The organism is Candidatus Poriferisodalis sp. (assembly GCF_965215815.1).
Taxonomy (GTDB): Bacteria; Actinomycetota; Acidimicrobiia; order Acidimicrobiales; family Poriferisodalaceae; genus Poriferisodalis.
Genome location: NZ_CBDCEO010000012.1, coordinates 1034404 through 1089642, shown reverse-complemented (window position 1 = coordinate 1089642; position 55239 = coordinate 1034404). Strand labels below are relative to the sequence as shown.

At 66.6% G+C, this 55239-nt stretch carries 62 protein-coding genes and 1 pseudogene (2 of these 63 cut by a window edge); 33 read left to right on the top strand and 30 right to left on the bottom strand.

The window, feature by feature from the left end:
- The 8 genes from ACOOHB_RS06865 to ACOOHB_RS06830 form a co-directional block, all read left to right on the top strand.
- On the top strand, window positions 1–93 hold the 3' portion of the coding sequence (locus ACOOHB_RS06865; RefSeq protein WP_420444055.1) for a CoA transferase. The gene continues 2151 nt to the left of window position 1, outside the view; the window shows 93 of its 2244 coding nt (coding positions 2152–2244); its start codon lies beyond the left edge, outside the window; its stop codon occupies window positions 91–93.
- A 51-nt stretch (window positions 94–144) separates the two neighbouring features.
- Window positions 145–2505 (top strand): xanthine dehydrogenase family protein molybdopterin-binding subunit, encoded by a 2361-nt coding sequence (locus ACOOHB_RS06860; RefSeq protein ID WP_420444054.1) that lies wholly within the window; start codon window positions 145–147, stop codon window positions 2503–2505.
- 89 nt (window positions 2506–2594) lie between these two features.
- Entirely contained in the window at window positions 2595–3890 is a 1296-nt protein-coding gene (locus tag ACOOHB_RS06855; RefSeq protein WP_420444053.1) for an O-acetylhomoserine aminocarboxypropyltransferase, read from the top strand.
- A gap of 4 nt (window positions 3891–3894) precedes the next feature.
- Complete coding sequence (locus ACOOHB_RS06850) at window positions 3895–4725, top strand: alpha/beta fold hydrolase (protein WP_420444052.1); 831 nt, start codon at window positions 3895–3897, stop codon at window positions 4723–4725.
- 114 nt (window positions 4726–4839) lie between these two features.
- A complete protein-coding gene (locus ACOOHB_RS06845) occupies window positions 4840–5379 on the top strand; it encodes an FAS1-like dehydratase domain-containing protein (protein WP_420444051.1) in 540 nt (179 codons plus the stop codon).
- An 82-nt stretch (window positions 5380–5461) separates the two neighbouring features.
- Entirely contained in the window at window positions 5462–5884 is a 423-nt protein-coding gene (locus ACOOHB_RS06840) for a MaoC/PaaZ C-terminal domain-containing protein (RefSeq protein WP_420444050.1), read from the top strand.
- Between the two features lie 56 nt (window positions 5885–5940).
- Window positions 5941–6204, top strand: coding sequence for a type II toxin-antitoxin system Phd/YefM family antitoxin (locus ACOOHB_RS06835; RefSeq protein WP_420444049.1), 264 nt, complete (start codon window positions 5941–5943; stop codon window positions 6202–6204).
- Window positions 6205–6219: 15 nt separating this feature from the next.
- Window positions 6220–6612 carry a type II toxin-antitoxin system VapC family toxin gene (locus ACOOHB_RS06830; RefSeq protein WP_420444048.1) on the top strand — a complete coding sequence of 131 codons (393 nt, stop codon included), beginning with the start codon at window positions 6220–6222 and terminating at the stop codon, window positions 6610–6612.
- Between the two features lie 99 nt (window positions 6613–6711).
- Here ACOOHB_RS06830 and ACOOHB_RS06825 read toward each other — a convergent pair whose 3' ends face one another.
- The gene (locus tag ACOOHB_RS06825; RefSeq protein WP_420444047.1) at window positions 6712–7968 is read right to left on the bottom strand and encodes an acyl-CoA dehydrogenase family protein; all 1257 of its coding nucleotides are present in this window, start codon (window positions 7966–7968) and stop codon (window positions 6712–6714) included.
- Window positions 7969–8218: 250 nt separating this feature from the next.
- Between ACOOHB_RS06825 and ACOOHB_RS06820 the strand changes: the two genes are divergently transcribed.
- Both ACOOHB_RS06820 and ACOOHB_RS06815 read left to right on the top strand, forming a co-directional pair.
- On the top strand, window positions 8219–8530 hold the full coding sequence (locus ACOOHB_RS06820) for a helix-turn-helix domain-containing protein (protein ID WP_420444046.1): 312 nt from the start codon (window positions 8219–8221) through the stop codon (window positions 8528–8530).
- A 476-nt stretch (window positions 8531–9006) separates the two neighbouring features.
- Window positions 9007–9555 (top strand): DsbA family oxidoreductase, encoded by a 549-nt coding sequence (locus ACOOHB_RS06815; RefSeq protein ID WP_420444676.1) that lies wholly within the window; start codon window positions 9007–9009, stop codon window positions 9553–9555.
- A gap of 42 nt (window positions 9556–9597) precedes the next feature.
- On the opposite strand, the gene ACOOHB_RS06810 is transcribed toward ACOOHB_RS06815, so the two are convergent.
- The 5 genes from ACOOHB_RS06810 to ACOOHB_RS06790 form a co-directional block, all read right to left on the bottom strand.
- Window positions 9598–10041, bottom strand: coding sequence for a rhodanese-like domain-containing protein (locus ACOOHB_RS06810; RefSeq protein WP_420444045.1), 444 nt, complete (start codon window positions 10039–10041; stop codon window positions 9598–9600).
- 51 nt (window positions 10042–10092) lie between these two features.
- Complete coding sequence (locus ACOOHB_RS06805; protein ID WP_420444044.1) at window positions 10093–10500, bottom strand: VOC family protein; 408 nt, start codon at window positions 10498–10500, stop codon at window positions 10093–10095.
- Between the two features lie 74 nt (window positions 10501–10574).
- On the bottom strand, window positions 10575–11342 hold the full coding sequence (locus tag ACOOHB_RS06800) for a DUF169 domain-containing protein (protein ID WP_420444675.1): 768 nt from the start codon (window positions 11340–11342) through the stop codon (window positions 10575–10577).
- A gap of 191 nt (window positions 11343–11533) precedes the next feature.
- On the bottom strand, window positions 11534–11965 hold the full coding sequence (locus ACOOHB_RS06795; RefSeq protein ID WP_420444043.1) for a TA system VapC family ribonuclease toxin: 432 nt from the start codon (window positions 11963–11965) through the stop codon (window positions 11534–11536).
- Between the two features lie 6 nt (window positions 11966–11971).
- Entirely contained in the window at window positions 11972–12202 is a 231-nt protein-coding gene (locus ACOOHB_RS06790) for a ribbon-helix-helix protein, CopG family (RefSeq protein ID WP_420444042.1), read from the bottom strand.
- Window positions 12203–12383: 181 nt separating this feature from the next.
- Between ACOOHB_RS06790 and ACOOHB_RS06785 the strand changes: the two genes are divergently transcribed.
- From ACOOHB_RS06785 to ACOOHB_RS06765, 5 genes and pseudogenes are all read left to right on the top strand, one after another.
- Window positions 12384–13166, top strand: a complete 783-nt coding sequence (locus tag ACOOHB_RS06785; protein ID WP_420444041.1) for an enoyl-CoA hydratase/isomerase family protein — start codon at window positions 12384–12386, stop codon at window positions 13164–13166.
- A gap of 68 nt (window positions 13167–13234) precedes the next feature.
- Window positions 13235–14149, top strand: a complete 915-nt coding sequence (locus ACOOHB_RS06780; RefSeq protein ID WP_420444040.1) for a TIGR01777 family oxidoreductase — start codon at window positions 13235–13237, stop codon at window positions 14147–14149.
- A 38-nt stretch (window positions 14150–14187) separates the two neighbouring features.
- On the top strand, window positions 14188–16488 hold the full coding sequence (locus ACOOHB_RS06775; protein WP_420444039.1) for a penicillin acylase family protein: 2301 nt from the start codon (window positions 14188–14190) through the stop codon (window positions 16486–16488).
- On the top strand, window positions 16478–16777 hold the full coding sequence (locus ACOOHB_RS06770; protein ID WP_420444038.1) for a hypothetical protein: 300 nt from the start codon (window positions 16478–16480) through the stop codon (window positions 16775–16777). The genes ACOOHB_RS06775 and ACOOHB_RS06770 overlap by 11 nt, the downstream gene beginning before the upstream one ends.
- A pseudogene (locus ACOOHB_RS06765) lies at window positions 16677–17018 on the top strand (alpha/beta hydrolase fold domain-containing protein); the annotation flags it as partial. The gene ACOOHB_RS06770 and the pseudogene ACOOHB_RS06765, both read left to right, overlap by 101 nt.
- On the opposite strand, the gene ACOOHB_RS06760 reads toward ACOOHB_RS06765, so the two are convergent.
- From ACOOHB_RS06760 to ACOOHB_RS06725, 8 genes are all read right to left on the bottom strand, one after another.
- Window positions 17019–17840, bottom strand: coding sequence for an alpha/beta hydrolase (locus tag ACOOHB_RS06760; protein ID WP_420444037.1), 822 nt, complete (start codon window positions 17838–17840; stop codon window positions 17019–17021). It abuts the pseudogene before it with no gap.
- Window positions 17837–18427, bottom strand: coding sequence for a hypothetical protein (locus ACOOHB_RS06755; protein WP_420444036.1), 591 nt, complete (start codon window positions 18425–18427; stop codon window positions 17837–17839). Before ACOOHB_RS06755 ends, ACOOHB_RS06760 begins: the two co-directional genes overlap by 4 nt.
- Window positions 18428–18900: 473 nt before the next feature.
- Window positions 18901–20028: a hypothetical protein gene (locus ACOOHB_RS06750; protein ID WP_420444035.1), complete on the bottom strand. Its 1128-nt coding sequence runs from the start codon at window positions 20026–20028 to the stop codon at window positions 18901–18903.
- 118 nt (window positions 20029–20146) lie between these two features.
- Entirely contained in the window at window positions 20147–20551 is a 405-nt protein-coding gene (locus tag ACOOHB_RS06745) for a helix-turn-helix domain-containing protein (protein ID WP_420444034.1), read from the bottom strand.
- A gap of 20 nt (window positions 20552–20571) precedes the next feature.
- Window positions 20572–20940, bottom strand: a complete 369-nt coding sequence (locus ACOOHB_RS06740; protein ID WP_420444033.1) for a type II toxin-antitoxin system RelE/ParE family toxin — start codon at window positions 20938–20940, stop codon at window positions 20572–20574.
- Between the two features lie 24 nt (window positions 20941–20964).
- Complete coding sequence (locus ACOOHB_RS06735) at window positions 20965–21840, bottom strand: alpha/beta fold hydrolase (protein WP_420444032.1); 876 nt, start codon at window positions 21838–21840, stop codon at window positions 20965–20967.
- Window positions 21837–23120: an LLM class flavin-dependent oxidoreductase gene (locus tag ACOOHB_RS06730; protein WP_420444031.1), complete on the bottom strand. Its 1284-nt coding sequence runs from the start codon at window positions 23118–23120 to the stop codon at window positions 21837–21839. The genes ACOOHB_RS06735 and ACOOHB_RS06730 overlap by 4 nt, the downstream gene beginning before the upstream one ends.
- Window positions 23121–23176: 56 nt before the next feature.
- On the bottom strand, window positions 23177–24316 hold the full coding sequence (locus ACOOHB_RS06725; protein ID WP_420444030.1) for an acyl-CoA dehydrogenase family protein: 1140 nt from the start codon (window positions 24314–24316) through the stop codon (window positions 23177–23179).
- Window positions 24317–24365: 49 nt separating this feature from the next.
- Here ACOOHB_RS06725 and ACOOHB_RS06720 point away from each other — a divergent pair, with 49 nt between their 5' ends.
- Entirely contained in the window at window positions 24366–25730 is a 1365-nt protein-coding gene (locus ACOOHB_RS06720) for a M20/M25/M40 family metallo-hydrolase (protein ID WP_420444029.1), read from the top strand.
- A gap of 39 nt (window positions 25731–25769) precedes the next feature.
- Here ACOOHB_RS06720 and ACOOHB_RS06715 read toward each other — a convergent pair whose 3' ends face one another.
- Window positions 25770–26501: a hypothetical protein gene (locus ACOOHB_RS06715; protein ID WP_420444028.1), complete on the bottom strand. Its 732-nt coding sequence runs from the start codon at window positions 26499–26501 to the stop codon at window positions 25770–25772.
- Window positions 26502–26609: 108 nt separating this feature from the next.
- Between ACOOHB_RS06715 and ACOOHB_RS06710 the strand changes: the two genes are divergently transcribed.
- The 6 genes from ACOOHB_RS06710 to ACOOHB_RS06685 are packed head-to-tail and all read left to right on the top strand — an operon-like array spanning window position 26610 to window position 33420.
- The gene (locus ACOOHB_RS06710; RefSeq protein WP_420444027.1) at window positions 26610–28328 is read left to right on the top strand and encodes an N-acyl-D-amino-acid deacylase family protein; all 1719 of its coding nucleotides are present in this window, start codon (window positions 26610–26612) and stop codon (window positions 28326–28328) included.
- A 57-nt stretch (window positions 28329–28385) separates the two neighbouring features.
- A complete protein-coding gene (locus tag ACOOHB_RS06705; protein WP_420444026.1) occupies window positions 28386–28862 on the top strand; it encodes a peptidylprolyl isomerase in 477 nt (158 codons plus the stop codon).
- A 38-nt stretch (window positions 28863–28900) separates the two neighbouring features.
- Window positions 28901–29722, top strand: coding sequence for an enoyl-CoA hydratase (locus ACOOHB_RS06700; RefSeq protein WP_420444025.1), 822 nt, complete (start codon window positions 28901–28903; stop codon window positions 29720–29722).
- A gap of 20 nt (window positions 29723–29742) precedes the next feature.
- Entirely contained in the window at window positions 29743–31374 is a 1632-nt protein-coding gene (locus ACOOHB_RS06695; protein ID WP_420444024.1) for a cation:proton antiporter, read from the top strand.
- Window positions 31371–32192, top strand: coding sequence for an inositol monophosphatase family protein (locus tag ACOOHB_RS06690; RefSeq protein WP_420444023.1), 822 nt, complete (start codon window positions 31371–31373; stop codon window positions 32190–32192). Before ACOOHB_RS06695 ends, ACOOHB_RS06690 begins: the two co-directional genes overlap by 4 nt.
- Window positions 32182–33420 (top strand): AI-2E family transporter, encoded by a 1239-nt coding sequence (locus ACOOHB_RS06685; RefSeq protein ID WP_420444022.1) that lies wholly within the window; start codon window positions 32182–32184, stop codon window positions 33418–33420. The genes ACOOHB_RS06690 and ACOOHB_RS06685 overlap by 11 nt, the downstream gene beginning before the upstream one ends.
- A gap of 25 nt (window positions 33421–33445) precedes the next feature.
- Here ACOOHB_RS06685 and ACOOHB_RS06680 read toward each other — a convergent pair whose 3' ends face one another.
- On the bottom strand, window positions 33446–34135 hold the full coding sequence (locus ACOOHB_RS06680; protein ID WP_420444021.1) for a M23 family metallopeptidase: 690 nt from the start codon (window positions 34133–34135) through the stop codon (window positions 33446–33448).
- Between the two features lie 140 nt (window positions 34136–34275).
- On the opposite strand from ACOOHB_RS06680, the gene ACOOHB_RS06675 reads away from it, so the two are divergent.
- On the top strand, window positions 34276–34554 hold the full coding sequence (locus ACOOHB_RS06675) for a DUF4031 domain-containing protein (protein ID WP_420444020.1): 279 nt from the start codon (window positions 34276–34278) through the stop codon (window positions 34552–34554).
- A gap of 5 nt (window positions 34555–34559) precedes the next feature.
- Here ACOOHB_RS06675 and ACOOHB_RS06670 read toward each other — a convergent pair whose 3' ends face one another.
- Window positions 34560–35249 carry an alpha/beta fold hydrolase gene (locus ACOOHB_RS06670; RefSeq protein ID WP_420444019.1) on the bottom strand — a complete coding sequence of 230 codons (690 nt, stop codon included), beginning with the start codon at window positions 35247–35249 and terminating at the stop codon, window positions 34560–34562.
- 42 nt (window positions 35250–35291) lie between these two features.
- On the opposite strand from ACOOHB_RS06670, the gene ACOOHB_RS06665 reads away from it, so the two are divergent.
- Entirely contained in the window at window positions 35292–37067 is a 1776-nt protein-coding gene (locus tag ACOOHB_RS06665; RefSeq protein WP_420444018.1) for an acyclic terpene utilization AtuA family protein, read from the top strand.
- A gap of 4 nt (window positions 37068–37071) precedes the next feature.
- Here ACOOHB_RS06665 and ACOOHB_RS06660 read toward each other — a convergent pair whose 3' ends face one another.
- Both ACOOHB_RS06660 and ACOOHB_RS06655 read right to left on the bottom strand, forming a co-directional pair.
- On the bottom strand, window positions 37072–37968 hold the full coding sequence (locus tag ACOOHB_RS06660; protein WP_420444017.1) for a DNA-3-methyladenine glycosylase family protein: 897 nt from the start codon (window positions 37966–37968) through the stop codon (window positions 37072–37074).
- Window positions 37969–38031: 63 nt separating this feature from the next.
- Complete coding sequence (locus ACOOHB_RS06655) at window positions 38032–38880, bottom strand: fumarylacetoacetate hydrolase family protein (protein ID WP_420444016.1); 849 nt, start codon at window positions 38878–38880, stop codon at window positions 38032–38034.
- 123 nt (window positions 38881–39003) lie between these two features.
- On the opposite strand from ACOOHB_RS06655, the gene ACOOHB_RS06650 reads away from it, so the two are divergent.
- The gene (locus ACOOHB_RS06650) at window positions 39004–39525 is read left to right on the top strand and encodes a GGDEF domain-containing protein (RefSeq protein WP_420444015.1); all 522 of its coding nucleotides are present in this window, start codon (window positions 39004–39006) and stop codon (window positions 39523–39525) included.
- A 367-nt stretch (window positions 39526–39892) separates the two neighbouring features.
- On the opposite strand, the gene ACOOHB_RS06645 is transcribed toward ACOOHB_RS06650, so the two are convergent.
- Complete coding sequence (locus ACOOHB_RS06645; RefSeq protein WP_420444014.1) at window positions 39893–40753, bottom strand: transposase; 861 nt, start codon at window positions 40751–40753, stop codon at window positions 39893–39895.
- Here ACOOHB_RS06645 and ACOOHB_RS06640 point away from each other — a divergent pair.
- Window positions 40752–40907: a hypothetical protein gene (locus ACOOHB_RS06640; RefSeq protein WP_420444013.1), complete on the top strand. Its 156-nt coding sequence runs from the start codon at window positions 40752–40754 to the stop codon at window positions 40905–40907. The genes ACOOHB_RS06645 and ACOOHB_RS06640 overlap by 2 nt on opposite strands.
- A complete protein-coding gene (locus ACOOHB_RS06635) occupies window positions 40888–41187 on the top strand; it encodes a transposase (RefSeq protein WP_420444012.1) in 300 nt (99 codons plus the stop codon). Before ACOOHB_RS06640 ends, ACOOHB_RS06635 begins: the two co-directional genes overlap by 20 nt.
- 95 nt (window positions 41188–41282) lie before the next feature.
- Here the strand turns inward: ACOOHB_RS06635 and ACOOHB_RS06630 are convergent, their stop codons facing one another.
- Together ACOOHB_RS06630 and ACOOHB_RS06625 are read right to left on the bottom strand one after the other, a co-directional pair.
- On the bottom strand, window positions 41283–41408 hold the full coding sequence (locus tag ACOOHB_RS06630; RefSeq protein WP_420444011.1) for a hypothetical protein: 126 nt from the start codon (window positions 41406–41408) through the stop codon (window positions 41283–41285).
- Between the two features lie 27 nt (window positions 41409–41435).
- A complete protein-coding gene (locus ACOOHB_RS06625) occupies window positions 41436–42788 on the bottom strand; it encodes an alpha/beta hydrolase family protein (RefSeq protein ID WP_420444010.1) in 1353 nt (450 codons plus the stop codon).
- A gap of 221 nt (window positions 42789–43009) precedes the next feature.
- Here ACOOHB_RS06625 and ACOOHB_RS06620 point away from each other — a divergent pair, with 221 nt between their 5' ends.
- Window positions 43010–43954 (top strand): acyltransferase family protein, encoded by a 945-nt coding sequence (locus ACOOHB_RS06620; protein WP_420444009.1) that lies wholly within the window; start codon window positions 43010–43012, stop codon window positions 43952–43954.
- Between the two features lie 17 nt (window positions 43955–43971).
- On the top strand, window positions 43972–45051 hold the full coding sequence (locus tag ACOOHB_RS06615; protein ID WP_420444008.1) for a hypothetical protein: 1080 nt from the start codon (window positions 43972–43974) through the stop codon (window positions 45049–45051).
- Window positions 45052–45212: 161 nt separating this feature from the next.
- Here ACOOHB_RS06615 and ACOOHB_RS06610 read toward each other — a convergent pair whose 3' ends face one another.
- The 7 genes from ACOOHB_RS06610 to ACOOHB_RS06580 form a co-directional block, all read right to left on the bottom strand.
- A complete protein-coding gene (locus ACOOHB_RS06610; protein WP_420444007.1) occupies window positions 45213–45659 on the bottom strand; it encodes an IS3 family transposase in 447 nt (148 codons plus the stop codon).
- A gap of 278 nt (window positions 45660–45937) precedes the next feature.
- Complete coding sequence (locus ACOOHB_RS06605) at window positions 45938–46120, bottom strand: hypothetical protein (RefSeq protein ID WP_420444006.1); 183 nt, start codon at window positions 46118–46120, stop codon at window positions 45938–45940.
- Complete coding sequence (locus ACOOHB_RS06600; RefSeq protein WP_420444005.1) at window positions 46075–47028, bottom strand: hypothetical protein; 954 nt, start codon at window positions 47026–47028, stop codon at window positions 46075–46077. Before ACOOHB_RS06600 ends, ACOOHB_RS06605 begins: the two co-directional genes overlap by 46 nt.
- A gap of 435 nt (window positions 47029–47463) precedes the next feature.
- Entirely contained in the window at window positions 47464–48357 is an 894-nt protein-coding gene (locus ACOOHB_RS06595) for a gamma-glutamyltransferase (protein WP_420444004.1), read from the bottom strand.
- Entirely contained in the window at window positions 48354–49064 is a 711-nt protein-coding gene (locus tag ACOOHB_RS06590) for a gamma-glutamyltransferase (RefSeq protein ID WP_420444003.1), read from the bottom strand. Before ACOOHB_RS06590 ends, ACOOHB_RS06595 begins: the two co-directional genes overlap by 4 nt.
- A gap of 67 nt (window positions 49065–49131) precedes the next feature.
- Entirely contained in the window at window positions 49132–50529 is a 1398-nt protein-coding gene (locus ACOOHB_RS06585) for an FAD-binding oxidoreductase (RefSeq protein WP_420444002.1), read from the bottom strand.
- 38 nt (window positions 50530–50567) lie between these two features.
- Entirely contained in the window at window positions 50568–51401 is an 834-nt protein-coding gene (locus ACOOHB_RS06580) for a glycerophosphodiester phosphodiesterase (RefSeq protein WP_420444001.1), read from the bottom strand.
- A 51-nt stretch (window positions 51402–51452) separates the two neighbouring features.
- On the opposite strand from ACOOHB_RS06580, the gene ACOOHB_RS06575 reads away from it, so the two are divergent.
- The 3 genes from ACOOHB_RS06575 to ACOOHB_RS06565 all read left to right on the top strand — a co-directional run bounded on the left by ACOOHB_RS06575 (window position 51453) and on the right by ACOOHB_RS06565 (window position 53101).
- A complete protein-coding gene (locus ACOOHB_RS06575; protein WP_420444000.1) occupies window positions 51453–52271 on the top strand; it encodes a SirB1 family protein in 819 nt (272 codons plus the stop codon).
- A 328-nt stretch (window positions 52272–52599) separates the two neighbouring features.
- The gene (locus ACOOHB_RS06570; protein WP_420443999.1) at window positions 52600–52857 is read left to right on the top strand and encodes a toxin HicA; all 258 of its coding nucleotides are present in this window, start codon (window positions 52600–52602) and stop codon (window positions 52855–52857) included.
- Window positions 52850–53101 (top strand): antitoxin HicB, encoded by a 252-nt coding sequence (locus ACOOHB_RS06565; protein WP_419920322.1) that lies wholly within the window; start codon window positions 52850–52852, stop codon window positions 53099–53101. Before ACOOHB_RS06570 ends, ACOOHB_RS06565 begins: the two co-directional genes overlap by 8 nt.
- Window positions 53102–53145: 44 nt before the next feature.
- On the opposite strand, the gene ACOOHB_RS06560 is transcribed toward ACOOHB_RS06565, so the two are convergent.
- Complete coding sequence (locus tag ACOOHB_RS06560; protein WP_420443998.1) at window positions 53146–53763, bottom strand: histidine phosphatase family protein; 618 nt, start codon at window positions 53761–53763, stop codon at window positions 53146–53148.
- A gap of 74 nt (window positions 53764–53837) precedes the next feature.
- Between ACOOHB_RS06560 and pyk the strand changes: the two genes are divergently transcribed.
- Window positions 53838–55239, top strand: the 5' portion of a protein-coding gene (gene pyk / locus ACOOHB_RS06555) for a pyruvate kinase (protein ID WP_420443997.1). It continues 32 nt past the right edge of the window; the window shows 1402 of its 1434 coding nt (coding positions 1–1402); its start codon is at window positions 53838–53840; the stop codon falls past the right edge of the window.

The following is a 55239-nucleotide window of genomic DNA, read 5'->3' as shown; positions in this document are numbered from 1 at the left end:
CGAGCCCCGTACCTCGACGAGCATCGGAATGAGATCCAGGTCGAACTCGGGGCCAGACAAACCGGGAGCACAAATCCGGCACCAGTCGACTGACGGCACCCATTTCGGCGCGACCACCGGAACCTGCGTCGCTACGGTGACGCCATGAGCACCGCCCGGCTCGAGTCCGAAGACCTGCCGATGCTGCGCGGGACGGTGACCTACACCGCCGACCTGCCCGTTCCCGAAGGCTGCCTGCATGCAGCGTTCGTGCGCTCGACGGTGGCTCACGGCGAGCTGCGGAGCGTGGACCTGCGAGAGGCACAGCAGGCGCCAGGGGTAGCTGCGGTATTCGATGCCCCAGCCTTGGGACTCGCGCCGCTCGACTACTACCGCGCCACGACGATGGGCGGGACGATGGCCCGGCCGCTGCTCGCTGACGGGCGGGTGCGATTCGCCGGCGAGCCGGTTGCCGTCGTGCTGGCTGTGTCACCGGCCGCAGCACTCGATGCGGCTGAGTTGGTCGCCGTCGACATCGACCAACTGCCGGCGGTCATCGACGCCGAGCAGGCAGCTGCCGACGAGGTCCTGCTCTACCCGGATGCGGGCACCAACGTGGTGCGCCCGCTGGATCCGCCAGATGGCGGCGGCTTCGTGTCCGAGCCGACCCGCTTCGACGTCTCGACCGTTCTCGCTGGTGTGCCCGGCGACGACCCTTGCGCTGACGCTGCGGCGGTCGTAGAACTCGTGTGCGAGAACGATCGGCTCAGCTCAGTGCCGATCGAGCCGTGTGCGATCGTGGCGACGCCGTTCGAACTCATCCGCGGCACGCCGCTCGCTGACGGCGCGTCGCCGGACTGCGAGCTCGACATCTGGAGCACCGGCCAGGGAGTGCACAGCGCTCCGTACCTGTACCGCCGCCTGCTGGGTGTGCCCACGACCGCCGTTCGAGTACGTGAGCCCTGGGTCGGTGGCGGTTTCGGCGGCCGCGGCGACCCGATGCCCGAATTCTTCGTGGTTGCCCGTGCCGCGCAGTTGCTGGGCCGCCCCGTGCGCTGGGTGCAGAGCCGCCAGGAGCAGTTCGTCTCGATGCCGTACGGGCGCGGTCAGCGTCACCGCATCCGCATGGGCTTCGATGCCGAAGGCCGCATCTCGGGCATCGACGTGGTGATGTGGTGCGACGCCGGGGCCTATCCGCACATGGCCCCCATGCTGGCCGGGGCGAGCTACCGCCAGAGCACCGGCATGTACCGGGTGCCCCGGCTGCGCTACCGCTACGGCGCTGCGGTCACCAATGCGCCGCCGGTAGGGGCGTACCGCGGCGCCGGCCAGCCGGAGGTGAACGCCGCCCTCGAACGGGCTATCGACGCTGGCGCTCGCAAGCTGGGCCTCGACCCCGTAGAAGTGCGTCGCCTCAACCTGATCGGTGCCGGCGAGCTGCCGTTCGACACCGGCACCGGCGTCACCATCGACAGCGGCGACCCGCACCGAGCCCTCGAGACTGCGCAGGAGCTCATCGACGCACCTCGCTGGCAGGCACTCGCCGCCGAACGCCGGACCGCCGCCGGTCGCACGGCGCTCATTGGCGTCGGCTACGGCTGCTACAGCCAGACGGCCGGCAGCGGCGACGATCCCGATTACGCCTCGCTGGAGCTGGGTGCCGACGGCAGCGTGCTCGTCACATGCGGCAGCCACGGTCACGGCCAAGGCCATCACAGCCTGTGGGCGCAGATCACGAGCGCCAGGGTCGGGATCGCCGAAGGCGCGGTGCGGGTGAACGACGCCGACTCGGCGACGTCCACGTTCGGCGGTGTCACCGGCGGTTCCCGCACTGCGTCGGTGTTGGGCAGCCAAATCGCCGCCGCCGCTACTGAGCTGCGGGCCCGCATCTGCGAAGTGGCAGGCGAGCTGCTGGAAGCAAGCCCCCACGACATCGAGGTCACGCCCGACGGCGCTCATGTCGCTGGGGTGCCGTCCCGGCTGACGACCTGGGCCGATATTGCAGCGGCGGCACCCGGGGGCATCAGCGCCACTGTCGATGAGCAGCGCGGCGGTCCGACCCATCCCTATGGCACCCACGCCGCAGCAGTGGAAGTCGATGCCGAGACCGGCCGTGTCACGCTGCTGGCGTTCGCAGCGGTCGATGACTGCGGCCGCATGCTGCACGAAGCCTCGGTGGAAGGCCAGCAGCACGGGGGAGCCGTCGCGGGCATCTCCCAAGCGCTCATGGAAGCGGCCCAATGGGACGCGGACGGCACGCCACGCACCACCACGCTGATGGACTACCTCATCCCGGCCGCCGCAGACGTGCCACCTATCGACACGGCCCGGCTCGGCATACCGACCGACCGAAACGAGCTGGGCACCCGCGGCATCGGTGAGAACGGCGCCATCGCCGCTCCGCCGGCAGTGCAGAACGCGGTCATCGACGCACTTGCCCACCTGGGGGTGACCCACGTCGACATTCCGGTCACGCCCCAGCGCGTCTGGGAGGCGGTCCGAGCCGCCGAGGCTGCCGTCAGCTGACCGACTCTGGCCCGACGCAGCGCGCCCCGGTGGCACCCGCGCCCGCATGCTGGATACTTGAGTTCTCGCGCACCAAAGGGGAGGCACCCATGGTCGAGCCGGATTTCTTGCACTTCGACACACTCGCTTTGCACGCCGGTCAGCGCCCTGACCCCACCACCGGCGCGCGCGCAGTGCCGATTTACCAAACGACCTCGTTCAGCTTTACCGACACCGATCAGGCCGCCAGCCTGTTCAACCTCGAGATCCCCGGCCACATCTACAGCCGCATATCCAACCCCACTGTGGCGGTGCTCGAAGAGCGGATCGCAGCCCTCGAAGGGGGAGTCGGCGCTGTCTGCACGGCCAGCGGCATGGCGGCGTTCCACCTTGCGTGCGCCACCATCGCCTCCGCGGGTGACCACATCGTGGCAAGCCGCAACATATACGGCGGCACGCACAACATCCTGAGCCTGACACTGCCCCGCTTCGGCATCACCACGACCTTCGTAGATCCCCGCGACCTCGACGCGTGGCGTGCCGCCATTCAGCCCAACACCAAGGTGCTGTTCGCTGAAACGCTGGGCAATCCCAACATCGAGGTGCTCGACGTCTCTGCTGTGGCCGCGGTGGCTCATGAGGCTGACCTGCCGCTGATGCTCGACGCCACATTTACCACGCCGCACCTGATGCGGCCGATCGAACTGGGCGCCGACATCGTGATGCACAGTGCCACCAAGTTCCTCGGCGGGCACGGCATCGCGATCGGCGGTGTGTTGGTCGACGGCGGGCGCTTCGATTGGGCCGCTTCGGGCAAGTTCCCGACCCTCAGCGAGCCGTACGCCGGCTACCACGGAATCGCGTTCGCCGACGAGTACGGACCCCAAGCACTCTCCATGCGGGCCCGGGCCGAAGGCTTGCGCGACTTCGGTGCGGCCATGAGCCCCGCCACGGCGTTCTATTTACTGCAGGGCATAGAGACGCTGCCGATCCGGATGGACCGGCACGTCGCCAACACAGAGCTAGTCGTCGAATTTTTGGTGTCCCACGATGCCGTCAGCTGGGTGAGCCATCCCTCGGTGCCGACACATCCCGACCACGAGCTCGCAAAGCGCCTGCTGCCCAAGGGGGCAGGAGCGATCCTGAGCTTCGGCATCGAAGGCGGGCGCGAGGCCGGACGTCGGTTCATTGAGGCAGTGCGACTGGCGTCACACCTCGCCAACGTCGGCGACGCCAAGACGCTCGTGATCCATCCCGCAAGCACCACGCACCAGCAGATGAGCGCCGAAGATCTCGCCGCTGCCGGAGTCGGCGAAGACTTGGTGCGGCTGTCGGTAGGACTCGAACACCCCGGCGACATCATCTCGGACCTGTCCCGCGCCCTGCGCGCCTCGCAGAAGGGCTGAGCCGGTGGCAGTTACTGAATCGTTCTCGCTCGAAGTGGGATCTCACTCGGTTGGCGTTGCGACCGGGGGAGTTGTACCCAGCGCTGCGTTAGCGGCCGACGCGCCGGTGGTGATGCTCGTGCACGGCGCAGGCATGAATCGCACCGTGTGGCAGCTGCAGACGCGGTGGCTCGCACATCATGGCTTCACGCCCCTGGCCGTCGACCTGCCCGGCCACGGTCTCAGCGACGGCGAGCCGCTGAGCTCGGTTTCGGAGATGGCTGCCTGGCTCGGTGAGGCGATCACCGCCGTGTCCGAACGGCTCGAATGCGAGCAGGTGCGGCTGGTGGGTCATTCGATGGGCTCGCTGATCTGCACCGAAGTGGCTGCTGCCGACCACGACCGGGTTGCCCGGCTCGTCCTGTTGGGAACCGCCGCCGCGATGCCAGTCCATCCAGCGCTGCTCGGCGCCGCCGAGCGCAATGAGCTGCTCGCGCCCGAGCTGATGACGTCGTGGGGGCATGGCAGCCGAGCGCACATCGCGACGAATCCCACGCCGGGGCTGTGGATGCTGGGCGGCGGAATCGCCCTGCTCGAACGAGCCGACAACGGCGTCATCCACGCCGACCTATCAGCATGCGCTGCCTACGGCGCCGGTGATGTGGCGGCAAGGGTGCGGTGTCCGGTGACGGTCATCGTGGGCAGCGAGGACAAGATGACCCCGCCACGGGCCGCCGGTCCGCTCATTGCCGACTTTGACAACGCCGACGTCGTCCACCTCGCTGGCGCCGGCCACATGATGATGAATGAGGATCCGGCCGCGGTGCGAACGGCGCTCGCGGCCGCCCTGGCATAGAACTCCCGCAAACCCTGGGCTCGACGTCGGCTGTGCTCCTGTGCGCGCTCCGCGCGCGGCTGCCATCATGTGGCGGCGGCATCCTGAATCGAGAAGCCGCGAGAGGAGCCAGACATGGCAGTCGAGCGATTTCCCGTGGAGGCCTCGCACATCCTGATGTTTGCGCGGGCCATCGGCGACACGAACCCGATCTACAGCGACGCTGAGTATGCGGCCGGCACCGAGGTCGGCTCGATCATCGCGCCGCCGACGTTCGCGCAGTCCAGCGCCCAATTCGACGCGGACTACTTCCTGCGTCCGAAGCCGGACAAGAAGTGGTTCGGCAGCGGCCGCACCGCGTCGGGCACGTTGGTACGCGATCTTTCCGAAGCTGATGGCACCGAAGCCGCCGACGAGCGCGAGGGTGACAAACAATCGGGTTCCGCAGCGGGCGGCCTGCACGCCGAGCAGCACTTCACCTATCACCGGCACCTCAAGCCCGGCGACGTGCTCCACACGGTCACCTACGAAGGCGAGAAGTGGGAGAAGCAGTCCAGGCGGGCAGGCATTCTCAAGTTCTCCGAGGCAGTGACCGAGTACCGCGACGAAGACGACGAGCTGGTCATCACGGCCAAGGGCGTCGGCGTCGTGACCGAGAAGGTCATCGACGACTAGGTCGGAGATAACCCGAAGAGCACAGATCGACGACTGGCGCATTGCCGCCAGTCACACATGAATCGCAGAAAGGCACGCAGACATGGCACTCAGTGCATCGCAGCTCAGCGTCGGAGACAGCTATTCCGAGGAGATCGTCGACGATCTCACCCGCACCCAGATCGTGCAGTACGCAGGGGCGTCGGGCGACTACAACCCCGTTCACACCGATGAGAAGTTCGTCACCGAGGTGGCGGGCTACCCGACGGTGTTCGCACACGGGATGCTCACCATGGGAATGACTGGCCGCATGGTCACGAACTTCGTGGGTGACGGGCGCCTTACCTACTACGGCGTTCGGTTCACCAACCAGGTGTGGCCCGGGGACACCCTCACCGCGACGGCCGAGGTCGCGGACATCCGTGATGAGGACGGCCAGAAGCTGGCCGATCTCACCATCACGACGACGAACCAGGACGACCGAGCAGTCCTGACTGGTCAGGCCACCGCCCGCCTCGACGACTGACCAAATCCGGCGCGGGCAGATCGTGTCTGCGACCTCATTGTGCTACAATGTAGAACATGGCTGAGGTTGGCATCAGGGAGCTCAAGCAGAATGCGTCGGAGGTCGTATCACGCGCAGCCGCCGGTGAGGAGATCACGGTAACGAATCGAGGCCGACCGGTAGCGAAGCTCACCCCAATCCGCAGGTCGCGTCTAGAAGAATTGATTGCGTCTGGCGAAGCAACACCTGCGCAAGGCAACCTCGCCGACCTTCCGCCGCCAACTCCGGGCCCGAACCTCTCGGCTGCAATCATCGCAATGCGGGCCGAAGAGCGCTACTGAGTCTGAGCATCGTTGGTGGCGAACTATTGCGACAGCTCAGCACTGGTCAAACTTGTCGTCCGCGAGGCCGAGTCGGCGGCGCTCACAGATTGGCTCAGCCACGAGCAGGAGCCTCCAGTCTCGTCTGACCTCGCGCGTCTTGAGGTCATGAGAGCTGTACGTCGCTACGCGCCCGAATTCACGGGTCGCGCCCAGCACCTGCTCGGCTCGGTGACATTCGTCCGTGTGACGCAGGCGAGATTGGAGCGCGCAGCCATCCTCGATCCACCGGAGCTGCGCAGTCTTGAGGCGTTGCATCTTGCGACTGCGGTCGATCTCGGAGACGACCTCCATGGATTCGTCACGTACGACGAGAGGCTTGCCCGCGCTGCGCAAGACGCGGGCATTCCGACATTTTCTCCGCGTTAGTTGTTGGCGCCTCGTCTTGCATCCGCTCGTCTCCAACCGGTCCCGCTAGCCCGAGGCGTGCCCGGCGTTGTGCTAGCCCTTGGCCCGCCCTGCGCTGTGCTAGCTCTTCGCCCTCTGGGCGAAGCCGAACAGCTTTCCGGCCACTTTGCGGATCTGGATCTCTTCTGAGCCCTCGGTGATCCGGTATCGGCGGTGGTGCCGGTAGATGTGCTCGAACGGCATGTGGCGGCCGTAGCCGTTCCCGCCGCAGCTCTGCATGGCTCGGTCAGCTGCGTCGCAGCAGAACCGGTTGCCGCGGTAGTTGCACATGGCCACCTTGTCGGTGATCTCCATATGGTCGACGCCCTCGTCCATCTCCCAGGCGGTCTTCCAAATGAGCGCCCGGATCATCTCGGCCTCGGTGTAGAGCTCGGCCAGCGGGAACTGGATGGCCTGGTTCTGCGCCAGCGGCTTGCCGAACGTGGTGCGGTTCTTCACGTAATCCACGGCCACGTCGATGCAGTGCAAGCCGGCACCCACCGACGAGGCCGCCTGGCGGATCCGGTTCTCGTGCACGAACAGCTGCGCCGTCTGCAGGCCGCGGCCCTCGTCGCCCAGAATGTCGTCGTTGTGCACTCGCACGTCAGTGAGCCGGACGTGGGCGTGGTCGGTCGGCATGTTGAACGTCCACATGAACTCCTCCACCTTGAAACCGGGGGAGTCCGTGGGGACGATGAAGCAGGTGATGCCGTGGCCCTCGCCAGGGTTCCCCGAGGTGCGGGCGAAGATGTAGTCGTGGGTGGCATGGTGCAGCCCGGTGTTCCAGTACTTCTCGCCGTTGATGACCCACTCGTCGCCGTCGCGCACCGCAGTGGTCTCCATCCAGGTGGCATCCGAGCCGTGCAGCGGCTCCGTCAGGCCGAAGCCGATGCGGGCCTGGCCCTCGAGCATCTGGGGAATCCAATGTTCTTGCTGGGCGAGTGAGCCGTAGCGCTCCATCATCAGCACGGTCGGGAAGTTGCCGATGATCGAGCTCTCGTTCTGCAAGTCGTTGTGCAGCCCGAGGCCGCGCCGCGCCAGGTGCTCGCGCACGATCGCCATGCCCAGGTTCGTCCCATCGCTGCCGCCGAAGCGCTTGGGCAGGTGCCAGCGCAAGAAGCCCGCCTTGTCGGCCTCCTTGCGCATGCGGCCCAACAGCGCTTCCCATTCTGCGTTGGGCAGTCCGTCGCGCTCCCAGTCGGTGCGTGAGTCTTCGCGGCGGTGGTCGAAGTAGCGGATGTTGTCGTCTTCGTTCTCGATGGGCTTGATGACGTCGGTGATGAACGTGTCCAAGCCGTCGAGGAGCTGCGCGATGTCGGCGGGGATCGTGAATTCCATGCGCGGCAAACTACTGGCCCACCCATAGCCCCCGCCGGGCCGCTAGGCAGACGACTCACCGGCGATGGACGCGTTGCATCGATGGCTGCGCTCTCCATGGGCTCCGGCTGTCCCGCACAAGACGATGCGAGTGATGGTGCGCCTTCAGCGCATACCATCGGCTGTGGACGAACGCCTTCAAGCGGTCGTGGAGGCGCCTACCTATCTTGCGACCCGCGATCCAGATTCGATCCGACGACGGGAATTCGCAATGAATACCGCCTTTGACAAGATCATGAGCGGCCTCTGCGATGCGAAGTCGTATCTGGATGGAGAGCGCAGCGGTTTCGTGGTTCACGAGATCGAGATACCCGAGCCGGACGTCCGAGAGATTCGGGAGCGCACAGGACTCTCTCAGGTGGCTTTCGCCCGAAGCATCGGCGTAGCTCCGGGAACCGTTCGAAACTGGGAGCAGGGACGTCGGCGTCCCCATGGACCGGCCCGAGTCTTGCTTGCGTTGCTCAATGAAGAGCCTGCCGCGGTGCAGAACATGTTGATTCTTGGCTCCAAGCGGACGTCTTGAGCCTCAGTTGTCTGACTGGTCCGCGTTCATGTTCGTAATCGTCCCTGTCATCGTCGTACTCGTCGTACTGGTCGCGGCGCTGCTTTTCGTTCTTGTTGCGAACATGTCTGGGACCTGGTCCTGAATCTGCCCGGGATACTGATGTGGGGCTTTTTGGCGACGAGATTCGCTTCTTGGACTGAACGCCGGAAGTTGTCTCACGAGGCCCGCTAGACCGAGCTACTCGCGCAGGCGGATCGGCGGCTCCGAACGTGACGTTTGAGGGTCGGCGTTTTCCATACGTCGTGCTTCGAGCCCTGCGAGCCTTTGCCACAGGCGATCATCGACCTGCCCGCGACCCCATGTGGCAAGCCACCGGTCGCCCATCGCCGCCGCCGGGCCGTGTGCGAGGATGACCACTGGGGGTGAGCGCAATGTCGATACCAACTTCGATGTCGGTGCTGGTGTGGTCGGACTATCTGTGACCGTGGTGCCATCTGGCCCGGGCCCGGGCGGTCCAACTGGCTGAGCGTCACGACCTCGAAATCACCTGGCTTGCCTACGAAATCCATCCCGAGGTGCCGGCGGAGGGCGTCGAGGTCCGTTCAGGATTCGATCGGGTGGCGGCACTCGCCGAAGCCGAGGGCATCCGCTTCGTATCTCCCAAGCGCCTGCGGAACAGTGCCAAGGCGCACCAGGCGGCGCTGGCAGTCGAGCACGCAGACCCCGACGCTGCCGAGCGCTACCACGACCGGCTCTATGCCGCCTACTGGGAGGACGAACTCGACGTCACCGATCCCGAGGTGCTTGTCGAGCTCGCGTCCGATGTGGCCATCGACCCCGACCTGCTGCGGCGCGTCGTGACCAACGACGAGCTGCTGCCGGCTCTGCGTGCCTCGATGGCCCGGGCGAATGAGTGGGGGATCAGCGCGACGCCCAGCTGGCTGTTCGATGGGCGGCTTGTCATTCCAGGAGCGCAGGACGACGAATTCATGGCCGACGTCATCGGGCGCCTGCGCGAGCGGCCTGCCCCTGGCACGAGCTGAGGTCGCCTCGCGGGTTTCCGCGGCTACCGAGGCCCCGCTTCGTCAGCCGTCGGAACCGGTGCCCGTCGTGGGCGGCGGGAGTACCGGCAAACCGTGGGATTTCCAGCCGGCCATGCCCCCGTCGAGGTCCGTGGCGTTGCCGAACCCCAGGTCCTGCAGGCGAGCGGCGGCGAGGCTGGAGCTGTAACCCTCATTGCACACGATGACCAAGCGGTCGTCGAAGTCGGCTGCTGTGCCCTCGGCGAAACCTGATGCGCCGTCGATGCGCCACTCGAGCACCAAGGGGTCGATGGGCTCGGAGCCCTCGATGATGCCGTTGGCCTCGCGCTGATCCCGCGATCGGATGTCAATGACGCGCAGCTGGCCGGTGCCGACGGAAGCCCCAGCCTCCAGCAGCACGGCAAGCTCAGCGGGCGAGACCCGGTCCAGCCCGGCGCGCGCCTCCGCCAGCAGGTCGTGGATTGTCTTGCGCTGTGGTTCAGGCACAATTCAACGCTCCCAACGCTCCCAACGTCGCCGTGCGCCGCAAGCCTAGGTTCAGGGGTTGTCGATGAACTCAACCCAGTTTCCGTCGGGATCCTCGACCATCCCGACCACCACGCCAGGCCGCGCTTCGAGCCGACGCCAGATGATGTTGGCTCCGGCGTCCTCGCACGCGGTCATGACCTCTTCGAAGTTGCCGACGTTGAACGTGAAGTAGCGCAGGCCAGTCGCACCGGTGATGCCCCCGGTAGCCCCGGCAGGCACTTCAGCGACGGGCACCACAAGTTTCAGCAGGCTCTTGTTCGCCCACAGTCGGTGCATCTGGGCGATGCCCACCTTCTCCATGTTGAGCGTTGCTTCGAATTCGAGCCCGAGCACATCGCGATAGAACGCGAGCATCTCGTCGCCGTTGCTGGTGACGATGCCGAGGTCGAAGCCCTCTTTGGTCGGTTGCAGTGCCACGTTGTTCCCTGTCTTTCTGCTGGCTTGGAGGGGGTGTTTGGCGGATCTCTGACGTGCGGGCCGGTCTCGTGTCCTCAGTCGTAGCTGACGCCCAGGCCCGCCCGGGCGTCGGTCTGGATGCCGTATGTCGGGATGGGGTAGCGCAAGCCGTTGCGTGCCAGCGCCTCCATGCCCTCGACAGCGACAACGAGATCTTCCGGTGTGAGCGCAATCAGCATCTCGTCTTCCATCACTCCGCCGTAGCGCCGCTCGGCGAAGCAGGGGATCGACACGCTTGGCTCTCCAGTGCGCAGCGCCCGGCCCCACGAGTCGGCGCAAGCCGACTCGCCGACGCAGCCCCATTCCAGCTTCTTGTACTCCCGCCACTGCAGGCCGTTGATGAAGATGATCATCTGGGCCGGTGTGGCATAGATCATGCAGACATCGGGCGGATCGAGCCGCTTCGACGACAGCGGCGAGACGACCATTGCCTCATAAGTGCCGTAGGGCACGAAGTCCATGGCGTGCTGGTGGGCTGAGGCATCTTCCAGCGTCTCGTACCACACCCCGGCCATGCGGTCGCCCGACAACCAATTGTCGTCTTGGGGATGCAGCCCGATGACCGCGCCGCACTGGGCGCCGACGAGATCATCCATCGTGAAGCCGACCGTCCAGTTGAGGCGGCACGCCATGCCCACGATCTGGTCGGTGGTGTGGATGGCGTTCGGGCGACGAACCCGCGGCACGGCCTCCATGTCTTCAACGGTCTCGAAGAGCTTCATGCCGATCGCAGTGGTGCGCAGCCGCAGCACAGCCTGCAGGCGCGCAAGCAAATCGTCCCAGTCGATCGACTCGGTTCGCACGTGCGCTGCGGTCTCGGTCGTTGCGTCGGCCACATCGGTCTGGGTCACGGCTGCCCCCCTCGGGTATGGCTGACCTGTTGTTTCCCGATTCTCAGGTCAGCCGAATTCACAAGGTCACGCTAGTTCGGCGACCATGAGCGTGAGCCGCCGACTGCGCTGACTTGCGACCGGCGCAGCCACGGCTCGCAGCGTCAAGCGTTGGCGATCGGGTTGATCCAGCTCAGTTCGGCAAATCTCGCGAAGTCGGAATCTGCTGAGACGATTGCCAAGCCATGTTCGATGCACAGTGCAGCGAGCGCAGCGTCGGGAATGAGGTTGGCGCTGAGGTGCAGCTCACGCACAAGCCGACCGAGGATGGCGCGATGCCCTTTGCCGGGCTCAGGAATCCATGCGCTCGAGGCGTCTAGCCAGGCTTCGACAAAGGCCCATGCCGCTGCGGGCGAGAGCGGATTGGGCACCGCTCGGGGGTTGGTGACAATCCTCAGAAACCCAGTCAGAGACTGCCACGGAAGCCCGACACGACGCGGTCCGTTCAGCGCGTCTTCGAGCCAAGGTCTCGCTGCGGGGTGGAAGGGACTGTGCTCGTCGACTGCATAGAGCAGGACGTTGGCATCGACGAGCACCGGCAGCTACCTGGACTGGGGGCCTTCGAGCAGGTCGATGGCCTCGGCCACGTTGCTCACGTCGATGCGGATGCCGAGCGGGTGGGTCTTCTGGACGAAGGGCTCACTCGCCGATTCAGCCGCTAACCCGCGGCGAACGAGATGGTTGACGGCCTCGGATACCCCCATGCCGGTTTCTCGGCGCAATCGGTCAAGCGCTCGCGCCGCGTCCTCATCGAATTCGACGGTCGTGCGCATGCAAGAAAACTAACACGCAAGTGTGCAAATTCAGCATGTACGTGCAAAATCCAGGGCACCACTCTGGGGGCCGACTCCGGAATCGGCGAGAGCAGCGGCACTAGCGTGGCGCGCCGACCCACCACTGGCGGGCCGGATCGGAGCGGGCGACTGCCCGCCGATGCGAAGGAGCATTCGCGACATGGCAGACGGACTGAGGGTCGAGCGAGACGGACGTGTCGGTCTGGTGATCATGGATCGACCGCCGCACAACTTCCTGAGCTACCGCCAGGTGCATGACATCGCCGACGCGCTGGTCGAGTTGGAAGACGACATGGGCATCGGCTGCGCGGTCTTGGCCGCCGAGGGTCGCTCGTTCTGCGCAGGTGCCGACCTGGGCGGCGAAGGGGTCGGCGGCGGCGCCGAAGAGAAAGTCGGCGGCAACGCCACGCTGCATCTGTACCAGGGCTCGGGGCGGTTGTTCGACGTGACCCTGCCCATCGTGGGGGCGATCCAGGGTCCCGCCATCGGTGGCGGTCTGGGCCTGGCGATGGTGCCCGACATCCGCATCACCTGCCCCGAAGCTCGCTTCTGCGCCAACTTCGCCTCGCTGGGCATCCACCAGGGATTCGGCATGAGCGTGACGATGCCGGCCCTGCTGGGACCCGAACGCGCTGCCAAAGTGCTGCTGGGTGCCAAGCGGTACAAGGGCGATGAGGCAGTCGAGCTGGGTCTCGCCGACGAGTGCGTGCCTGCCGATCAGGTACTGGACCGCGCCATCGAAGTCGCTCGCGAGATCGCAGCGAACGCCCCGCTGGCCGTTCGGGCCATCAAGGCCACGCTGCGACTCGGCCTCGGCGACCGCGTCCGCGAGATCACACAGCGCGAGGCTGCCGAGCAGCTGCGCCTCTCGGGCAGCGAAGACGCCCGCGAAGGCATGGCGGCCGTCTCCGAGCGCCGCCCCGGTAACTTCCAGGGCCGCTAGCGCTCCCCACAGCGCCTCATCGCTCGCTGCGACCTCGCGGGGTTGCCGGGCGCGACATGATGAATGACATGCGAGTCGCGATCACGGGCATTGGTGGGCTGATCGGCGCAGCGCTTGCAGCGAGCCTGCGGGCTGACGGCCACGAGGTCGTCGGGGTGTCCCGAAATCCCGGTCCCGCGCCCGTCGAAGGCAGCGAGAACGAAGCCGCCGGGCAAACGGTCGTCTGGAACGTGGCCAAAGGGACGATCGACGCCGGTGCGCTCGAAGGGCTTGACGCCATCGTCCACCTGGCGGGGGAGAGCATCGGGGGGCGGTGGACCGACAGACGCAAGGCCGCGATCGTGTCGAGCCGCGTCGATTCCACCAAGCTGCTCGCCGACACGGTCGGCAAGCTCGATGCCAAACCCTCGGTGTTCGTCTGCGGCTCTGCTGTGGGCTTCTACGGCAACCGTGGTGACGAGGAGCTGACCGAACGGTCGCTGCCCGGCGACGGCTTCTTGGCCGAGGTCTGCAAGCGCTGGGAGCGTGCCGCGGTGCCGATCGCTGACGCCGGGGTGCGGCTCGTGCGCATCCGAACCGGTCTCGTCGTGGGGCGCGGAGCGGCGTCGGTCGAGCGCATGTCGCGCATCACCCGGCTCGGTGCCGGTGGCTCGCTGGGGAACGGTCGCCAGTGGTGGAGCTGGATCAGCCTCGATGACGAGGTCCGGGCCATCCGACATCTCATCGACAGTGACACCAGCGGCGCTTTCAACCTGACGGCCCCCAACCCGGTCCGCCAGAGCGACTTCCAACGGGCCCTGAGCGGCGCTCTGGGTCGACCGTCGTTCATGCCGGCACCGCCGTTCGCCATCCGGGCTGCGCTGGGCGAGATGGGCCAAGCACTCTTGCTCGACTCGACCCGGGCGATCCCCGACGCGCTCGCCGAAGACGGATTCGAGTTCACACATCCCGAGCTTGACGGCGCACTTGCGAGAGCGCTCTAGCGGTCACGAGCGACTTCAGGGGTCCTAGCGTTGCCGCCATGGCGCAACGCAGAGGTTCGGGCAGCAGCGACGCCCCTGGCGCGCTCGGAGTGACGATCCGGCGTGATCGGTGGGGAATCTCCCACGTCGACGCCCCGTCCGCCGACGCAGCCTTCACGGCACAAGGCTGGGTGGCGGCCGACGACCGGATCTGGCAGATGGAATGGGATCGGCGCCGGGCGCTGGGTCGCTGGGCCGAGGTCGTCGGGATGGCCGGGGCGCGTGAGGACGCCTTCTTCCGCAGGCTGGGGCTCTCCGGCATCGCACAGGAGGACTATTCGGCGTTGCAGCCGCGCACGAAGGCGATGTGTGAGGCCTACGCCGACGGGGTGAACCGATGGCTGACCGAGCACGCCGACGCCCTGCCCGATGAGTTCGAACACCATCTCGCCCCGCCCGAAGTGTGGGAGCCGTGGCACTGCGTGGCCGTCTACAAGCTGCGGCACATCTTCATGGGAACCCTCACCCGCAAGCTGTGGCGGGGGCGGATCATGGCCCAAGCCGGACCCGAGGCGGTGATGGCGATCGTCGGGGATGTCGAGGCCGATACAGCCATCGTGCCCGGCTACGGGCAGCGTCGACACGGCCCCGGCGACGGGCCGCCTCCCCACCTGCTCGCCGATGCGGCCACGCTGCTGGATGCAAGCACAGCCGATATGGCGGCGCTGGCGGCGGCAATGGATTCCGATGGGGCGTCCAACTCGTGGGCGCTGAGCGGTGAGCGCACCGCCAGCGGCAAGCCGCTGCTGGCAGGCGATCCGCACCGAGGCATCGAATTCCCGAACGTGTACCACCAGTGCCACCTGAGCTGCGATGACTTCGACGCCATCGGGATGGGATTCCCCGGCGTGCCGGGCTTCCCGCACTTCGGGCACAACGCCGAGGTGGCCTGGGGCATCACCCACGGCATGTGCGACGACACTGACATCTTCGTGGAGCGATTCGCGGCAGGCGCGTCGCTCGGCGAGCCCTGGCGGAGCGAGACGCTCGACATCCGGGGCGAGGGAACTGTCGAGATGCTCTGCGGGTCCACGCCGAGGGGTCCGGTCGTGCTCGGCGACCCCTCCGACGGGGTCGCGCTGTCGTTGCAGTGGACCGGCATGTTCGGTCCCGACACGACGTTCGACGCCTTGTGGCCGATGCTGGTCGCCGGCTCGACAGCCGAGCTGATCGAAGCGGTGCGGCCCTGGGTGCTGCCGGTGAACAACCTGCTGACAGCCGACCGCGCTGGCGCCATTGCCTTCAAGATCCGGGGTCGGGTCGTCGAGCGCTCGCCTGCGAGCCGCTGGACCCCGGTGCCGGGTACCGACGAGTTTGCATGGGACGGCCGCCAACCCGTCCCGTTCGAAGAATTGCCGCACTGGGCCAACCCCGAGCGAGGCTTCCTCGTCACGGCCAACAATCGCACCGCCGACGGCGGCCCCTACATCTCGCTGGACTTCGCCGGTCCGGCCCGCCACGACCGCATCAGCGAGCTGCTGGCGGCGATGACCGGCGCCACGGTGGCGGACATGAGCCGTATCCACTCGGACGTGACCTCGCTCGTCGCGCCCAAGGTGCTTGATCTCATCAACGAGTACGCGGTGGAGTGCGGCCATGAGCTCTCACATACGCTGCTCGACATGCTGGCTGACTGGGACCAGCGCATGACTGCGGACTCGGCAGCCGCAACCGTCTACTCGGTCATCAAGCGACGGCTCATCGAGGCGATCATCGAGCGGCTCGGCATTGCGGGAGCGGAGTTGGGCGCAGCGGGGTGGCCGCCTGCCGCCGAGGCCAGTCGCATGGCCGCCGGGGCAGCCGTGCGCATGCTCTGCGAGCGAAATCTCGACGCGGTGCCCGGGCTGGACAATCCCATCGCGCGGCGCATGGCGGCGAGCGCTTGCGTCGACGAAACCGCGGCCGAGCTGACCCAGCGGCTCGGCGACGATCCGCAGTCGTGGACCTGGGGAAGGGTGCACCGCATGGCATCGCCGCACCCGCTCGCCTCGGCGCTGACGGCCGCACGGGACCTGCATCCTCCGGTCGATGGCTGCGCGGGCGACGGCGACACGGTCCGCCAGGGTGGCACCGCGCCTGAGACCGGTGAGCGGGCCATTCACGGTTCGGTCGCCAGGTACGCATTCGACCTCGACGATTGGGACAGCTCCGGCTGGGTGGTGCCGCACGGCGTGTCGGGGGTTCGCGGCAGCGGCCACGATCTCGACCAGCGTCAGGCGTGGCTGGACTGCGAGCTGATCCCGATGTCCTACAGCCCCGAAGCGGTGGAAGCCGTGTCGGTCGACGTCCGTGAGATCTAGGGAGATCCGTCGCCACGAGCTGTCGCCCGAGGCCGCCGCGTACAAGGCCCGACGCAAGCCGTCAGTGCCAGTGCGGATGCCCGACCTGGCTGACTTCGCCGCCGTCGCGCGCTGGCGTACCGAGACCAACGCCCTCTGGGGCACCGACGACGACGCGGCTGTGCCTCACCGGCAAGGGACGATCGGCGGTGTACCGGGCGCTCGCAAGCAGCGGAACGCCCGTTGGGCTCACAGGCGATTCGGCGGGGGGAGCGCTCGCGCTCAGCGCTGCGGTTATTGCCGCCGCTGACGGGATGCCCCCGGCCGCAATCGTGCTGTTCAGCCCGCTGCTCGATCACTTCCCCAACGATGACCGGCGAAGCACAAGCGATGAGAGCAGGCTGGTGGCTTCCTATGTCGGCGATGCCGATCCAGCCGACCCTCGCCTGTCGCCGTTGCGTGCTGAGCTCTCCGGGCTGCCCCCGGTGCTCGTGCAAGCGGCGGCCACCGAGTCGCTCGTGTCACAGGTACGCGAATTCCAGCGCAGTGCATCAGGCGTCGGCGTGGACATCACGCTCGACCTGTGGGAAGGCTTGTGGCACACGTGGCACTACCACGCATTGCCAGAAGCCGACCAAGCGCTCGCTGAAGCAGCTGCTTTCCTGGCGGCCCCAGACCAGCAGTGTGGGCACCGTCACGCGGTACGCCCGCTCGGAGAACCTTCGGTTGGGGATCGGGAACAGGATCTTGCCGGCCATGCCCTGCTGGCGGGCCCGGGCCACCATGAACCGGGTCAGCGTCTCGTTGTCGGAGAAGTCGGCGCCGCCGGTCAGCACTTCTTCGCCCACGTACGGGTCGGCGAAGAGCACTTCGGCCAATTGGTAGGGCAGCATGGCGAAGATGTCGGGGATCGGATGATCACCCAGCCACATCCCTGCGGGGCACAGCAAGGCCATTCGCCCTATCGACTGCGGTGCCAGCGCTGCCATCTCCGCAGCGATCATGCCGCCCATCGAGTGGCCTATCAGGTGCAGGCCGCCGGCTGCACCCCCCGAGAGCAGACCCATCTCGGTGGCCACGTCCCAGCCGTGCAGAGCAAAGTCGGCCATGTCGGACAGGCGGTCCTCGTCGGTGTGCTCGCTCCATGCAGGCCACACCGGCGCCACCACCCGCAGGCCCGCAGCGGCCAGTCCGTCGAGCACCGGTTCGGCTGGCATCCAGCCCCCAGCCCCGTGCAGCGCCAGAACAGTCGCAGTCGCAGACGTGCCGTCGCTGGCCGGTTCGTAGATACGCACAGGAGCGGTCACCGAACGCCGCGTCGTGACCACGAATTCTTCGAAGGCCAGCGCCGGCGCTGTCTCGGTTGCGCTCATGCCGCGGGCCCTTTGGGCATCTCGGGGTAGCGGCGGGCGTCGGCCATGGTGTCCTCGGGACGCACCCGTTCAGCCATGGGCTTGCACCACCAGTCTTCTGCGTCGGCGAACTCGTCGCCCCAGATGCCGCGCAGTCCTGGCATGACCTTCTCGGCGAACAGCTGGCTCGAATAGCGGGTCTTCCAGTCGGGCATGTTCCCCATGTGCAGCAGGCAGAACACGGTGCCGACGCGCAGCCGCTTGATCATGTCCTCCATGCGCTCGCGCACCGTGTCGGGCGAGCCGGCGATCACGTATCCGCCTTCGACGAGGTCTTTCCAGGTGAGTCGCTTGAACAGGGCCTGGTTCTCCTTGCGGAACTGGTCGAGCTTGCCGGCCTGGATGGTCTTGACCGTCCGGTAGCCGGGCGGGTCGGCGAAGCCGGGGAACACGTGCAGGCAGCGGTTGAAGAAGTACAGCATGTGCTCGCTGTAGAGCTCCTCGGCCTCTTCGTCGGTGGCGGCAGTGCAGATGATCTGGGCGAAACCGGCCCGACCGGGCGTCTCGCTCTTGTCCATTTCGGAAACCCGGTTCCAGTAGCCGTCCATCAGGGTCTGACCCGCCAGGTAGCCGTTGAAGCTGAGGTACGAGTAGTCAAAACCCGCAGGTCAGACAGCTTTGCACCGTTTCGTTCCCTATCGGTTCCCTACAGCGTGCAGGGTTCGGTCCCCGTGACGATCGCGAACGGCCCGGCTTGTGGCGCAGCGTGTGAGTCCCCGGCTGTGCGGGAACCGACGAGACGCTCACGAACTCCATGAACGACGGGACGGCACCGGCGAGGGGGTCTTGCATGCACACGCTTGGCCGGTATCGGCCCGGAACCGGCCGATACAAGTAGCGCTAGGCCCCTCCTCCCCGATCCTTGCCCCGAGGCGTGGGGCGGGCGGTGCCATACAGCCCGTGAGTGAACCGCCCGAGCCGACGCCGCTCGCACCTACGCGCATCCGCCCGTGGCCCGCACGACGCCAGAGCGCCTAGCTACGCGGCGGGTAGCGAGCCTGAGAAATAGCACTCACACGAGTCACGCCGGCAACTCGACAACCCACCACCAGTTCCAGCAGGTCACCGAGCCGTCGCTACGCACCCCGCACGAATGGTTGTGTCCGGCGGACACCGCGGTGAACGAGCCCGACGGCACAACCATTTGCCCAGAGTTGTTGCCCCAGCAGGTCACCGACCCGTTGCTGCGCAACCCGCACGAATGACTGCCGCCTGCGGACACCGCGGTGAATGTGGCGGGGGTGGGTTCGTCTGGCGTGGTTGTCTCGTCGGTGGTGGGGGTTCCTGCGGTCGTGTCTCCGCTGGCGCGGCGTCCGATGAGCTGCGCAGTGGCCCAGCGGGTAGCGCCTCCGAGGCGTGTCATGTCCCGACCGGCGATCTTCGCGGTCGGCACTGCGGCGGTGCCGCCGAGCACGTACCCGCCTGCGGCGGCAGCGTAGAGGCGGGCTTGCTGGCTGGCGGGCATCGCCCCGTTGCGGGGTCCGGCGAGGATCACACAGTCGGTGCCGAGCACCCCGGCGAGAGTGACGGCGCTGTAGATGTCTGACTGCGCTTTGGCGTCAGCGCCGACCACGATGGGGGTATCACCGGCGCAATCGGATGCGATCCACGGCTCAGCGCCGTCGAGAAACACACCGGGCGCCGTCACGTCGGCGGGTGCTGTCAGGGTCGTGTCGGGCACGGTGGTCGTTGCGGGCTCCGTGCCCCCGGCGAGCGAGCGGGCTTGGCTGCCGACCTGCTGCGCGGTGGCCCAGCGGTCCGCACCCGCGAGGCGTGTCATGTCGCGACCGGCGAGCTTCGCTTCGGGCACCGCGGCGACGCCGCCCACCACGTACCCGTCCCCAGCAGCAGCGTCGAGGCGTGCCCGTTGCTCGGTTGTTATGTCCGCGTCGCGAGGCCCGGCCAGGATCACACAATCGGTGCCGATGACCCCGGCGAGGGTGACAGCGCTGTAGATGTCCGACTGCGCCTTGGCGTCAGCGCCCACCACGATCGGCACATCACCGGCGCAATCCGATTCAGTCCACGGCTCAGCACCGTCGAGATACGCGCCAGTCGTCTGCGCCGCTGCCGACACAGGCATCACAAGCGGCGACGCCAGCGCCGCAGCGAGTAGCACCGTGAGCCATCGTCGGCCGCGGTCAGGCATTGGCGGTCTCCCCGTTCGACGGCTCGGTAACGATATGCCGTCCAGTTCTGCCGGTGCGACAGACGCTCACGTCCCCGATACAAAAAATGGCCCGCAGATGCCCAGGAGGATTCGATGTTCATCCCGCCGTTGTGTCCGGTACCCCTTGGGCAGTCGCCGTCTGCGGGGTGCCGTGAGTGCGGCTGGCTGCTCGCCGGCCGGCGCCGACCTCGATCGGGAGTTCGGTCTGCTCGTCGCCGTCGTCGAACACTGCTACGAGCCGGAGCTTGCCGCCGAGGCGGGCGATGTAGCTTCGCAGAGTCGAGACCCTGATGTCATCACCGCGCTCGAGCTGCGAGACCGCTGACTGAGAGATTCCGAGGGCAACAGCGAGGTCGGTCTGCGACCGATCGAGAGCCCGGCGAAGCTCGTAGAGCCCGATATCGCTGTGCGTCTCTTCGCGCAGCGCGGCGAGGCGCTCGGCTGCGCCGGGGCGCGCCGCGATCTGGTCGTGGAGCTTGCGGTAGCTAGTGGTCGACGGCATGGCTTGGGTCCTTTCTGGTTTCAACTGTCATCGTCGAGGGCGCCTTGTTCGGCCAGTTCTTTGAGGTGGCTGTCGTAGAGGTCGTCGGCTGCGGGGATCGCCGTTCGGTACCAGTCCTTCCACTGCCCGCTCTTGTCGCCTCCGAGCAACAAGATGGCGTGACGGCGGGGATCGAAAGCGAACAGCACTCGAAGTGCGCCGCCTTGGGAGGCACGCAGTTCTTTCATGTTGGCGTGACGTGAGGCCTTGATGTCACTAACGACCGGGCGCTTGAGACCCGGACCAACCTCGGCCAACAACATGACTCGATCGTCGAGCGCTTCTTGTTGTGCCTCGGTCAGCCCGAGCCACCAGTGCTCGAACTCATCGGTGTACTCAACTTCCCACACACCAATCAATATAAGATAGATCTTCTATAAGAGCAAGCTTCTGTTGTGCAGGTGGGCGGTGACGGCCGCCACCACGGCTGCTGGCTGTTCGTACGGGAGCATGTGACCGGCGCCGTCGACCAGTTCAACAGTGGCATCGGGCAGCGCTTGCTGCCAGGCGTCTGCATAGGCTGGCGGGATCAGCCGATCCTGGCGGCCCCAGACCAGCAGTGTGGGCACCGTCACGCGGTACGCCCGCTCGGAGAACCTTCGGTTGGGGATCGGGAACAGGATCTTGCCGGCCATGCCCTGCTGGCGGGCCCGGGCCACCATGAACCGGGTCAGCGTCTCGTTGTCGGAGAAGTCGGCGCCGCCGGTCAGCACTTCTTCGCCCACGTACGGGTCGGCGAAGAGGACCTCGGCCAATTGGTAGGGCAGCATGGCGAAGATGTCGGGGATCGGATGATCACCCAGCCACATCCCTGCGGGGCACAGCAAGGCCATTCGCCCTACCGACTGCGGTGCCAGCGCTGCCATCTCCGCAGCGATCATGCCGCCCATCGAGTGGCCTATCAGGTGCAGGCCGCCGGCTGCACCCCCCGAGAGCAGACCCATCTCGGTGGCCACGTCCCAGCCGTGCAGAGCAAAGTCGGCCATGTCGGACAGGCGGTCCTCGTCGGTGTGCTCGCTCCATGCAGGCCACACCGGCGCCACCACCCGCAAACCCGCGGCAGCCAGACCGTCGAGCACCGGTTCGGCTGGCATCCAGCCCCCAGCCCCGTGCAGCGCCAGAACAGTCGCAGTCGCAGACGTGCCGTCGCTGGCCGGTTCGTAGATACGCACAGGAGCGGTCACCGAACGCCGCGTCGTGACCACGAATTCTTCGAAGGCCAGCGCCGGCGCTGTCTCGGTTGCGCTCATGCCGCGGGCCCTTTGGGCATCTCGGGGTAGCGGCGGGCGTCGGCCATGGTGTCCTCGGGACGCACCCGCTCGGCCATCGGCTTGCACCACCAGTCTTCTGCGTCGGCGAACTCGTCGCCCCAGATGCCGCGCAGTCCCGGCATGACCTTCTCGGCGAACAGCTGGCTCGAATAGCGAGTCTTCCAGTCGGGCATGTTCCCCATGTGCAGCAGGCAGAACACGGTGCCGACGCGCAGCCGCTTGATCATGTCCTCCATGCGCTCGCGCACCGTGTCGGGCGAGCCGGCGATCACGTATCCGCCTTCGACGAGGTCTTTCCAGGTGAGTCGCTTGAACAGGGCCTGGTTCTCCTTGCGGAACTGGTCGAGCTTGCCGGCCTGGATGGTCTTGACCGTCCGGTAGCCGGGCGGGTCGGCGAAGCCGGGGAACACGTGCAGGCAGCGGTTGAAGAAGTACAGCATGTGCTCGCTGTAGAGCTCCTCGGCCTCTTCGTCGGTGGCGGCAGTGCAGATGATCTGGGCGAAACCGGCCCGACCGGGCGTCTCGCTCTTGTCCATTTCGGAAACCCGGTTCCAGTAGCCGTCCATCAGGGTCTGACCCGCCAGGTAGCCGTTGAAGCTGAGGTACGAGTAGTTGTATTCGTGCTCGAGGCAGAAGTCCCACGTCTCGATCGAGCCGCCGCCTGGGATGTAGATCGGCGGATGCGGCTTCTGGATCGGTTTCGGCCAGCAGTTCACGTACCGCAGTTGGTTGTACTTGCCGTCGAACGCGAAGACGTCAGGGTTGGTCCACGCCTCCATGATTAGGTCGTGGGCTTCGTAGTATTTCTCGCGGGTCAGCGCTGGGATCTGCCCGTATGTGAAGTTCGTGTCCATCGGCGTGCCGACTGGGAAGCCCGCGACGAGCCGGCCGCCGCTCAGGCAGTCGAGCATTGCGAACTCTTCGGCGACACGGTGCGCCGGGTTGTACAGAGCGATGGAGTTGCCGATCACGCAGATGGCGGCCTGTGACGTCCGTCGCGCCAAGCCTGCAGCAATGATGTTGGGACTCGGCATGATGCCGTAGGCGTTCTGGTGATGCTCGTTGACGCCGATGCCGTCGAAGCCGAGCTCGTCGGCGAACTCGAGCTGGTCCATGTACTCGTGGTAGACGCCATTGGCCCGCTCAGGATCGAACAGCGACCCGTCGATGTCGACCCACACAGACCGGTGCTCGGTCTTGAAGTCGTCGGGCAGGTCGGGCCAGGGCATCAGGTTGAACCAGCAGAACTTCACGGTCATGTGGGGTTACCTCCGTTCGCGGTGATGGCTCACCACGCTGGCACAATCCGCAAACCTTACGGGGAAGGTTCGCGCGGCAGGCCGAGCACCCGCTCACCGATGATGTTGCGCTGAATCTCGCTGGTACCACCCGCGATGCGCATCCCCGGCGCGTACAAAAATGCTTCGGTCTCGGTCCCAGCGAGCATGGCGTCGGCGCCGCGCAGGCCGGCACCTATCTCCACTTCGTCGTAGCCGAGTTCGCTGTTCGCCAGCTTTGCCACTGGAGCCATGCGCGGATCAGCGCCGTGCAGTTCCATAAGCGCGGCCAAGGCGCTCCCGCGGGCGACCAGATCGGCAAGCGACTGCCTCCCCAGCGGTCCGGCGTCGCCAGCAGCCTCGATCATCTTCGAGAGGCGCTTGCGGAGGCTGATGACACCCGAGGCGCCCGCACCGCCTCGCTCGTCCTCGAGAACAGCCATCGCAACTCCCCAACCGCCACCGCGTTCACCGAGCAGTGCGTCGGCCGGCATCGAGACCTCGTCGAAGAAGACCTCGCAGAACTCGCGGTCACCGGTCATCTGCTGGATCGGTCGCACCTCGACGCCGGGCAATTTCATGTCGAGCAGAAAGAAGCTGATGCCGCGGTGCTTGGGGGCATCTGGCTCAGTACGCGCCATCAAGATGCCGTACTCGGCGAATTGCGCGTTCGACGACCACACCTTCTGCCCGTTCAGCACGAATCGGTTGCCGTCGGGCACCGCGGAGGTTCCGAGCCCGCCGAGGTCAGACCCGGCGCCAGGTTCGCTGAACAGCTGGCACCACAGCATCTCGCCGGTCAAGGTGGGACGCAGGAACTGCTCGCGTTGGGGGTCGGTACCAGTGCGCATGATGGCCTCGCCGGCCAGCACGATTCCTTGCAGATTCAGGTACGGCGCGACGCCCGCACGCTCGCATTCCTCCATCCATACGCCGGTGCGGTCTTGGCTCAGCCCGCGGCCGCCGAAGGCGGCGGGCCAATGCAACCCGGCCCAGCCGTGGTCAAAGCAATACCTCTGCCAGCGGCGTGCGCGTTCGTGCAATGCCGGCACGAGGATGGCCCCGTAGGCAGGGCAGGCTTCACCGGCGTCAACGGCCTCGCTCAGGAACTGCACGGCCTCAGCGCGGAAGGCGTCAAGACTCGTCTCGGTCCCCATTTCCTCAGATTCGGTCTCCATTGACGTCACGGTAGCCGTGAGGTGCCAACGCGGTCCTAACATCGCCCCCATGGGTGACTTGAGCCACACTGACCCCGCATTGACGAACCAGACGGTCGATCTGCTCCAGCAGATGATCCGGAACGCTTGCGTCAACGACGGCACCGTCGCTTCCGGTGAAGAGGTACGCAACAGCGACCTCTTGCAGACGTACCTCGAAGGCCCGGGTGTCCAGGTCGAGCGCTTCGAGTCGGAGCCGGGGCGTCGTTCGATGGTCGCTCGCATCGAGGGCACCGACCCCGCAGCACCGAAGCTCTGCCTGATGGGACACACCGACGTGGTGCCCGTCAATCCCGACGGCTGGAGCCGGGATCCCTTCGGGGGCGAACTGGTGGACGGCGAAGTGTGGGGACGTGGAGCCGTCGACATGCTGAATCTCACCTCCTCGATGGCGGTGGCCTTCCGCCACATTGCCGAGAGCGGCTTCCGTCCGAAGGGCGATCTGATCTACTTCGGCGTGGCCGACGAGGAGGCCGGTGGCACCTACGGCGCAAAGTGGATGGCCGAGCACCACTGGGATGCCATCGCCTGCGACTACGTGCTCACCGAGTTCGGCGGCATGCCCACCCACACGCCTCAGGGGACCAAGCTCACGCTCGCTGCAGGCGAGAAGGGCCTGGGATGGCGACGGCTGACGGTGCGAGGCACGCCGGGACACGGCTCGATGCCCCTCGGCACCGACAATGCGCTGCTCAAGGCGGCCGAGATTGTCCGCCGGATCGGGGAGTACCGGCCGGCGCCGCGTCTCACCGAGATGTGGCAGCACCAGGTCTCGACGCTGACCGTCGACGACGAGACTCGTGAGGCGCTTCTCGACCCGGCCCGGGTCTACGACACCGTTGCGGGAATGTCGTCCCCGGGACTGGCGCGGCACCTGCATGCATGCAGCCATACGACCTTCAGCCCCAACGTTGTGGCCGGCGGCAACAAGACGAACATCATCCCCGACCGAGTCGAAATCGAGATCGACATCCGCACGGCTCCGGGCGATCCCACAGCGGTCGACGAGCACCTGCGGGCGGCGCTCGGCGATCTGTTCGACGAAGTCGAGATCGAGCACCTGCACGACGATCCAGCAAGTTTCTCGCCGACGAACACACCCATGTGGCAGTTGCTCGGCGAGCTGATGGCCAAGGCGCATCCCGGTGCGCCCCTCATTCCCTCATTGATCGTCGGTGCGACCGATGCCCGATTCTTCCGTCACAAGGGTGCCGTGGCCTACGGGGCAGGCCTGTTCAGCGACCGTGTGAACTCCAGCGACTTCATGCTGCGCTTCCATGGCAACGACGAGCGCGTCGACATCGACTCGCTGGCGCTCACGACGCAGCTGTGGATCGACATCGTCAAGAACCTGGGTGACGCCGTCGCCAGTTGAGACGAGCCGCGGACTCGAGTTTCCGGAGCGCAGGTGCGCTCAGCCCGTGCAGGCCACCCGGGGCTCGATGTGCGGCAGGCGCCCAGCTCGCAGGGAGATGACCACGCCTTCCTCGTTGATCTCCCACACGACTCGCTTGTCGATGTCGGGAGCGTCGACTGGCACGTACTGGATCGCCGAGAGCCCGGGCCCGTCTTCGATCCGGTCGCCGAAGGCCTCGACGATCTCGCTCCGGGTGGAGCCGACGCCGTAGCCCGAGATGGTCGTGATCGGTCCGGACCCGATGTCGACGCGCACGATCTCCGAGTTGACGGCAAGGAACCGGACACCCTCGGGACCGTTCTGGACGGTGTAGTAGCGACAGGCATCGCTGCCGCCCGGCACTGCAATCATCAACGCGCCGGCGGCTTCACGGGCGTCTTCCAGGGAGTGACCGATCTGCACGGGCCCCAGTCCTGCTGTCGAGAGCGTCGACTCGGTGGTCACGCTGGGACCTGACGGTTCCTCTTCGGACATGCCGTCACCAGCAGCTGTCGTGGTCAGCGCGGCCGTGACGACCGTGGGGGTATCGGTCCCTGTGTCGGACATAGACCCGTCGTCAGCGGCAGTAGTCGTGGTCGCATCGGTGCTGTCGTCGCTGAGCAAACCGCAGGCGCTGACCAGCAGCGCAGCAGCCAGGGCTGCGGCGAGCGCACGCCAACGAACGGTGTTGCCTCCGAAGCGGGAGTCGAGTTGGTGCACGGCGGTCGCCCTTCGCAGAGGATTCGACATCTAGTTGAGAGTACCGAAGCCACGACAGGGGCGCGGAGACACCTGCGGGCCGGCAGGGCCGAGCGTAAGCTCAACGACCGGTAACAGGTACGAGCAGGGGAGCGCGCGATGTCGCACGACACAGTCATTCGAGGCGGCTTGGTGGTGGACGGGACTGGCGCCGACGCCAAGGTTGCCGACGTTGCTATCGACGGCGAACGGATCACAGCGATCGGTGAGGTGCCCGATTCCGGGCGCACCGAGATCGATGCTGCCGGCAAGGTCGTCACGCCCGGATTCGTGGACATTCACACCCACCTCGACGCCCAGCTGGCGTGGGATCCCATTGGCTCGAGCTCGTGCTGGCACGGCGTTACCTCGGTGGTGATGGGCAATTGCGGCGTCACGTTCGCTCCGGTGAAGACCTCCGACATCGAATACATCGCCGAGGTCATGGAGTCGGTCGAGGACATCCCGAAGCAGTCGATCATGCAGGGATTGCCCTGGGACTGGCGTTCTTACGGCGAGTACCTCTCCTTCCTGGACGGCATGCCCAAGGGCATCAATGTGGGCGGCATGGTCGGCCACGTCGCGGTCCGCTGGCACACGATGGGCCCTGACAGCCTCGAAGAGCGTCCTGCTTCGCAGTGGCAGATCGCCGCGATGTGCGAGCTGGTGGACGAGGCGATGGGCTCAGGCGCCCTGGGGTTCTCGACGTCGCGCACGTTGCTGCATCGCACGCCCGACGGTCGGCCGATCCCGGGCACGTTCGCTGACGACAACGAGTTGTACGCGTTCGGCGATGTCTTGGGTCGCCATGGCCAGGGCGTGTTCGAATCAGCTCCCCGCTTCGAGGCCGCCGGCCCGGACTTCGCCGGCGGTCGCCATGAGATCGAGGTGCTCGGCGAGATCACCCGGCGCAGCGGCCAGCCGTGCACGTTCGGCCTGGTGTACTCCGCGCGCAAACCCGAGATGAGCGACCTGGTGCTCGGCTACGTCGCCGACCAGAATGCGGCGGGCGCGAACCTGCGGCCCCAGACCACCTGCCGTGCCATCGGCGTCGTACTGGGAATCCAGCACCGCACGCCGTGGGACCGCGCCGGTGACACCTGGCGTTCGTTGCGCCACCTCAGCGTGGCCGAGCGGCTCGCGGCGATCCGTGACCCTGCCACGCGTGCAGCAATGGTGACCGAGGCCAACTCGTCGAACAAGAACTCCACCGGCATGGCGAACTCACTGGTGGACCTGAGCCGTCTCTACCTGCTCGATGCCGTCAATCCGAACTACCGGATCGGACCTGATGACACGCTCGAGGCTCAGGCTGCCGCCGCTGGCGTGTCCCCGGTGGAGTTGTTCCTGGATGCGACGGATCGCTCCGACGGCACGGTGATGCTGAGCCTGCCGGTGCTGAACCAGGACTTCGACGCGATCGAGCGACTGCTGAGCCACCCCTCCATCGTCATGGGTCTCGCTGACGCGGGAGCCCATGTCGGTCAGATCATGGACTCCAGCCAGCCCACGTTCTTCCTGAGCCACTGGGTGCGCGACAACGGGTTCTTTTCCCTGCCCGAAGGAGTGCGCCGGATCACCTCGGACACTGCGGACCTGTTCGGGCTGGCCGACCGGGGTCGGCTCGAAGCCGGCCGGTTCGCCGACGTCAACATCATCGACCTCGATCGGCTGTCGTTGTCAGGACCCCAGTACGTCTACGACTTCCCGGGCGGTGCGGGTCGGTACATCCAGCGCGGAGCCGGCTATGACGCCACACTCGTGAACGGCCAGATGTTCATGCGCGACGGCGAGCACGCCGGTGCGCTCGCCGGACGCACGCTTCGCTCCACCGACTGACGGCAACCGCTCGGGCCTTGAGGCTCGCCGGGCGCGCTTGGATAGCGTCGCAGCTTCATGGCATCTGCACCTCCAATGAACATCAACACCGATGCGATCTGGCGTGTCACCCTTGACACGTCCAAGGGTCGCATCGTCATGGATCTCGACCCTCAGCTGGCGCCAGCCACGGTGAACAACTTCGTCAACCTGGCCCAGGACGGCTACTACACCGGGCTGACGTTCCATCGCGTCGTTTCAGACTTCGTCATCCAGGGCGGCTGCCCCGAGGGATCGGGGCGCGGGGGCCCGGGATACCGCTTCGCCGACGAACCGGTGAAGGGCGACTACACGCTGGGTGCGGTGGCAATGGCCAATTCCGGTCCTGACACGAACGGCAGCCAGTTCTTCATCTGCATCGACGACTGCCGCGCCAAGCTGCAGCCCGCCTACAACCTCTTCGGCTATGTGACCGAGGGCATGGACGTTGCGCTGGGCATCGCCGTGGGCGACACGATGGACACCGTGACGGTGCAGGCACTGCCTCGCTCGTGAGTAGCGTTGCCGCGGCGGCGTCTGCGAGGAGGATCCAGATGAGCGGCAACCAAACGAATGACACAGTGCTGTACGAGGTTGACGACGGCGTGGCAATCGTCACGCTGAACCGTCCCGAACGCCTGAATGCCTGGACGGGTGAGCTGGGCACTGGCTATTTCGACGCTCTGGACCAGGCGGCGGCCGATCCCGATGTGCGCGCAGTCGTGGTGACGGGCGCAGGCCGAGGCTTCTGCGCCGGGGCCGACATGGACAGCCTGCAGGGAATCAGCAGTGGCCAGGGAGAAGGCACCGGCGGTGGGGACGCTCCGCGCTTGCGTGCCGAGCGTCACGACTATGCCCTCACCATTCCCAAGCCGGTTGTGGCCGCGATCAATGGAGCATGCGCTGGGCTGGGCTTCGTCCACGCCATGATGTGCGATGTCCGGTTCGCCGCCGAGGGAGCCAAGTTCACCAGTGCGTTCGCCCGTCGAGGCCTCATTGCCGAGCACGGCGTGGCGTGGATGCTGCCGCGGGTGGTCGGTCCGTCCCATGCGCTGGACATCCTTATGTCCGGCCGGGTCTTCCTTGCCTCCGAGGCCAAGGAGATGGGCGTTGTCAGCAAGGTGGTGCCTCCGGCGGATCTGTTGTCAACGGCTGTCAGCTATGCCCGCGATCTCGGTCGTTACAGCGCTCCCTGGTCGATGGCGCAGATCAAGCGTCAGGTGTGGGGCCAGCTTGACCAGGCACGCAGCGATGCCCTTGAAGAGTCGAACGCCCTCATGCGCGAATCGCTCCGACGCACCGACTTCAAGGAAGGCGTCCAGAGCTTCGTCGAGCATCGCGATCCGAACTTCGAGCCAGTCGTCACCGACGGCTAGGCGTACGCCGTGAGGCGGCCATGAACGACACGCTGGTCGCTTTCGCTGTTCTGGCATGGCTGGCGTATCTGGCCAGCCGCTTGCTGGCACGGCATCACCTGCCCGAGCTGGTCGCGTTCCTCATCGTCGGCGCTCTGCTCGGCCCCTCGGGCCCGCCGTTCATCAATCTGATCGACGAACCATCGCTCATCGCGTTGCGTCCGGTCACTGAGGTGGCGCTCGCAGTGCTCATGTTCGTGATCGGCGAGCGCGTGTCGGTGCGGGCGTTGCGGGCTGCGCGGTGGACGCTCACGACCGGTGTCATCCAGTTTGCGTTGAGCGCAATTGCCGTGTACTGGGTGACGAGCAGGCTCGGGGCAGACCGCTCGGTGGCGCTGGTGCTCGGTGCGCTCGCCGGTGCTGGCGCGCCGATGACCATTGCGCACATCGTGAGTTCAGTGCGGGCGCGGGGCAGCTATCCCACCGGCATCGTCGGAACGCACGCGGTATCCGATGCGCTGGCCACGACGACATTTGCCGCAGTTCTCCCGATTGCACTGCTGCTCTCAGACGAAGCCGCCGACATCGGCAGCGCTCTCTTCGACTTCGTGCAACTCGGCATCGGCGGGGCCGTGCTGGGCCTCCTACTGGGCTTGTTCATCTCGCGGCTCGGATTCCAGATCGAGACCTCCGGTGAGCTCCTGCTGTTCGTGCTGGTGCACATCGTCATCGGGTGGACCCTCGCGGGATGGCTGGACATCTCGCTGCCGCTGGCGGCACTGGTTGCGGGAGCCACGGCGGCGACCGTGTCGCCGCAGTCGTTCTCGGTGAGGTTGTTCCGGACCATCAAGACCGTCGAACAGCCGCTGTACCTGCTGTTCTTCGCTCTCGCCGGCGCCTCCATCCACCTCGCCGATGTGCCTAAGGTTGGCGTTGTCGGCATCGCATACGTCGTCGTGCGCGTGGCAGCGAAGATCGTCGGTGGCTTGACTGGAGGCTTGGTGGGCGGCCTCGGCTGGCGCAGGTCGCTGCAACTGGGTGTCAACCTGACACCGCAGGCGGGTGTTGCAGTGGGCTTGGCAGTCATCGCATCCGAGCGTCTCGGCGCCCCGGGCGCAGAGGCCGCGACGGTGGTGCTGGGCGCCGTCGTGTTGTTCGAACTGGTCGGACCACTGCTGGTTGCCCGCGACTTGCGTGGCTGGTCGTCCGAAGAAGACGAGAACGGGTCCGTTCCAGAGCAGTTCGAGCTGCCAGCCCGCGTGTTGGTTGCTGCACCAGTACCAGTGGAGTTGCCGGAGTGGCTGATCGATCAGGCGGCTCGATGGCGTTCGTCGCTGGTCGTGCTGATGCCGGGAGAGCGTGACGAGCCGCACGCAGCCAAGATCGGGGAGCGATGCGGCAGCCGCGATGTCGACTTCGAATTCCGCTCGCTGCGCAACGAGAGCTTCACCGGCGCAGTGGTACGTTCACGCAGCCAGCATCACGCAGATCTCGTCGTCCTGTTCACACCGCGACCACCGGCGGGCGCCTCGCGCCTGGTGCTCTTGCCCTCCGAGCGGATCGCCCGCCAGCTGTCGGTGCCGGTGTTGACCTTCCCGCTGAATCTGCCCGAGTCCGACGAGCCGCCGCGGCCTCGACGGCTGCCGTGGCAGAGCCCGGGGCGGAGCGAATGAGCCAGGGGGCCGACGCTTCACCGCGCGGAGATTCCCCGAACGCAAGCGAGTCGCTCGTGGAGGTGGTGCGCGACATCGCCGCCGCTGCGGGAGCACTCACGCTGCGCTGGTTCGGCCAGCGCGACCTCGGAGTCTCCTGGAAACGGGACGGGACCGAGGTGACCGAAGCCGACCGGGCAGCAGAACGCCTCGTCCGGGAGCGGATCGCCGAGCAGTTCCCCGGTGATGCGATATTCGGTGAGGAGCAAGGCGGTTCAATCCGACCCGATGGGCGGACCTGGATCGTCGACCCCATCGATGGAACCCGTGGCTTTGTGCGAGGCGTTCCGCTGTACGCGACTCTTGTGGCGCTGGTGGACCACTACGGCCCGCTGGTCGGTGTGATCGATCTTCCCGCGATGGGGTTGACGCTTGCCGCTGGCCGCGGCACGGGTTGCTGGCTCGGCGATCATCGCTGTGAGGTGAGCGATCACCCGGTTCTGCGAGGTGCCATGGTCAACACCTCCAGCTACGAGACCTTCGAGCCTTCCCAATTCGAGGCATTGCGCGCCGGGGGCGCGATGATGCGCACATGGGGCGACGCCTACGGCTATTTCTTGGTCGCGACCGGACAGGCTGAGGCCATGATCGACCCGGTGTGCGAGACCTGGGATCTGGCCCCGATGCCGGTGATCATGTCCGAGGCAGGCGGGATCTTCACCGATGTCGAAGGCCGGCCCGAGTATCGCAACCGCAACGGGATCGCCACCAACGGGCGGCTGCACGCAACCGTCGTCGCCGCCATGGAAGCCCACAGGGGGAGTGCTCATGGCGAGTGACGCCCGGCGTCGAAGCGAGATTCACCTGCCCGAGCGCGACCGAATGCCGCGCTGGGTGCCGCGCGCGATCGGCCTGACTATGGCCGCTGTCGTGGGCTTGGCCACGGCAGCGTGGCTGCTCGAGAAGCTGCAAACCCTGCTGGTGGTCCTGCTCGTATCACTGTTCCTGTCGTTTGCGATGGAGCCGGCGGTGAACTGGCTGGCGCGTCGAGGCTGGCGCCGGGGGCTCGGCACTGCGCTCGTCTTCTTGGTGTTCGTGCTGGCGGTTGCCGGCTTCACAGCAGCCATGGCCTCGGTGCTGGCCGATCAGATCGTCAAGCTCATTGACGCCGCTCCGGGATACCTGTCCGACATCGAACGCTGGGCCGACGAGCGGTTGGGCGTCCAGTTCAACACCGACGAGCTCGCGGCTCAGTTCACCGAGGGCGGCAGCGCTGCGTCCGTGCTCGGCGATGTGGCCGGCAACCTCGTGTCGGTCGGTTCAGCGGTGGTGAATGTCGCGGTGCAACTGCTCACCATTGTCCTGTTCACCTTCTATCTGGTGGCCGATGGGCCCCGGCTGCGCCGCCTCCTGTGCTCGGCCCTGGATCCGGTGCGCCAGGCGACTGTGCTGCGTGGCTGGGAACTGGCCATCGACAAGACCGGTGGGTACATCTATTCCCGAACCCTGCTTGCCGTCGCAGCCTTCCTGCTCCACTGGGGTGCCTTCGCCGTCATCGGCGTGCCGTTCCCAGCTCCGCTCGCCATGTGGGTGGGTGTTCTGTCGCAGTTTGTACCGGTCGTCGGCACCTACTTGGCGGGCCTGCTTCCCCTGCTCATCGCGTTGCTCGACGATCCGATTACTGCTCTGTGGGTCGCTATCGTGGTGCTCGCGTACCAGCAGCTCGAGAACTACGTGCTGGCGCCTCGAGTCACTGCCCACACCATGAACATTCATCCTGCGGTGGCGTTTGGCTCAGTCCTGGCGGGCGCTGCCATGCTGGGCTCGGTCGGCGCGCTGTTGGCGGTGCCGGCGGCCGCAACAATTCAGGCGTTTGTGTCGACGTACATCAAGCGGCACGAACTCATCGAGTCAGAGTTATTCGAAACTCACCAGGACGAGCCGGACGAGCCGGACGAGCCGGACGAACCGGACGGCGCGAGCGGTGCACAAGCGGCTGACGGTGCCGACGAAGCAGCCACCGACACTGACACAGCAGCCGGATCCGACTCGCCGGCATCTGGCTGAAGTGGGCGCCGCCGGCGAGAAGCGGTCAGAGGTGACCCGAGGGCGGTTTCGGCCAAGGCACCACGTAGTCCAATGGATCGACTGCGGCACCGCCCAGCCGCATCTCGAAGTGCAGGTGCGGGCCGGTGACTGCGCCGGTCGAACCAAGTCGTCCCACCCTGTCCCCAGCTTCCACGTAGTCACCTTCACGTACGTAGATGCTGCTCAGATGCGTGTACACCGTCGCGACCCGCGCTCCATGGTCGATGATGACCGTGCGCCCGTACGCGGCGTAGTTCCCCGCCGCCATGACGGTCCCCATGCCCGCAGCCAGGACCGAGACCCGCCAGCGCCGCTCCCGGTCGACGAGGTCGACCCCGGTATGGGGCAGCCAGCGTCTGCGTACCGGGTGGTAGCGACGGCCGAATTCCGAACTCATGACCGGGTCCGCAAGCGGAATGCGAAACTCGCCGAAGACCGGAACCCGGAGCGGTTCGCAGCCCTGCGTCGCGGCGATGATGGTGGCGATCCAGTCGTCGTAGATGAGCGCGCCTTCGATGGCGGGCCCCAAGTAAGGAGGCGTCGGGAGAGCAGGTTCGGGAAAGCAGGCGTTCAGGTGCAGGTTGACCGGCAGCCCCTCGGCGGGAACGTCCGCTGCGTGCACGGCCGAGCCACCCCCAAGCGCGACACCAGCACACGCGAGCGCGAGCGTGACCGCTGCGATGGCGCGCGTCATCCACGGGTGGGAACGACGTACGCGCTGCATCTGCTGATTCACGCTGCGCCTCCCCCTCCGCAGGCGCGCCGGAGAGGAGACAAGTCTATTTCGTCCATCTGGCCTGCCCTGACGGAGAAGCTGACGGCCGAGCTGGACCGATGACGATCCTCGTCGACGATGCCCGTTGGCAGTGGCGCGGCCGCCGCTGGGCCCACCTCGTTTCCGACGAGAGCTACGACGAGCTGCACCAGTTCGCTGCACTCATCGGCAAGCGCCGCGCCGCATTCCAGGGCGACCACTACGACGTCGATGAGGCCGAGAGAGAGCTGGCGCTGCGTGCGGGTGCCGTTGCGGTGAACAGCCGTGAATTGGTGTCGCGGCTGCGAGCGGCGGGACTGCGTCAGCGGCGGCCGCGACGAGTCATAGACAGCGGTTGACGCCGTCAGAACACTTCGAGGTGTTCCATCACGGCGTCGATGAATCCGAAGTTCTTCGGCGTGGCGAAATGGTCGCAGCCGCGCAACTCGGTGTACGAGGCGTCCGACAACGCTTCGAGCAGCGGATTTGCGGGTCCAGCGAAGTCTTCGCTGCCGAGGACCACCCGCACCGGATGGGTGATCCGTGTGAACTGTTCGGGTCCGAGCGGCGCGTGCTTGCGGCGCATGAACGCGGCCAGCGCTTGGCCGTCCTGATCGGGTTCGGCGGCATAGCGGGCAAAGGTCTGTGCGTGCACGTCATCGGCTTCGGCTTCGCCGGCAACACCACGCGCAATTCGCTCGGCCTGCTCGAGGTCGTGTTCGAACAGGTTCCGGCCGACTCCTGAAACGACGAGGCGGCCGAACCGTTCGGGTGCCATCGCCGCCATGGCGAGCAGTGTGCGCGACCCCATGGAGAAGCCCACTCCGTCGACAGCTTGACCGCCGACCTCGTCGGCGAGTCGCTCGACCAGCTTGGCCTCCATGTCGGCGTACCTGGCCGGGTCGTGGTGCTTTGGCGCAGAGCCGTGCCCTGGCAGGTCCCACGTGATCACTTCGCGACCACCCTCGCGCAGCAGGTCGATGATGCCGGTCGGCAGCCAGGTGCTCGCAACCGAGCCCGTGAAACCGTGGAGCAGGAGCACGGGGTTCGCCATGGCGAGAAGTCTGCCAGAACAACGTTTATCGTCCGAGGACATATGAGCACCACGACAGCACCGCCCATCCGGATCGCCAACTGCAGCGGCTTCTTCGGAGACCGACTCTCCGCCGCGCGCGAGATGGTCTCCGAAGGCCCCATCGATGCCCTGACGGGCGACTGGCTGGCCGAGCTGACCATGCTGATCCTGTCGCGCATCGCAGCCAAGCGACCCGGCAGCGGCTACGCCCGCACCTTCGTCACCCAGATGGAAGAGGTCATGGGCACGTGCCTGGATCGTGGCATCAAGGTTGTGACCAATGCCGGTGGCCTGAATCCCTCCGGCTGCGCCGACGCAGTGGCCGAGGTTGCGGACCGGCTGGGCCTCAACCCCTCAATTGCCTACGTGGACGGCGATGATCTCACCGACCGCCTCACCGAGCTCATCGAGGCGGGCGACGACTTCGCCCACCTCGACACAGGCCAGCCGCTCGGCGAACTGGCCTCCCGGATCGTGACCGCGAATGCGTACATCGGCTGCTGGGGCATCGTGGAGGCGCTCAACCAGGGGGCAGACATCGTCATCACGGGCCGCGCCACCGACGCAGCCGTGGTGGCAGGTCCGGCCGCGTGGCACCACGGGTGGACTCGTGACGACTGGGACGCGCTGGCCGGTGCCATCGTTGCGGGGCACGTCATCGAGTGCGGCGGGCAGGCCACCGGCGGCAACTACAGCTTCTTCACCGAGATCGCCGATATGACCTACCCGGGGTTCCCTTGGGCCGAAGTAGCAGCCGATGGCTCGACCGTGATCGGCAAGCACGCAGGCACCGGCGGGGAGGTCTCGGTCGGCACGATCACCTCGCAGCTGTTGTACGAGATCCAGAGCGAGCGGTACCTCAACCCCGATGTGGTGAGCCGCTTCGACACGATCGAGCTGACTCAGCTGGGGCGAGACCGGGTGCGCATCGGCGGCGTCCGCGGTGAGCCCGCTCCGCCGACGCTCAAGGTGGCAATGAACTACCAGGGCGGGTATCGCAACCAGATCTCGATTGGGCTCACTGGCCTGGACATCGAGGAAAAGGCCGAGCTCATCGAGCGGCAGTTCTGGCATGCCTGCCCCTACGGCCCCGACGACTACGAGACCGTCGTGCGCAAGTTCCTGCCGACGAACAAGGCCAACCCCGGCACCAACGAGGAAGCCGTCGCCGTCTACAAGATCATCGTGAAGGATCCGGACGAGCGCAAAGTCGGCCGCGCATTCTCGAATGCGGGCACCGAGATCGGTCTGTGTTCGATTCCCGGGATGTTCGGCACCGGAGGGGGCCCAGGACCGGGCCAGCCCTTCGGCGTGTACTGGCCCGCACTCGTCGACGCAGAGCTGGTTCCCATGCAGGTGGTGGTGGACGGCCGGCGAACCGTTGTCGACAGCACCCCGCCCGACATCCGGTTCACCGGTGTCGAGGTGGCACCCGTCGCGCGCGTCGAGCCTCCCGGCGGGCCGACACGGCCGGTGCCGCTCGGAACGCTGTACGGCACCCGTTCCGGCGACAAGGGGCCAAATGCGAACTTGGGCATCTTTGCCCGCTCGGCGGAGGCCTACTGGTGGCTCTCGGATTTCCTGACCGTCGAGCGGCTCGCGGAACTCATGGGTGAGGCCGCCGAGCACCGGGTGGATCGCTACGACCTGCCCAACATCTGGAGCCTCAACTTCATCTTCCACGGACTGCTGGAGGAAGGGGTGGCTGCCTCGACTCGGCAGGATCCGCAGGCGAAGGCGCTGGGGGAGTATCTGCGCGCCAAGATCGTCGACATTCCCGAAGCGCTGCTGGTCTAGGCCGCTAGTGCCCCTGCAGATCCTGCAAGGACATACGCGGGCCGTGGCGCGGCGGAGCCCCGGCGGACTTGGCCAACGCCTGCACACGGGCGCGCTGGCCGCGGTAGGGCTCGAGCAGTTCCAGCATCCGGTCGTCATCGCCGCGCCGTTCGCCAGCCAAGTGCCAGGTGACGTAACTGGGAATCTGGTAGTCGCCGACGATCACCGAGTCGGGGTCGCCGTGGCAGAGCAGCACCATGATCGACGCAGTCCACGGGCCGATGCCGCGAACGGTCCGCAGCCGGTCTCGGGCCGCATCAGGGGCAAGCTGGATCACTCGCTCGAGAGTCTTGGCTTTTCGAGCGAACGCGATGATCGCCTCCGCTCGGCGGCGCTCCACGTCGAAGCGGTGGAACTCGTGGTAGGCGAGTGATGCCACCAGCTCCGGAGCCGGCGGCAGCCGCAGCGCCTCCGGTGCGGGCCCGGGCGGGCGCCGCCCCCAACGCCGCAGGATGCCCTGCCAGGAGTTGCGGGCATTGAGCCCGGGCACTTTCTGCCCGCACACAGTCGGGACGACGTGCTCCCAAACCGTGCCGGTAGCGGTGAGACGCCGCAGCGGCCAGCGGCGAACCCAGCCCGCCACGGTCCTGTCCGCAGGCACGAGTGCAGCGGGCTCGTCATGTGCGCCCAGCAACGCGGGCACGCCGGAGACGGCGTCCGCCGCGCCGGGTCCCCACGCCTCAACCTCAGCGGCGTGCGCTGAGCGCGTGATGCGAAGCGTGGCCTCTCCAGAAGCCGTGTCCTGTGCGCGCCAGATGCGAGGACCGTCGTAGAGCACGGGGCCCAACGCGCCCTTGCCGCCGACGCGCCCAAGTGCGCGGCCGATGTCCAAATCGAAGTCGAACTCGAAACGTCGTCTCACGTCCGGCGACGCGGAATCGCTCGCAACAGCCGTGCTGGGGACCGAGCGCATCACACTCGTTTTCTAGGCGATGGGCTCCGCAATCACGGGGTTTGTCAACGTGCCGATGCCCTCGATCGTGATCGATACCTCGTCGCCCGGTTTCAGCAGGCGCGGCGGATCGAAGAAGAGGCCGACACCGGCTGGGGTTCCGGTGGCGATGATCGTGCCCGGGTCGAGCGTGAACGCCGTCGACAGATGCTCGACGACTTGGTAGCAGTCGAAGATGAGATCGTCGGTCTTGGCGTCTTGGCGGATTTCGCCGCTTACCTCGGTGACCAGGCGGCACGAATGCGGGTCAATCGAGTCGCTGGTCACCAACCACGGGCCACACGGTCCGTGGGTATCCCACGACTTGCCCATCATCATCGTCGGGCTTGCGCGCTGCCAATCCCTCACGCTGACGTCGTTCATGATCGTGTAGCCGGCGATGTAGTTCGGGGCGTCGGCCGCTGATACTGCCCTAGCGGTGCGGCCAATGACTACGGCCAGCTCGCCCTCGTAGTCGACCATGCTGGGCGCCGCTGTCGGGAGATGGATGGGCTCACCGGGACCGACGATGCACTTGTAGTGCTTGTTGAAGATGATAGGCACTTCCGGGGGCTCGCGGCCCCCTTCGGCGGCGTGGGCTCCGTAGTTCAATCCGACGGCGAGGATGGCGGGCGGTTGCCCCACCGGAGACAGGAGGTTGGCGTCGTCGAGCGGTGTCACGGTTCCTGTGCCCATTGCCCCGACCGCGGCTACCAGGTCGCCGCCCGAGGCGGCGAGCAGCGACGGCAGATCGGTGTGCTCGGTCTGCAGTGTTGCCAAACCGTCGTCGGTCACGATGGCCAAAGCCGGCTGGCCGTCTAGGAGATGTCGTGCGATGCGCATCGCGCTGAAGCTAGTGCGGAGGCGCCCGTCGGGCGCGGTGAAGCTGCTGCTGGATGTCGCCGATGCCGCGGGTTCATCGCTCGGCATTGTGCGAACCGCTTGACAGTGGCACTCTGGCGATCCATGGCTCGCCATGGCGCCGGGGGCTCGACCCCCGGCGTATTCGACTCTGTGCTGGATCCCGTCACGGGACTTCCGGATGTGCGCGTCTTCGCGGTCCTGCTCGACCGGAAGCTGGCGTTGGCTCGGCGGGCCCTCCAACCGCTCTCGGTGGTGTTCTTCGAAGTGGACGGCTTCTCCCAGCTCAGCAGCACGCAGGCCCGCGTGGCACAGCGGTTAGCAGCCCGCTTGGTGCGGGGCACGCTGCGTGAGTCAGACAGCGTCTGCCACTGCACCGACGGGATCCTGGCCGCCATCCTCGACGACACGCCGCACGGCGGAGCGGTCTGGGCTGCCGACCGGGTTCGACGCGAGGTGGCGGCACGCTCGTACCACACTGGCATCACGCTCTCGATGGGCGTGGCGAGTTATCCCACGCACGCGTTGGAAGCCGCAGACCTGCGCGATCGCGCTTACGCGGCGCTGTTCGTTGCCCGGTCGCTCGGCCCCTCCCGGCTCGAGGTGGCCGAGGCGCTGCGCCCGTAGCCCAGGACTCGCATCGCAGAGTCGAGCAGCAACGCGAGCGGATGCTGCGGCCGGTTTCGGATCGGGACTTGTCGTTGCCGAGGAATTCGTCGGCGAGGGTGCGGTTGAACCGTTCCGCTTTTCCGACCTCTTGACGTCGAGGCATGCACGCCGTAACGGGCCGTGCCCGCCTCGATCCACTGTGCCATTTCCCCGCCGCCCAGCGAGCGTCAACCTGGCTTTGACGCACAACATCAAGCCCCTTGTTGTGTTCGTGGAACTACCCGGTCGCCACGCTCGCTTCTGTGCTCATGGCTCCCATGCTTGCTCCAATCTCTGGAGCCTGCGCAAAACCCAGAGTGAATCAGGGAGCAGGTCGGCTGGGGGTTCAGCGGGGGTGGGCTATGGCGAGCAGTGCTCGGGCGCCGGGGTGCTGTTCGGGCAGCCGCAAACGGACGCGCCGTGCGCTGTGGCACACCAGGGCGGGCAGGTGCCATAGCTGGCTGCGGAGCCGTTTGGGGGCCGCTTTGGCGAGCGCTCCGGTGAGGCAGGCTGTTTGGAACCATCCCACGAGCATGAGGCCGGTCATGCACATGGCTGCCCAGGTGCTGTTCGCGTGCCAGTCGGTGAACGGCATGCGCGCTAGGCCGCTGTGTTTGAGCCGGCGCACGGCGTTCTCGGCGTCGGCGTGTGAGCGCATCAGCTTGTCCAGCTGTGCGGTGTCGCCCGCCTGGTCGGTGAGGAATCCCCAGTAGCGGAAGTTCTCACTGGGGAACAGGCTGCGCTGCGCCCCGGGATGGCGCGGCTCGCGGCGCACGATCAGCCGGGTGCGGTCGGGCCAGCCCGACAGGTCCGCGAGGTCGGTGAGGTCCGCGACCTGAGCGCCGCGCCGTTTGCGCTGGCCGGCGCGCTTTGGGGCGTTGTGCCAGCGGCCCGGCTCGCCCAAAGCGCTGCTGATAGCTGCTTGGACGCCCGCAGCGGACCTCGCCGACACCGCATAGCCGATGTTGCGGTCCCGCGGCTTTGCGGCGAGTCTGGGCGAGCAGCCCGCGGCGACGATGCGCACCACCAGCGGGCGTTCCACGAGGCTGCCCCGGTCGCCTTCGCGGTGACCCACGGCGTCGGGCTCGGGCAGCGTCCCCACCGCGGCGTCGATCACTTCGAGATGATCGGCGATGTCGTTCGCGGCGGCGCTGCCGGGCCGCTGGGTGATCCACAGCGGCTCTCCGTCCGCGGTGGAGCAGACCATGGCCCCGTCGACGTTCTACAAGTGGCGGGACCGGCCCCCGACGCCCGCTCAGCGGCGCAGAGCTGAACTGGACGTCGAGGTCAAGTCCCGTTTCGACGCTTCCGACGAACATCTACGCTCGCTACAACAAGCCGGTGTTGCGACGACCGATTGAGTCCAGCCAATACACCTCCGACGCGTTCGCCGCGGCCTGCGCCAAGCTCAAGATCACCCAATCGATGGGACGCGTCGGCTGCGCGCTCGACAACGCCGCCGCCGAATCGTTCATCTCGACGCTCCAGCACGAGCTCATATCACGGCGCCGCTGGCGCACCCGCGACCAGGCCCGCCGAGACATCGCTGTCTGGATCGACACCTGGTACAACAGAAAATGGCTCCACTCAACCAGCAACATGACCAGCCCAATAGACTACGAACTAGCCAACGCAGCCTAAACCAACCCTCCACGATCCGGGGGGAAGCTCAGCGTGAGACCCCGTTCGTACCCCCCTCCGACACGCCACTTTGGAGCGCAGGCCTAGATTCAGGCCTAGGAGCCGAGCTGCGGGGTGTCGGGCTCGCTTGGACTCGGGTCGTCACTGCTGCACGCGACGACGGTGAACAACATCGCTGCCGCCAGTAACCCGGCGACGAGCCGCTTCCTCAGAACGGGCATCGGCCTAACCTACCTTTGCGGCGCGGCTCACACCGGTGCCTTCGACCGGGCGACGTTCGCTAGCGAGGATCGCTTGCCTAGCTGAGGATCGCTTGCGAACCACCGTGCACTCGCATTGTAGACCATTTCGTGGCTTGACTGGAAGTAGACGAGCAAGGCTCGACCCGACTGTCGGGCGAATACGGGGGCGGGGTCTCCGTCCCCGAAGTAGGTCTCGGTTGTGATCGACAGATGGCCGGGAACCCTCCCCCGACCGAAAAGGTCCACCTCCTCAGCGCTGAGGCGGTCGTCGGGGTGGGCCAGCTGATTGAACACCTCGGCGCCCACACTCGGGGGCACGAACTGATCGCGGATGCCCTGAGCGATGAAGATCGGGACCGCCTGGTCGCGGGCCGCCTCCAGGTACGTCGCCGGACTACGGGTCAGACACTCCTCCTGCGCCGAGCCGGCGTCCCTCGGGTCACCTCCGCAGGCCCGCCTGATGTCGCTGGCATAGCCCAGACCCTTCCTCCTCGCGTGCTCGTAGAACTCCACGAGGTCATGCGGCGGCCCCCAGACCGAGACCGCGCTGACCTTGTCAGGGTGTCGCCCAGCAAGGAGGAGCCCCATCATCCCGCCGCCGGAGTAGCCGACGACGTACACCCGATTGGTATCCACCCCTGCCTGGGCGACGGCATAGTCGATCGCATCCACCGTGTCCTGGACCGCCAAGTCGGATCCGACCGCGTCGGCGTCGTCGTTCTTTCCTCGGAACTCGGGGACGATGACTGCCCAACCATTTTCCTGGGCCCACATCGCAAAGGGAATCCCGGCGTGTTGGGTGTACGGGGCGCTCCAGGAGTGCAATATCACCAACACGGGCTGATCGCGGTCGCCACTCGGAGCCAGCCAGAAGACGGGTTGTTCGGCGCCGTCCGCGGTCGAAATAATTCGAAGCTGCTCGATTCCTGGGACCGACCGCTCCCACCGGGACCGGCCGGAGGACACGTATTTGCTGAAGTCGCGGATCATGTTGATCCGGTCAAGCGATTCGAATGTCAGAGGATCGAGTGGCGGCAGAGTCGTTGTTGTTGTGGTCGTGGTGGTCGGGGAGGGGGAGCCATCGCCGTAGGGGGAGCCTCCGCCGTAGGGGGGAGCCGCCGCCGTATGGGGGACGGTCACGATCCGAGGGGCCGCCGCCGTATGGGGGACGGTCGCCGTAGGGGGAGCCGCCGCCGTATGGGGGACGGTCACGATCCGAGGGGCCGCCGTGGTCTCCACAACTTGCCGCGCGAATCCGGCGTCAGTCGCGGACCCGACGGCATCACGGCCGTCGGCGGACAGCAGGTTCAGCAGCAGGAAAACCGCAATTGTGACTCCTATGCGTCGGGTTGTTTCCATGCTGTTGGGCGTCGGAGGTACCTCCCGCCGTCCTTTCAGCGCAGGCTCTGCGCTCCGGCTGGCGATAAGTTATCGTCCGCTGATCTGCGCTGCGGGAGTAGCACTAGCAGGCTGCTGAAAAAGTACTGAAATCGCGGATGGACGACGGCAAAGCCACAGGTCAGGGCGTTGGGCATATATCGGAAAGCGGCTTTTCAGCAGCCTGCTAGCTAGGAGGTGCGATGCGACGGATCCCCGCGCTCGATGGATTGCGCGCCGTAGCAATTGCGGTAGTGGTCGGCTACCACATCGACAGTGCCGTCGTGCCTGCAGGGCACTACGGTGTCTCCCTGTTCTTCGTCTTGTCGGGCTACGTGGTCACCGGCTCGCTGTGTGCCGAGATGGACCGGACCGGTCGGGTCGACCTCGGCTCGTTCTATCGACAACGAGTGCTCCGACTGCTTCCTGTCCTTCTGGCCGTCTGTCTCGCAATGGTCGCAGTCGGGACCGACTGGTCCCACTTGATTGCGGTGCTCGGCTTCTACGCCAACTATGCGCGAATCGAAGGTCTCGACCTGGAGCGGCTGACGCACACCTGGTTCATCGCGGTGATCGCCCACTTTTACGTGCTGTGGCCGCTCGCCATCGCTGCAATACGAGCCAGGCATCGGACCCGCATCGTCGGAGGCCTGGCGCTGGCTGCCATCGCCTGGAGAGCAATCGCGATCGAAGTCATGTCGCCAGGCTGGGTGTACAACGCGACCGACACCAACGCTGCGGCACTTCTGGTGGGGTGTTATCTGGCCGTCGCTCGGCCCACCACGTGGCGGTTCGCGAGGTGGTCGGTTCCGGCGCTGCTGGCGCTGATGCTGGTGCCCGCATTCGGCAGCACGGGCACAACCGTTCTCTGGGGCGGTTTCGTGGCCCTGGCGCTCAGTGCGCTCACGGTCCAGTACGCGCTGACTGGCCCCGTATGGTTGGCGAACCGGGTCCTGTTGCGGGTCGCCGAATTGTCCTTCGGGCTCTACCTCTGGCACTACGTGTTCATCCGCTCTGACATCGCCCTCTGGCTGGCCCTCGTCCTCACCGTCACGGCGACCACCGCCTCGTGGTATCTCCTCGAACAGCCGGTCCTGCGCTGGGCGGCAAGGCGGAAGGGTCAGGCTCGGACTCTTCCAGCGCTATAGGCGTAACGGCCGGCGCCATGAAGAGATCCCCCTTCCGACAATGGCTCGCTCTGGCCGTTGCTTTGATCTTCGCGATCTCCGTCGTGACGGTGTACGAAAGGGAGATCACGGCAGACGGTGATGCTCCTGCCATTCCCGTCGACGGTGACGGGGCGGTCGACGTGCCGGCACCGAACGAGACGGACGGCGGGGTCACAACGACGACCGAACCGGTAGAGGACGTGTCCGCGGCGCCAGTTGCACCTCCTCCATTCCCGAACCAGTTCGAGCCTTCGCCCAATGAGGTGCAGGCCGACGCCAAGCGGCTCGGTGCCGTGGTGGCCTACCAGATCACGAACTACGGCCCGGACTCGTCGGTGAATGAATTGGCGGCGGGCGTGACAGCCGATCCTGCTCGTGCCGACGCGCTCGCGAGGGGGGCGGCGACCGTGCATCACCCCGGGATGTGGTCACGCGGCACGATCGAGTACGCCCAACTCGGCGGTCACTTTGACGACCGGATCTCGATAATGGTCGTGATCCACCAGGAATTGGGTGGGGAGGGCACAGCGGATGCCGAGCGAGCCGAGACCCGGACGATGGACGTGCGCCTTATGCGGGGCGCTTCGGGTGCGTGGGAGTTCGAGGAGCTCGCTTCGGCCGGAGGTCAGCCGGTCGCTCGGCCTGCGGACCTCTCGCCCCTCGCCGCCTCGGTGGTCGACGATCCCCGAATCGACCTCCCCGATTCGGCGATCTGGGACATCTACTCCGGGGACACCGATCATGCGCTGCTCGAGGCGATGCTCGACATCGCCGAGCGAACCCCCTACTCCGTCATCGTGTTGAAAACGGGACACCCGCACAACGTGTTCGGAACGGGTAGGTTAAGCAATCACACGGTGGGCCGGGCGGTCGACATCCACGAAGTGGACTCGGAGCTGGTAATCGACTCGCACGACGCGACGTCATCGATCTATGCGCTATCCGAGTGGCTGGTGTCGCGGCATGACATCAGGGAGTTCGGAAGTCCGTGGCGGTTCGACGACGCGGTTGCGCACAACTTCACCGACGAGGTTCACCACGATCACCTCCACGTGGGCGTCTTCCCGGAGTTGTAGTCCTCGCCGGGGCCATTCCATTGCACGAGGTAGCCGTTGGCTTGGGGTTCTCTGGTCCACAGCGGCTTTCTCCAAGTGACCTGGAGAATGCGGTTCCCGGCGGTTGCGGTGACGTTGCGGGGGCGCCGCGATTCGCATCGGCGCTTCCCCCCGTTGACCGGTCAGGCGGTTAAGACGGGCTGGTTGACCGCGGTGTCACGGTAGTGGGCTTCGTATTCGTCGGGTGTCCGGCAGTCCAGGCTGGTGTCGATTCGGTCGCTCATCTGATAGCCCAGCAGCAGGCGGCTGCCCAGGTCGAGCACCACCGCCAGGTACAGCCAGCCTTGGTCGGTGCGCACGTAGGTGATGTCCGACACCCACGCCCGGTCCGGGGCGCCGGGAGCGAACCGGCGGCCTACCAGATCGGGCAGCTTCGGCGCCGAGCGTGCCGGTGTGGTGGTGCGCTTGGGCCGCCGCGGGCGGATCTCGGCGATCTGGTGGGCTCTCATGAGCCTGGCGACACGCTTGGGGTTCACCCGATGCCCTCTGGCTCGCAGCTCAGCGGTCACCCGAGGCGACCCATAGGTGCCGCCCGAGGCGGCATGGATCTCACCGATCTCTGCCGCCAAGGCCGCCTCGGCCCGAGTGCGCGACCCCGGCCGTTCACCTGACAGGGACCCCTCACAACCGGTCCAGTTGGACGGTCGACGTGTGCAGGCCGACCGATTCGTTCGCCACCAACGGTGAGTGGGTGCAGCGGCGGTCTGGCGTGCCACCGCGGCGAGGAACCGGTCCGAGATCTCGTGCTCGAGCAGCCGCTTAAGCAACAGGTCCCTGGCGCAGCCGCTTACATTGCGAGCGCACCGAGTACGACGTCATCAGCACCGATGCCTTGGGCAGCTCCTTGCTAGTTGCAGAGGCCGCTGTCGCTGACGCCGCGTTCGCTGTAGCACAGAGGCGTGGCGAAGACCTCCTGGAGCGTGAACGTTCTTGCTTCGGCGTCTGTGTCGTCGTCTCCCGACGAGCCACCGCTTGAGGTGGCGGTTATGTGCAGCCGGTAGCCGTGAATCGAATCATCAGGCAGGCCCACGACGTCGATGATGATCCCGGCGACTCCGCCGGATACGACGTTCGAGGGCGGCTCGTCGGAGAACACCGCTGCGATCGTGTTGCCGAGCCGTGAATCGAATCATCAGGCAGGCCCACGACGTCGATGATGATCCCGGCGACTCCGCCGGACCCGCTCGGTACCCCGCTGGCTACGACGTTCGAGGGCGGCTCGTCGGACTTGAACACCGCTGCGATCGTGTTGCCGAGCTCGGTCAGCGTTGCCGCCGTCGGTGCTGCGCCGAGCTGGCTCGTGACTTCGTCGATCGCACTGAGGCGTGCCTGGGGGGACAGCGCAGCGAGATAACGGCTGCTGGCCCAGCCCAAGATTGGGCCGGCTTGGATCTCGTGCCACGTGGAGGTGCGCAAGTCGCGACTGCGGCCTGTCGCGGTGAGGCCGTCGACGCTCAACGACCCGAGAACCACCCCTGCGTCGACGTCACGGACTTGCAGAACCTGGTCGCCCTGTCCTCCGAGCCGCAGATTCAGCTTGGCGACGATTGTTCCGTTGGGCGTGTCGCGTACGTTGAGAGCGCTGGTGTGTCGGATGCCGACGATTCCCAGCTGTGTGCCGGCCGCGGGTCCGAATTCCGACGGCTCGCCGGGCAGCTCCTCTGTGGTGCCGGGTGCCGCAATGGTCGTGGTGGGCGTCAGCGTGGTCTCTGGTGCGACGGTGACGAGGGGGACCGTACCGGCGACAGTCTGCGAGGTCTCGGCAACGGTCGCCTGAACAGGCTGATCGGGGACTTCTGAGGTTGAGGGCGCCTGGGCGGCGGTGACGTCGGCTGGAGCCGGTACCTGATAGTCGGTGTCGCGCAACGAGACGAACAGCGCGAGCACCGCAATCACGAACGCTGCACCCGCAACCCCGGCCGTGAAGTTGTTGGACATCGCAGGTGCACCTCCTGTGCATGTGCTGACCGTCTGGCCAAGCGCAACAGTGCCCAGAGAACCACAGACTTGGTGTCTCGGTCGGGCACTCTCTACCGGACACTTCGACTTCTTGAATTTCTGAGCCTGCTATTGGCCGGATTCAATCGGTCGTTGCAACACTGGTCTGTTGGAGCGAGGTTTGGTGCTCGTTGAGGGCTTCGGCGGGTGTGCGCCAGTCGAGGGTATTGCGTGGCCGGGTGTTGAGGGTGTGGGCGACGGTCCGGAGGTTGTAGGCAGTCCATCGGGTCAGGTCGGCGGCAACACCGCCCCATCTCCCTGCTGTTCCTGCATCGTTGACATGACTGCCTCCTGATCGAGGTGACCGGTCAACTGGGGGAGGCAACCCATCCCCGAACACGGTGGCTTAGATGCCACGCAGATGCGGATTGCTCGTCAGTAACCCGCAGCCGAACCGGTCAGCGCCCGAGGGTCGGCAGCGCCGGCGAGGACACCGTCGTGCACCTCGATGAGATGCGCATGCCCGTAGGAGTTGTCGTGCGGGCCGTCGGTGCCGACCCGGTGGCCGCGCCGACCCAGGTCGGCGACGCCGTCGGCGCTCGCCCACGCCGCATGGCCCTCGATCCGCAGTTCGACGTTGCCGGGGTCGGCCCACGTGTCGAAGCCTGTTCCCTCGGCCGCTCCCCAGCGCCAACGTCCAGAACCGATCGACGCCGCCGGATCGGAGCCGAGACACAGCGAGCGGGCCAGCACCTGCAGCAGAACCTGCGGCTGGGCATCGCCTCCCATGGTCCCCACTACCGAGCGCAGGGAGCCGTCTGCGCGCTGGACGATTGCGGGGGCAAGAGTGTGTGGCGGACGGCGCCCTGGTCCGTACTCGGCGGGATGGCCCTCGGTCAGATTGAAGCCGATCCCTCGGTTGTGCAGGCTGATGCGGTGTGTCGGGGTCCACAGCCCCACACCCCAGCCTCCCGCATTCGACTGGATCAGCGAGACGCCCATGCGGTCGGCGTCCACCGCCGCGAGGTACATCGTGTCACCAGTCCCGGTCCCGGCGCCGAGCGGTGCCACGGCGTCTGGCGAGATTGCCGCACGGCGCGGCGCGAGCCGGTCGGGCGCAATCAGAGCGGCGCCGTCTGCGGTGTCTGAGAGCACCTCGGGCCGATCCCAGCCCGCTTGTTTGGCCGCTTCGGCCAGCAGGTGGGCGAAAAGCGGATCGTCCGGATCCGATGGCAGGTCCAGTCCCGCGGCGATCCAGGCGCCGGCAAGGGTGAGGTAGCCCTGCGAATTCGGCGGCACGGTCCAGACGCTGTGGTCCCACGCACTCACGTGCTCAGCGGCGTCACCCAGTCGGCTTGCGAGCGGGCCAAGTCCGCTGCGGTGTATTCGCCGGAGCCCAGTTCGATGAGATCCCGGCCGAAGTCGCCTTCGTAGTAGGCCTCCCGGCCGCCGTCGGCGATCTCGCGCAGCGCTGTACCGGCGCCCGACCGGGCAATGAGGTCGCCTGGTTGGCTCTGTGGCGAGTAGTCCTCGGAGTTCGCGACGCCGTCGAGCAGCGAGGTCGCAGTCGCGCCATGGGGCGAGAGGGGAAAGCCTCCGCTCGCGAGATCGATAGCAGGAGCCAGCACCTCGGCCAGGGGCGCTCGCCCGAACCGTTCGTGCAGGCTCACCCACCCGTCGACGCACCCGGGAATCGGGACACTGCGGATGTCGGAGCGGAAGCGCATCCGCGTTCGGCCCTCGGCACGCAACCCATCGGGGTCGGCACCGCTCCCGGCCCGACCGCTGGCATTGAGCGCGGCGGGGGCCTCGCCGTCAGTGTGATGGACGAGCGCCCACAGGTCGCCGCCCATGCCGCACATGTGCTGGGTGGTGACCGCAAGCACCGCGGAGGCGGCCACCGCAGCGTCGGCCGCTGAGCCGCCGGCACGCAGCAGTGACACTCCGGCTTCGCTTGCGAGGTGGTCGACGCTGCACACCATGCCGCTGCGGGCGTAGCGGGTGGCGAACGGAACCTGCGGTCGGGATCGACTCATGGATCGAACGGTAGACCCACCCAGCGACACCTGCCTCCGGACTGACTGGTCGTGGCCGTGTGGGTCGTCAGGGCAGCAGCACGTTGGGATTGAGCAAGCCCTCCGGGTCGAGCGCTCGTTTGATGGCGCTGAACGCGGCCAGCTCAGCCTCGGTGCGGTTGAGGTGCAGTTGTCCGAGCTTGGCCGTGCCGATGCCGTGCTCGGCCGAGATGCTCCCGCCGAGTTCGGCGACGTACCGCAGCACGGCTTCGTCCACCTCTTCGGCAGGTTCAGCCCCGCCGGGACCGAGCACGTTGACGTGCACGTTGCCGTCACCGAGGTGGCCGAACAGCAGCGGCTGGGCGTCGGGGTCAGCCGCCCGGACGACTTGGGGGACGCCGTCCACGAACTCGGCGAGTCGAGCCGCTGGCAGCGTCACGTCCAGCTTGTGGGGGATGCCGGCCGCCGAAATCGCCTCGGTGACGTTCTCGCGGAATGCCCACAGCCGCTGGCGGGCAGCAGGGTCGAGCGCCACTGCCGCATCGACCACGAGATCGGCGAGCTCGTCCACGGCAGTGCCGAGCTCGTCGCTGGGATCGGTGCGTGCAGCAGCCTCGGCGATCAGCCACGCGGCACCGCTGGAGCCACTGGCAAGGCGGCCGACGGGAGGGGCGACGCCCAAGTGGGCCGACACGAGCGCCATCGCCGTGTCGAATACGGCTTCCAGCGCGTGCAGCGAGGCGACGGTCCGGCGCAGTGCCGCAGCGGCGGCGACAGCGTCCTGGGCAGTTTCGAAGGCCAGCAGGGCGGTCGCGCGCTCGGGCTGTTGAGGGTGCAAGCGCAGCCGCACCCGCGTGATGACACCCAGCGTGCCCTCGCTGCCCGCCAGCAGGCTTCCGAGGTCGTAGCCGGTGTTGTCCTTCTCCAGGCCTGCAAGGTGGCTCACGATCGAGCCGTTGGCGAGCACTGCTTCGATCCCGACGACCTGGGCACGCATGGCGCCGTACCGCAGCACGTTGATGCCTCCGGCATTGGTGGCAACCATGCCGCCGATCGTTGCCGAGTCGCGTGCGGCGAGGTCCACACCGACGGTGAGTCCGGCCGCTGCAGCATGGGATTGGGCATCGGCCAGCGTGACCCCGGCGCCTACCGTCACCTGGGACGCCAGCTCGTCCACTGGCTCGCAGAAGTCCAGACGCCGCAACGACAGCACGGCTTCGCCTGAGAGCGGCACGCTGCCGCCGACGAGTCCGGTATTGCCACCTTGAGGCACGACGGCAATGTGAGCGGCTGCCAGCACCGCCATCACGGCGGCCGTCTCGCCGGTGTCAGCGGGACGCACCACCAGCGGCGTCGAGCCCTCGAAACGGCGGGTCCAGTCGACGGAATAACTCGCTGTGATCTCGGGGTCGCACAGGACGTGCGCCTTGCCCACGATCCCCGTGAGCTCGTCAACGACAGCCGGATCGATCGCGCCAATGCTCATGTCCCCAAGCTCATGACTCGAACCTCATGAACCGACTCTCATGGCCCAATCCCTTCGCCACCTTCGGGCCTGTTTTCCCGCTCTGTCATGACCTCGAGCAGAACCCTCGGCTCGTCGGTCATGATGCCGTCGACACCGATGTCGAGCAGGCGGTCCATCTCGGCGGGATCGTCGATCGTCCACACGTGCACGGTCAGTCCGGCCCGGTGCGCATAGTCGACCAGGCGGCGGGTCGCGAGCGGGATGGGGCCTCGCCGCAGCGGGATCGAAGCGATGCGGCCACGGAACGGGCGCCTCTGCAGCAGTCGGCTCCGCGACCCGAGCCGCGGTCTCAGGCTCGGGTGGGCCGGAAAGCCCACGCCGCTGAGCGCCGCGAGGCGGGCGATCTCACGGGGACTGAAGCTCAAGCAGACCCCATCGCCGAAGGCTTGGTTCAAGCGAGCCAGCCTGGCGTCTGAGAATGAGCCCACACATACACGGTCGAGCACGCCTGGCCGTCTCAGCGCCTCGATCAACGGTTCAACGGCGGCATCGGTCTTGGGATCGATGCTGATGCGCACATCGTCGAACGTGTCAAGCAGCTCCTCGAGTCGGGGAATCGGCTCGCCGTCGACGCGGATTTGAGACACTTCGCTCCAAGTCATCTCCGAGATGCGTCCGTGACGATCCGAGCTCTGCGCGAGCTCTTTGTCGTGAAAGATCGCGAGCACTCCGTCGGACGTCGCTTGCACATCGGTCTCGAGATAGCGGTATCCGAGGCCGACTGCTCCCTCGAATGCGGCCATCGTGTTCTGCGGCCACACGGCACTGCCGCCGCGGTGGGCGATCGGCACCGGACCCGGTTCGTCCAGGTACGGATGATGCGACGTCACAGCGCAAGTATCGCCGCCAGGCAGTGCAGTGCCGCCGGTACCGTCGTGTCGATGTCTGATGGCGAGACTGGGGCAACCGATCCCGAGGGCGACCATCCGTCGCCAGCAGATGCTTTTGCCACGTGGGCGGTCAGCGAACCGGTGCCGCTCGACCGGGCGGCGCTGAGCATCGCAGCCCATTGCCGACCAGAGGGGGTCGACGAAGCTGCGGCGTTGGCCGAGCTGGACCGTCTCGGTGCAGCGGTCCGCGAGCCCACGCCGAACGCCGTCGTCGAGCTGCTCTTCGACGACGAAGGGTTCGGCCCCAATCGGGGCCGCTTCGCAGATCCGGCGAACAGCTACCTCGACCTCGTGGTCTCGCGGCGGCTGGGGATACCGATCACGCTGGCTGTGGTCACGATCGAAGTGGCTCGCCGCGCCGGTGTCGTGCTGCACGGTGTCGGCATGCCGGGCCATTTCCTGGTCGGCACCCCCGATCCGGAGATCTTCATCGACGCTTTCGACGGCCGCTTTATCGACCACGCTGGTGCTGTGGAGATCTTCACCCGCTTCGAGCCACGGCAGCCCTTCGACGCTTCGTTCCTCCAGCCGACACCGCCGGGGGGGATCTTGCTGCGAATGCTGAACAACCTGCGGACGCTGCATATTCGTCAACCCGATGCGCCGTCGCTGGTGGCTGTGCTGGAACTCCTGACGCGGCTGCCCGGTTGCCCGCTCGACGAGTTCATACGGCTGGGTCAGGCGCTGGCAACGCTGGGACGGCCCGACGAGGGTGCCCGGACCCTGGAAGCAGCCGCGGAACGGTTCGGCGGCAGCGATGCCGAACACCTCAACAACGCAGCAGTGCGCCTCTGGGCCCAGCTGAACTGACAGCGGTCGAACGTCACCGACAACGGCGCACACATCGACAACTAGGGCATTGGCACCGACCTTCTCGCCCGCCGCGCTGCGCAACGCTGCTCGCTGCCTGTCCTGCGTGGATCCAGCGAGCTGACATGCAGTCGACGAGATTCTGCGGATTGCGCTGAGCCTGTCGCGGACGCTCGGCGGGATTCCCGGCGGGCGGGGGGCCATGCTCAACAGCGGCAGCGGCACGAGCGACCCCCGCATCGAACTGAAACACATTGAAAATATTTGAAATTTCCATCGATTTCTGAGATCGTCGGCATTCCATGCCGTTCTTCGCGACGGAGGCAGGTTGACCGAATTCGACAGGGCTCAGGAGACGCTCGCGAAGTGGAGGACGAGCCAGACGGGGGTGCGCTTCTCCGATCTGGCCAGGGTGTGTCGCGTATACTTCGGCGAGCCTCGGCGCAGCGGGAGCCACCTGATCTACCGGACACCTTGGCAGGGCCTTCCAAGAGTGAACATCCAGAACCACAGCGGAGACGCGAAGCCGTATCAGGTGCGTCAGATCCTGCGTGCCATCGACTTGATGGAGGCCAGCAATGAATGAACCTCGGTACCAGTACCGAGCGTCGTGGTCGGATGAAGACGATGCCTGGATCGGCGTGTGCAACGGGTTCCTGCTTGTGAGCCACGTCGCACCGACAGAGGCAGACTGCCTCCGCGGTATTCGTGTGCTGGTGGATGACATCGTGGCCGACCTGCAAAGCAACGGCGAGCCGCTGCCACGGCCGCTCCCTTGGGATGCCTTCGACGCCCGGTTTCTCGACGCAGCAGTCGGCTCGACCAGTTGAACTAGGCCGGCGGGCAGCCCTGGGGCCGAAGCGAGGCGTGCGGGCTACAAGCCGATGGCCAGGTCGGGGCGTCCCCGCAGGTGGGTGCGCTCGTTGACCGAGAGCACGCTGCGATGACCGCGGCTCGAGGCGAAGACTCGTGTCACCGACGTGTAGTCGACGTCGAAGCGCAGAAACGTCTCGGTGTCGAAGCCGAGGCAGCGGGCAAGGTAGGCGTTCACGACGCCACCGTGGCAAGCCACGGCCACACGCTGGCTGCGGTGATCAGCGACGATCTCGTCGACGGCGCTGTTGGCGGTCGCAACGAAGAGGGCGGACCGTTCAGCGTCACCGAACGAGCCGCTCGCCAGCTCGTTCCACTGCTCACGGTCGGTTTCCTTCATCACTTCCATCGGGACGTATGCGGGGGAGTCACGGTCGAACTCGCTCAAGCCGTCGCGCACCGCTGGTCTCAAACCGGTGGCGGCGCCGATGGCCTCGGCGGTTTCCAGCGCTCGGCGCATTGGGCTGCTGTACAGCGCATCGATGCCCATCTCCGCCATCCACCCCGCGACTGCGTCAGCCTGCTGCCGGCCGATCTGTGACAGCGGCGGATCTGCGGGCTGCCCGTCGTGGCGCACGACAAGTTCCGGTTGGCCGTGGCGGACGAAGACAAGTTCCACGGCGGGTGACCCTATTGGGCGGCAGCGATTCACGTTGGCTGGATGGCTTGACGTGAGCGGTACGGTGGTATCACATGGCAAGACGGACCAAGATCATCGCCAGCGTCGGACCAGCCTGCAGCGACGAGGCAACCATGCGGGCCCTGATCGAGGCGGGCGTTGACGTCTGGCGCCTCAGCCTGGCTCACGGCACGCTCGACGAGCAAGTCGAGACGTTCCGGCGGCTGCGTGTCGTCTCGCAGGAGTCCGGGCGACACATCGGAATCCTGATTGACCTTCCGGGTCCCAAGGTCCGCTGTATGCCGTTCCCTGAGGGCGGCTGCGAGATTGCTCAAGACGCCGTGCTCTCGCTGGGCATCGAAGGCGACGCGAGCACCGCCGACCGGCTGGTCGTCGACTATGAGGGCCTGCTGACCGACGTGGGCCCAGGCGATCAACTGTCCTTCGGCGACGGCAACGTCGTCCTGGTGATCGAGGATCGTGCCTCCAACGCCCTCAAGACCCGCGTTCTGCACGGCGGCCACCTCGAAGGCCGGCCCGGCTTGCATGTCGACTCGTCCAAATTGCGCATGAGCACGCCGACCCCGCACGATCTGAAGCTGGCCGACACGTTCATCGACATGGGCACCGACATGGTCGCTCTGTCGTTCGTGCGCTCGGCTCACGACATGCGGCGACTGGGCGTCGAGCCGCACCCGCGTGGCCCGCTGCTGGTGGCCAAGATCGAGACCAACGCAGCCGTGGAGAACCTCGATGGGATCATCGAGGCGTCCTCGGCGGTCATGGTGGCCCGCGGCGATCTGGGCGCGGAGTGCAACATCGAGGAATTGCCGCATCTGCAGAAGCGGATCATCGAGGCCTGCGTCGCGCAAGGCCGACCGGCCATTACGGCGACGCAGATGCTGGAATCGCTGCTGCACTCGCCAGTGCCGACCCGAGCCGAGGCCTCCGACATCGCCAACGCGGTGTTCGACGGAACGTCTGCGGTGATGCTGAGCGGCGAGACGGCGATCGGGCACGATCCCGTGAATGCCGTGCGGACCATGGCGCGCATTACCGAGCGAGCCGACGAGCGCTTTGACTATGAGGCTTGGTGGAACCGGCTGCTGTCGGTGCGCCGGCGTGACGATCGCGCCGCCGATTACATGCGCGTGACTGACGGCATCACCCAGGCGGCGTCGAGACTCGCGACCGAGCTGGGCGCTCAGGCGATTATCTGTCTGAGCCGGTCAGGTTTCACCGCACGCAGCATGGCCAGATTCCGCCCGTCGATGCCGCTGCTGGGTCTCACGCCAGAGCCCCGCACGGCGATGCAGCTCTCGCTGTCGTGGGGGACCCGGCCGCTGGTCTTCGGTGAACGCCTGACCCCGGCCGAGTCAGCTATCGAAGCTGTGCACGCTGCGGCACGGACCGGGATGGTGCGATCCGGCGACATGGTGGTGGTGGTCTCGGGCTCGAGCCCCGAGTCTCACGCCA

Coding starts and splice junctions, on each gene's coding strand:
- ACOOHB_RS06860 (WP_420444054.1), top strand. CDS start 145: ATGAGCACCGCCCGGCTCGAGTCCGAAGACCTGCCGATGCTGCGCGGG.
- ACOOHB_RS06855 (WP_420444053.1), top strand. CDS start 2,595: ATGGTCGAGCCGGATTTCTTGCACTTCGACACACTCGCTTTGCACGCC.
- ACOOHB_RS06845 (WP_420444051.1), top strand. CDS start 4,840: ATGGCAGTCGAGCGATTTCCCGTGGAGGCCTCGCACATCCTGATGTTT.
- ACOOHB_RS06840 (WP_420444050.1), top strand. CDS start 5,462: ATGGCACTCAGTGCATCGCAGCTCAGCGTCGGAGACAGCTATTCCGAG.
- ACOOHB_RS06835 (WP_420444049.1), top strand. CDS start 5,941: ATGGCTGAGGTTGGCATCAGGGAGCTCAAGCAGAATGCGTCGGAGGTC.
- ACOOHB_RS06825 (WP_420444047.1), bottom strand. CDS start 7,968: ATGGAATTCACGATCCCCGCCGACATCGCGCAGCTCCTCGACGGCTTG.
- ACOOHB_RS06820 (WP_420444046.1), top strand. CDS start 8,219: ATGAATACCGCCTTTGACAAGATCATGAGCGGCCTCTGCGATGCGAAG.
- ACOOHB_RS06790 (WP_420444042.1), bottom strand. CDS start 12,202: ATGCGCACGACCGTCGAATTCGATGAGGACGCGGCGCGAGCGCTTGAC.
- ACOOHB_RS06785 (WP_420444041.1), top strand. CDS start 12,384: ATGGCAGACGGACTGAGGGTCGAGCGAGACGGACGTGTCGGTCTGGTG.
- ACOOHB_RS06780 (WP_420444040.1), top strand. CDS start 13,235: ATGCGAGTCGCGATCACGGGCATTGGTGGGCTGATCGGCGCAGCGCTT.
- ACOOHB_RS06775 (WP_420444039.1), top strand. CDS start 14,188: ATGGCGCAACGCAGAGGTTCGGGCAGCAGCGACGCCCCTGGCGCGCTC.
- ACOOHB_RS06760 (WP_420444037.1), bottom strand. CDS start 17,840: ATGAGCGCAACCGAGACAGCGCCGGCGCTGGCCTTCGAAGAATTCGTG.
- ACOOHB_RS06755 (WP_420444036.1), bottom strand. CDS start 18,427: ATGGACGGCTACTGGAACCGGGTTTCCGAAATGGACAAGAGCGAGACG.
- ACOOHB_RS06750 (WP_420444035.1), bottom strand. CDS start 20,028: ATGCCTGACCGCGGCCGACGATGGCTCACGGTGCTACTCGCTGCGGCG.
- ACOOHB_RS06745 (WP_420444034.1), bottom strand. CDS start 20,551: ATGCCGTCGACCACTAGCTACCGCAAGCTCCACGACCAGATCGCGGCG.
- ACOOHB_RS06735 (WP_420444032.1), bottom strand. CDS start 21,840: ATGAGCGCAACCGAGACAGCGCCGGCGCTGGCCTTCGAAGAATTCGTG.
- ACOOHB_RS06730 (WP_420444031.1), bottom strand. CDS start 23,120: ATGACCGTGAAGTTCTGCTGGTTCAACCTGATGCCCTGGCCCGACCTG.
- ACOOHB_RS06725 (WP_420444030.1), bottom strand. CDS start 24,316: ATGGAGACCGAATCTGAGGAAATGGGGACCGAGACGAGTCTTGACGCC.
- ACOOHB_RS06720 (WP_420444029.1), top strand. CDS start 24,366: ATGGGTGACTTGAGCCACACTGACCCCGCATTGACGAACCAGACGGTC.
- ACOOHB_RS06715 (WP_420444028.1), bottom strand. CDS start 26,501: ATGTCGAATCCTCTGCGAAGGGCGACCGCCGTGCACCAACTCGACTCC.
- ACOOHB_RS06710 (WP_420444027.1), top strand. CDS start 26,610: ATGTCGCACGACACAGTCATTCGAGGCGGCTTGGTGGTGGACGGGACT.
- ACOOHB_RS06705 (WP_420444026.1), top strand. CDS start 28,386: ATGGCATCTGCACCTCCAATGAACATCAACACCGATGCGATCTGGCGT.
- ACOOHB_RS06700 (WP_420444025.1), top strand. CDS start 28,901: ATGAGCGGCAACCAAACGAATGACACAGTGCTGTACGAGGTTGACGAC.
- ACOOHB_RS06695 (WP_420444024.1), top strand. CDS start 29,743: ATGAACGACACGCTGGTCGCTTTCGCTGTTCTGGCATGGCTGGCGTAT.
- ACOOHB_RS06690 (WP_420444023.1), top strand. CDS start 31,371: ATGAGCCAGGGGGCCGACGCTTCACCGCGCGGAGATTCCCCGAACGCA.
- ACOOHB_RS06685 (WP_420444022.1), top strand. CDS start 32,182: ATGGCGAGTGACGCCCGGCGTCGAAGCGAGATTCACCTGCCCGAGCGC.
- ACOOHB_RS06680 (WP_420444021.1), bottom strand. CDS start 34,135: ATGACGCGCGCCATCGCAGCGGTCACGCTCGCGCTCGCGTGTGCTGGT.
- ACOOHB_RS06675 (WP_420444020.1), top strand. CDS start 34,276: ATGACGATCCTCGTCGACGATGCCCGTTGGCAGTGGCGCGGCCGCCGC.
- ACOOHB_RS06670 (WP_420444019.1), bottom strand. CDS start 35,249: ATGGCGAACCCCGTGCTCCTGCTCCACGGTTTCACGGGCTCGGTTGCG.
- ACOOHB_RS06665 (WP_420444018.1), top strand. CDS start 35,292: ATGAGCACCACGACAGCACCGCCCATCCGGATCGCCAACTGCAGCGGC.
- ACOOHB_RS06655 (WP_420444016.1), bottom strand. CDS start 38,880: ATGCGCATCGCACGACATCTCCTAGACGGCCAGCCGGCTTTGGCCATC.
- ACOOHB_RS06650 (WP_420444015.1), top strand. CDS start 39,004: ATGGCTCGCCATGGCGCCGGGGGCTCGACCCCCGGCGTATTCGACTCT.
- ACOOHB_RS06640 (WP_420444013.1), top strand. CDS start 40,752: ATGGCCCCGTCGACGTTCTACAAGTGGCGGGACCGGCCCCCGACGCCC.
- ACOOHB_RS06645 (WP_420444014.1), bottom strand. CDS start 40,753: ATGGTCTGCTCCACCGCGGACGGAGAGCCGCTGTGGATCACCCAGCGG.
- ACOOHB_RS06630 (WP_420444011.1), bottom strand. CDS start 41,408: ATGCCCGTTCTGAGGAAGCGGCTCGTCGCCGGGTTACTGGCGGCAGCG.
- ACOOHB_RS06625 (WP_420444010.1), bottom strand. CDS start 42,788: ATGGAAACAACCCGACGCATAGGAGTCACAATTGCGGTTTTCCTGCTG.
- ACOOHB_RS06620 (WP_420444009.1), top strand. CDS start 43,010: ATGCGACGGATCCCCGCGCTCGATGGATTGCGCGCCGTAGCAATTGCG.
- ACOOHB_RS06615 (WP_420444008.1), top strand. CDS start 43,972: ATGAAGAGATCCCCCTTCCGACAATGGCTCGCTCTGGCCGTTGCTTTG.
- ACOOHB_RS06600 (WP_420444005.1), bottom strand. CDS start 47,028: ATGTCCAACAACTTCACGGCCGGGGTTGCGGGTGCAGCGTTCGTGATT.
- ACOOHB_RS06590 (WP_420444003.1), bottom strand. CDS start 49,064: ATGAGTCGATCCCGACCGCAGGTTCCGTTCGCCACCCGCTACGCCCGC.
- ACOOHB_RS06585 (WP_420444002.1), bottom strand. CDS start 50,529: ATGAGCATTGGCGCGATCGATCCGGCTGTCGTTGACGAGCTCACGGGG.
- ACOOHB_RS06575 (WP_420444000.1), top strand. CDS start 51,453: ATGTCTGATGGCGAGACTGGGGCAACCGATCCCGAGGGCGACCATCCG.
- ACOOHB_RS06565 (WP_419920322.1), top strand. CDS start 52,850: ATGAATGAACCTCGGTACCAGTACCGAGCGTCGTGGTCGGATGAAGAC.